We start from the raw sequence: 54552 nt of genomic DNA on the forward strand, positions 1-54552 counted from the left end.
TCACCCACAAAAAAGCCCCGAACCAGTCGGGGCTTTTTATTGGGTCGAGCTACAGGTCTTACTTACCCTGCCAGCGTTTCAGTACCAGGGTGGCGTTGGTGCCACCGAAGCCGAAGCTGTTGCTCATCACGGTGTCGATCTTGGCGTTCTCGACGGTCTTGGTCAGGATCGGCATATCGGCGACGACCGGGTCGATTTCGTCGATGTTGGCCGAACCGGCCATGAAGTTGCCTTCCATCATCAGCAGGCAGTAGATCGCTTCGTGAACGCCCGCGGCGCCCAGGGAGTGACCGGACAGGCTCTTGGTGGAGCTGATCGCTGGCGCCTTGTCGCCGAATACCGCACGCACGCCTTCCATTTCCTTGGCGTCACCGACCGGAGTCGATGTGCCGTGGGTGTTCAGGTAGTCGATTGGGGTATCCACGGTGGACATGGCCATCTGCATGCAACGGATGGCGCCTTCACCGCTTGGCGCAACCATGTCGTAGCCGTCGGAGGTCGCGCCGTAGCCGACGATTTCCGCGTAGATCTTGGCGCCACGGGCGAGGGCGTGTTCCAGCTCCTCGACCACCACCATGCCGCCACCGCCGGCGATGACGAAACCGTCACGCTTGGCGTCGTAGGCGCGGGAGGCCTTCTCCGGAGTTTCGTTGTACTGGGTGGACAGTGCGCCCATGGCGTCGAACAGGAACGACTGGCTCCAATGTTCTTCTTCACCGCCGCCGGCGAACACGATGTCCTGCTTGCCCAGCTGGATCTGCTCAACGGCAGTCCCGATGCAGTGGGCGCTGGTCGCGCAGGCGGAGGAGATCGAGTAGTTCACGCCCTTGATCTGGAATGGCGTGGCCAGGCAGGCGGAAACGGTGCTGCCCATGGTCCGCGTTACGCGGTAAGGGCCTACACGCTTGACGCCTTTTTCGCGCAGGATGTCCAGCGCTTCCATCTGGTTCAGGGTGGATGCGCCGCCCGAACCGGCGATCAGGCCGGTGCGTACGTTCGAAACCTGGTCTTCGCTCAAGCCGGAGTCGGCAATCGCGTCTTTCATGGCCAGGTAGGCATAGGCGGCAGCGTGGCCGACGAAGCGGTAGATCTTGCGATCGATCAGTTCTTCGAGGGGCAGGTCGATGGAGCCGGAAACCTGGCTACGCAGACCCATTTCGGCATATTCCGGGTTGAAGCGGATGCCAGGGCGACTTGCACGCAGGTTAGCGGTGACGGTCTCTTTGTCATTGCCCAGGCAAGAAACGATGCCCAGACCAGTGATAACGACGCGGCGCATGCGGATAACCCTTAAAAGTTGTCAGTGGAAGTGAATACGCCGACCCGAAGGCCTTCGGCAGTATAGATCTCGCGACCGTCGACGCTCACCGAACCATCGGCGATGGCGAGGTTCAGCTTGCCCTTGAGGACGCGCTTGATCTGAATGTTGTAGGTGACTTTCTTGGCGGTCGGCAGGACCTGGCCAAAGAACTTCACTTCGCCCGAACCCAAGGCACGGCCGCGGCCCGGCAGGCCTTGCCAGCCGAGGAAGAAACCGACCAGCTGCCACATGGCGTCGAGGCCCAGGCAGCCCGGCATCACAGGGTCGCCTTCGAAATGGCAGGCGAAGAACCACAGGTCCGGGGTGATATCCAGCTCGGCGACCAATTCACCTTTGCCGTACTTGCCACCCTCTTCGCTGATATGGGTGATGCGATCCACCATCAGCATGTTCGGGGCGGGCAGTTGCGCGTTACCTGGGCCGAACAGCTCACCGCGACTGCAGCGCAGCAGGTCTTCCCGAGTAAAGGCGTTTTGTTTGGTCATGCGAGCTCCTCAATAATCCCATGCGGCAGGGTAGGGCAAATCTTCCCGAACCGAATGAAGCGTTCATGCCTCATGTCGGCAGCCTACACATAGACTATTGCGTTGTAGTGAAAGTCACAGCGGCAAGGTACTGAATGTACACTTGTTCACTGAAATTTTAAACCGGGCCTGTTTATCGGCCCGTTTGGGTGCCTAAGACTGCCGCACTTTCGTCTTTCACGCCAGTCGGAAGTGGCTGATGGCGCGGCGCTATTGCACCCAACGCTGCAGTATTTGCTGCAAATCCGTGCGTTTGAACGGCTTGGCCAGGTAATCGTTCATTCCCGCTGCGAGACACGCCTCACGGTCGCCCTGCAGGGCGTTCGCGGTGAGGGCGATAATCGGCAGGTCGGCGCAGCCCGGCAACTGGCGAATCTGGCGGGTCGCTTCATAGCCGTCGATCAGCGGCAGCCGGCAATCCATCAGGATCGCAGTGAAAATCAGGCTCTCGGCGCTGCGGATCGCCTCGGCGCCGTCGGTGGCCAGGCTGACCTGGAAGCCCAGGCTGCGCAGCATGGCTTCGACCACCGTGCGGTTCACCGGATTGTCCTCCACCAGCAACACATGGCGACCCTCTCCGGCGCTGGTCTTGCCTTCGGCGTTGGCGGCAATCGCCGGCACGCTGTGCTGGTCGATAGCCAGCGGGATTTCCAGGGTAAACACCGAGCCACGGCCTTCTTCGCTCTGGGCGCGCAAGGTTCCACCCATGCGTTCGGCCAAGGTACGGGCGATGGGCAGGCCGAGGCCGGTGCCGCCGTAACGTCTTGAAATGGAACTGTCAGCCTGCTGGAACGCATCGAACATCAATTCCAGGCGTTCGGCGGAAATCCCGATGCCACTGTCGCGCACGGTGCAGGTGAACCACACCAGCTCATGGTCAAGGGTCTGCCAATGGGGCTCGACGCTGACGGTGCCGTGTTCGGTGAACTTCAGCGCATTGCCGATCAGGTTCACCAGGATCTGGCGGATACGCGTCGGATCGCCCTGCACCCGCAGGGTGTCCATGCCAGGCGGGATCGGCAGCTGCAGCGCCAACCCGCGCTGCTGAGCGCTGTGCTGGAAGGCCTGGGCGCAGCTGTTGATCAGGTCCGCCAGATTGAACGGAATGTGCTCCAGCTCCAGCGCGGCGCGCTCGATGCGTGAGAAGTCGAGGATGTCGTTGATGACCTTGAGCAGGTGCTCGGTGGACTCGGAGGCCAGCGCCGCGTATTCGGTCTGCTCCTCGGTCATCTCGGTAGTTTCCAGCAACTGCAGCATGCCCAGCACGCCGTTCATCGGTGTGCGCAGTTCATGGCTCATCATCGCCAGGAAGTCCGACTTGGCGTTGTTGGCGCGCTCGGCCTCCTCGCGGGTCTGGATCAACTGCGCCATGGCCTGTTGCTGTTCGCGGCTGGCCTGGTTGAGGCCTTCGGCGAGGTTGTTGATATGCCGCGACAGGTCGCCCAGTTCCGAGTCATCGACAATCGGCAGCGGCGTCTTGTAGTCGCCTTGCTGGATGGCTTTCACCGCGTGGCCCATGGCGCTGATCGGCTGCGACAGGCTGGCGGCCAGGCGCCGTGCGAGCAGGAAGGTAAACAGCAGGGCGAACAGCGCGAGGATCCCGGCCTTGAACAGGATTTCCTGCTGGCGCTGGCTGAACGCATCGTTGGACATGCCGACAATCACCCGGCCCAGGTAGTCCGCGCGGGGTGCCTTGGGCTCGTTGAGGTTGTCCTGGAAAAAGTCGTTGCCCAGCTGGATATGCTGCAGGCGGATCGGCGCCTGGAAGACTTTCACCGACAGCGAGCGGTCATGTTTTTCCGAGGGCTGCTCGACGTAGACGAGGATGTTCTCGCTGCTGTCCTGGATCTCCAGGAAGCGCACGTGCGGTGTGGCCAGCGTGGCGCGCAGCAAGCTGTCGAGCACGTCGTTGTTGCCGGAAATCACCCCGTATTCGGTGGCCGGCGCCAGTTGGTTGGCGATCAGTTGGCCGGTGTGGTCGAGTTCCTGGCGCAGGTCCTGGATACGCACGAAGGTGAAGAAGCTGATCAACAGCAACGTCAGCAACAGCGCCGGGCCCAGGGTGATGAGCTGGGTGCGGGTGTTGATGTCCCAACGACGACGCAAGGTCATGGGTGTTTTTCTCCTTCGGCCAATCGGGCGGCGACGCTGGCGTCGTCCACCTGTTCGATGCCCAGTGAGCGCGCAACTTGCGGGTTGCCGACGACTTTGAAGTGTCTCGGGTACAGTGCGCGCGGCCAGGTGGCGGGCGGTTGCTCAAGCAAATGGTCGAGCACGCTCAGCCAGTCGGCCTGGTCGCTGTAAGTGCTGGCCAGGCTGCCGGCCCTCACGAACCCGGCGTTCGGCCCCACCAACGGCAATTGTTGGGCGTAGCTGCTGAGCAACAGGTTCTTCGCGGTTTTCGGGTTGTAGAGTTGTGGATCGTCGAGGCCGAGCAGCACGTCGCTGTTTCTGAACAGCGATTGCAGCGGGCGGCTGTCGTTAATGTTGTCCCAGCGCTGTGGCACGATTTCCAGGCCCAGCAGCGTGGCCTGCTGGCGTAACTCGGGCAGCAGGAATTCGCTGTCGGCGCTGTAGAGCACGCCAATGCGCTGCGCTTGCGGCAGGATATTGTTGATCAGGCGCAGTTGGCGCTCCAGCGGCGGGTCGCTCCACAGCAGGGTAATGCGTGGATGCTGGGTGCTGCCCGGCCGTTCATGGGCTTGCAGGCGGCTGATGCGCAGCACCAGGGTCGGCGGGCCCTGGGCGTCCTGCAGGCGCCAGTCGAGGCCGGGCAGGTCGAGCAGGATCAGGCGGGTCGTGGCCGGCAGGTGGCTGGGGGCCGGCAGGTCCTTGAGGGGCGTGAAGGTGACGTGGTCGTGCGGTCGCTGCTCGGCCAGGGCCTTGGTAAAGGCCTGCACGCCGGCGCCATCCTCGGCGGCGGTCAACAGGATCTCGGCACTCCAGGCCGGTGTGGCCAGCAACAGACAGGCCAGCAGCACGCTGCGCCGGCAGAGTGTGTAGAGGTCAATAAAGAAGAAGGTCATCCGTGACGAGTCGCCCATATCAGAACTCTAACTCCGCGCTGAAGTAGAGTACGTGACGGTGGTCGTAATTGTTATCGGCCCATGTCGTGGGCTGGTTATCGAGGCGTTGTTGCAGCATGCCGGCCAGCTCCACGTTGGCTTTGCCCAGGGCAATACGCTTGGCCACGCGCAGGTCGACCCGTTCGAAGCGATATTGGTTGAGTGCGTCGTCGCCATAGTAGAACAGCGCGCTGGACCAGCCGTGGCCCCATTCGCGCAACCAGCCGGCCGAGCCACTGTTACGCGCGGTCTGCGCTTTGTCCAGCGGATTGCTGGAGCTGGCATCCACATAAGCATAGGTGAGCCGCAGGCGGTCGGCGTTGCTCATGCGCCAGTCGAATTGCGATTCGGCACCGCTGAACCGTGCGCTGTTGGCGTTGCTGGCAATGTACTGGTTGTTGCGCAGCGGCGAGCTGATCATGTCGGTGATTTCGTCGTAGAACAGCTTGACGTCCATGTTCAGCCCGATATCGGCAAAGAAACCGTTGTAGCCCAGTTCCCGCGAGCGCATCAGTTCTTTGTCGAGGTTGCCCGGGCCGCGCGTCTTCACGAAGTACTGGCCGCTAGTCTGGCCATAGGCCGGGGAGCTGAGGTTGGTGACGCGATAGCTCCAGTTGACATTGTTTTCGAACATGTCCGGCGAGCGGATTGCCTCGGAGTACACCGCACGCAGGCCGTGGCGCGGGTTGATCAGGTAGTTGACCGCCACCCGTGGCGTCAGCGAGTTGCCGCTCAGGTGCGTGTCTTCATACATCGCGCCGCCCTGCAGCAGCCAATGTTCGCTGGCGCGCCATTCCAGTTGGCCGAACAGGCGCCAGGTAGTGTCGTCCAGGGTGCCGTTGAAGTAGGTGTCGGAATCGGCCCGGTCGTAGCGATAATTCATACCGCTGACCAGGCGCAGGCTGTCGGACAGGCTGAGGGTGTCCTGGACCTCGATGTCGTAGCGGCTTTCGCGGGTGCTCTGGTCGATATCACCGCATACGCTTTGGTTGTTGCCGTCGCGCCACTGGTCCAGCACCCGGTTGGCCAGCGCTTGCTCGGCGGCGCTGCCGGGTGGCGCGCTGCCCTGGCTGTAGGTGTCCATATGGCGGGCGAGCAGCTCGGCGTAGTTGGGGTTCATCTGCCACAACTGGGTCAGTTCCGGACTGAACGAGACTTTGGCGTCGCAGGCCTTCCAGACTTGCTGGCGGTCCCACTGCTGCGCGGAGCCCTGGATGTACAGGCTGTGGTCGGGGTTGAAGTCGAAATTCCAGCGCAGGGAGCCGGCGTAGTCCTTGGACTTGACGTCGGAATTGTTACCGCCTTCGGTAATCCCGGCGAAGACCGGCGTGTAGGTATAAGGCCGTTGATTGGTGCCTTCCTTGGCATCCAGTTGCCAGTCGATACTCTGCTGCGCATTCAACGTCTGGCTCACCGCCAGGCTGAAGCGGTTGAGGCGGCGGCTGTCACGGCGATCGGCGCCGCTGGCGTCAGTGTCGAAACCGTCGTCCTGCTGGCCGGACAGCGACAAGCGCAGGTCGCCGGTTTCCCAGCCCACGCCCTGGCTGGCATAGAAGTCATTGATGCCCCGTTCGCCGCGCACCACCTTGACCCTTGAGCCATGGCTGTTGGCCGGCGAGCGCGTGAGGATATTGACCACCGCCATCAATGCATTGGCGCCGTAACTGACGGTGTTGGGCCCGCGAAAAACCTCGATGCGCTCGATGTCTTCCATGGCCACCGGAATATCGCTCCAGTCCACCGTGGCCAGGCCGGCGCGGTACACCGAGCGGCCGTCGATCAGCACCTGCATGCGCCGCGCATCGCTGGCGCTGGTGCCGTGGTAGTTCACTGCCGCCTGGTTGCCGGTGGTGTAGCCGACCATCATCCCCGGTACCAGGCGCAGCAGTTCGCTGATGTCGCGTGCGCCGCTGGCCTTGATCAGCTCGCTGTCGATCACGGTCATGCTGCCGGGCACCGCGGCGGCCGATTGCTTCAGGCGTGTGGCGGTCAACACTTGCGGCAGCGGCTGGCTGTCGAGGAACAGGTCGTCGGCCAATACCGGTGCACTGCACAACAGCATCAGCCACAGAGATGAACGGGGAGGAGGGCCCAAATACACGGCACGGCCTTGATAATTACGGATAGCCGCCCATGTTAACTGAGGTAGGGTCTTTTGCCAGTCGTCGGACTTGCAATTACTTCACCCGCGCGCGGCATTTTCCGACAAGCGTACGAATTGATACGGGGGCTGGCCGCAAGCGGGTCGCTCCGTATAATGCCGCCATCGCCACTGGTATGGATTAACGGATTGCATATGACTGAACAGCGCCCTATTGCGGTCCTGGGAGGCGGAAGTTTTGGTACCGCCGTGGCTAACCTGCTGGCCGAGAATGGCCATCCGGTACGGCAGTGGATGCGTGATCCCGAGCAGGCCGAGGCCATTCGGGTGCACCGCGAAAATCCGCGTTACCTCAAGGGCATCAAGATTCTTCCCGGGGTCGAGCCGGTCACAGACCTGCTGGCCACCCTGAGCGAGTGCGACCTGTGCTTCGTCGCCCTGCCTTCCAGCGCCTTGCGCTCGGTGCTGGCGCCGCACGCCGACCGGTTGGCGGGCAAGCTGCTGGTCAGCCTGACCAAGGGCATCGAGGCGCAGACCTTCAAGCTGATGAGCGAGATCCTCGAAGAGATCGCCCCGCAGGCGCGCATCGGCGTGCTCTCCGGGCCGAACCTGGCGCGGGAAGTGGCCGAGCACGCGCTGACCGCCACCGTGATCGCCAGCGAAGATGAAGCGTTGTGCGAGCGCGTGCAGGCGGTGCTGCACGGCCGCACTTTCCGCGTCTACGCCAGCAGTGACCGCTTTGGCGTCGAGCTGGGCGGGGCGTTGAAGAACGTCTACGCGATCATCGCCGGCATGGCCGTGGCGTTGGGCATGGGCGAAAATACCAAGAGCATGCTGATCACCCGCGCCCTGGCAGAAATGACCCGCTTTGCGGTGAACCAGGGCGCCAACCCGATGACTTTCCTCGGGCTGGCGGGCGTGGGCGACTTGATCGTCACCTGCTCGTCGCCGAAAAGCCGCAACTACCAGGTAGGGTTCGCCCTCGGCCAGGGCCTGAGCCTGGACGACGCGGTGACGCGGCTCGGCGAAGTGGCCGAAGGGGTCAACACCCTCAAGGTGCTCAAGGCCAAGGCCCAGGAAGTCGGCGTGTACATGCCGCTGGTCGCCGGGCTGCACGCGATCCTGTTCGAAGGGCGCACCTTGAATCAGGTCATCGAGCTGTTGATGCGGGCCGAACCTAAAACCGATGTCGATTTTATTTCCACCAGTGGTTTCAACTGAGGAACGCGTCATGAACGATCCCAAAGCAGCCCCCAAGTACGAGTCGATTGCCCTGCGCATCCTGTGGATGCTGGTGTTTGCCCTGGTGTGGCAAGTCGCGCAGTTCCTGCTCGGCGCGTTGGTGGTGGTGCAACTGATCTACCGCCTGGTCTACGGCGCCCCGAACCTGGGCCTGATGAACTTCGGCGACAGCCTCAGCCAGTTCCTCGCGCAGATCGGCCGTTTCGGCAGCTTCCATACCGAGCAGAAGCCCTGGCCTTTCGCCGATTGGCCAACCCCACGCGCACCAGAGGGCGAGGCCGCCCACAGCGTGCCGCCGGCACCGCATCCGGTGCGTGATGAAGAGCCGAAACTGTGAAGCTCTGGGTCTTGCGCCACGGCGAGGCCGAAGGGCATGCACGGTCGGACGCCGAGCGTAACCTCACCGAGCATGGCCGCGCCGAAGTGTTGCGCAGTGCTGCGCACCTGATCGGCCAGCCGCTCAGCGCCATCCTCGCCAGCCCCTATGTGCGGGCGCAACAGACCGCGCACCTGGTACGCGAGGCCTTGGGCTTCCAGCCGGAGATTCGCACGGTGCCGTGGCTGACCCCCGACGGCAACCCGCAGCAGGTGCTGGAAAAGCTCGACACCGATGACAACGTGCTGCTGGTCAGCCATCAGCCGCTGGTCGGCAGCCTGATCAGCTTTCTGCAGCATGGCCATCTGCGCCAGCCGCAACCGATGTACACCGCCAGTCTGGCGGAACTGGAAGGCGACTTCCCGCTGGCCGGGCTGATGAGCCTGGTCAGCGTGAACAATCCGTAGGCGTTATCGCGGCTTTGTGTGTGCTATATAGTCAACCGAGCAAGTGCTTGGTTGGCTATCGTCGGACCACAAAGGAGCGCGTCCCATGCCCGTCGCTTTTCGTTTGCCGTTGCAGGTCTTCTTCGAACGTGAAGCGCGTCATCCGCGCAAGACTTTGCTGGTGCAGCCCGTTGGCGGGGGAGTCGTACACTCCCTCACCTGGGGCGAAGTCGGCCACCAGGCCCGTTGCGCCGCGCACTGGCTGCGCGCGCGCGAGCTGCCCGCCGGTTCGCACATTGCCCTGATCTCGAAAAACTGTGCCCACTGGATCATTGCCGACCTGGCAATCTGGATGGCCGGGCACGTCTCGGTGCCGCTGTACCCCAACCTGACTGCCGACTCCGTCGCCCATGTGCTGACCCATTCCGAGGCGGCCCTGGTGTTTATCGGCAAACTCGACGACTGGCCCGCCATGGCCCCCGGGGTCCCCGCAGGCGTGCCGACGGTGAGCCTGCCGCTATGCCCGGCGGGCGCATTCGACTTCAGCTGGGACGACCTGCAAGCCTGCCCGCCGATCGAGGATGAGCCGCTGCCCGCCGCGTCGGACCTGGCCACCATCATCTACACCTCTGGAACCACCGGCCTGCCCAAAGGCGTGATGCACAGCTTTGGCGCCCTGGGTTTTGCGGCCACGCGCGGCACCGCGTTGTTCGGTTTGGGCGAGGACGACCGCCTGCTGTCCTACCTGCCGCTGTGCCATGTGGCCGAGCGGATGTTTGTGGAAATGGCGGCGATCTACACCGGGCAAACCGTGTTTTTCGCCGAAAGCCTCGACACCTTCCTGGCTGACCTGCGCAGGGCCAGGCCGACCGCGCTGTTCGGGGTGCCGCGGATCTGGACCAAATTCCAGCTGGGCGTCTACGCCAAGATCCCGCAAAAACGCCTCGACACCTTGCTGCGCCTACCGTTTATCGGCAAGCGCGTGGGCCACAAGGTGCTGGCAGGCTTGGGCCTGGATGCATTGCGCATTGCTCTGTCCGGTGCAGCGCCAGTGCCCGAGGCGTTGTTGCGCTGGTACCAGCGCCTGGGCCTGGATGTGCTTGAGGTGTATGGCATGACCGAAAGCTGTGGCTACTCCCATGTCTGCCGCCCCGGCCAGCAGACCCTCGGCTGGATCGGCCTGCCGTGCCCGGAGGTCGAGGTGCGTATCGACCCAACCGGCGAAGTGCAGGTGCGCAGCGGTGCGACCATGCTCGGCTATTTCAAGGACCCGGATAAGACCGCCGAAACCGTCACTGCCGACGGTTTCCTGCGCACCGGTGACAAGGGCGAGCAGGACGCCGACGGCCGCCTGCGCCTGACCGGGCGACTCAAGGAAATCTTCAAGACCAGCAAAGGCAAGTACGTGGCCCCGGCGCCGATTGAAAACCGCCTGGCCGAGCACGCGCGCATCGAGCAGGTGTGCGTGGTCGGCGATGGCCTGACGGCGCCGATGGGCTTGTGCGTGCTGTCGGCCCCGGGCCAGGACCGGCAGGCGTTGCAGGCCAGCCTGGAGCGCTGGCTCGAACAAGTCAACGCGGTGCTGGACAAGCATGAGCGCTTGCGCCAACTGGTGGTGGTCAAGGACAACTGGGCCGTGGAGAACGGCTTCCTGACCCCGACCTTGAAGATCAAGCGCAACGTGATCGAGTCGACTTACGGCGCACAGTTCCCCGACTGGAGCGCGCGCACCGAGGCGATTGTGTGGCAGGATTAGGGGCGTAATAAAACCAATAAGGACACTGTGTATGAGCTTGTGGCGCACCCAACCGAATATCGAGCAACTCAATGCGATTCAGAAAAACACCATCGGTGAACTGCTGGATATCCGCTTTGAAAGTTTTGACGATGAGTCCCTGACCGCCAGCATGGTGGTCGATCACCGCACCCATCAGCCCTATGGCCTGCTGCATGGCGGTGCGTCGGTGGTACTGGCCGAGAGCGTCGGCTCCATGGCTGCCTACCTGTGTATCGACCCGAGCAAGTTCTATTGCGTCGGCCTTGAGGTCAACGCCAACCACCTGCGCGGCGTACGCAGCGGGCGCGTGACGGCGGTGGCCAGGGCCATCCATATCGGCCGCACCACCCAGGTGTGGGACATTCGCCTGACCAGCGACGACGGCAAGGCCAGTTGCGTATCGCGACTGACCATGGCCGTAGTGCCGCTGGGCGAGAACCCGCCGGCGCGATAGGCGTGGCGTGAGTGTCATCATTCCTGGCGGTTACAGTCATTGCTGTGGGGCGCCGGCGTGGTGACAATCAATCTCTGTATTTGTCGATGGGTCCGCTATGTCGCAGCACGTGTTTTTCGCCCATGCCAATGGGTTTCCTTCGGCCACCTACGGCAAGCTGTTCGCCGCCCTGGCTCCGGAATACGCGGTGGCTCACCTGCCGCAGCACGGTCACGACCCCCGGTTTCCGGTGGACGATAACTGGCAGAACCTGGTGGATGAGTTGATCCACCATCTTGAGCAGCAAGCGGAACCGGTGTGGGGCGTGGGCCATTCCCTCGGTGGCGTGCTGCATTTGCACGCGGCTATGCGCTGCCCGCAGCTGTACCGTGGGGTGGTGATGCTGGATTCGCCGGTGCTGACCCGTGCCGACCGCTGGGTGATTCGCGCCGCCAAGCGTTTTGGCTTTATCGACCGCCTGACCCCGGCCGGGCGCACCTTGGGTCGGCGTGAAGAGTTTGCCGACCTGGACGCCGCGCGCAGCTACTTTGCGGGCAAGACGCTGTTTCGCGGCTTCGACCCCGAATGCTTTGACGCTTACCTGCAACATGGCCTGCAGCAGGTCGGCGATCGCCTGCGCCTGCGCTTCGACCCAGCCACCGAAATCAGTATCTACCGCGGCGTGCCCCACACCAGCCCGGGCCAGGTGCGTCAATTGAAAGTGCCGTTGGCGGTGGTGCGCGGCCGGCAGAGTAGGGTGGTGATGCGTCACCACGCCAGCGGCGTCGGGCGCCTGCCCATGGGCGAAATGCTCACCATGCCCGGCGGCCACATGTTCCCCCTCGAGCGCCCACAGGACACCGCGACCCTGATCAAGAACCTGTTTGCCCGCTGGCAAGCCCGCGAGCGCAGTTGCGCATGAGTACGCCCGTCGAAGAAGTGCGCCTGAGCCTGCCGCATATCGAGTTGGCCGCCCATCTGTTCGGCCCCGAGGACGGCGTGCCGGTGATCGCCCTGCATGGCTGGCTGGATAACGCCAACAGCTTCGCGCGCCTGGCGCCGAAGCTTGCCGGCTTGCGCATTGTCGCCCTCGACATGGCCGGGCATGGACACTCGGCGCATCGTCCTGCAGGCGCCGGGTATGCCTTGTGGGATTACGTGTTTGACGTGCTGCAGGTGGCCGAACAGTTGGGCTGGAAACGTTTTGCATTACTTGGCCACTCCCTCGGCGCCATCGTCTCGCTGGTGCTGGCCGGAGCCTTGCCCGAGCGCATTACGCACCTGGGATTGATCGACGGCGTGGTCCCGCCCACCGCCAGCGGCGAGAGTGCCGCCGAGCGGCTGGGCATGGCCTTGCAGGCGCAATTGAACCTGCAGGACAAGCGCAAACCGGTCTACGGCACCCTGGATCGGGCGGTTGAAGCGCGCATGAAAGGCGTGGTGGCCGTCAGCCGGGAAGCTGCCGAACTGCTGGCCCAGCGCGGTTTGATGCCGGTACCGGGGGGTTATACCTGGCGCACGGACAGCCGCCTGACGCTGGCTTCGCCGATGCGTCTGACGGATGAGCAGGCGATGGCTTTCGTGCGGCGTGTGGCGTGCCCGACACAGTTGGTGGTTGCCGCCGACGGCATGCTGGCGAAACATTCCGAATTGCTTTCTCAGCTGCCTTTCTCGGTCACCACGCTGCCGGGCGGCCATCATTTACACTTGAATGATGAGCCCGGCGCCGCTCTTGTTGCAGACTGTTTCAATCGGTTCTTCTCCACGCCTTGACTTGGCGCGGTCAACTGCCGAGGCTGGGCGGATTGAAAGGGAGTCAACCATGTACGATCTCAACACCGCTGCGACCTCCAATGGCCAGGGCTCACCGATCCGATGAGCCTGGGTAAAGGATGTATCCGCTTCCTCGGGCTGTGTGCTTTCAGCCCTCTGGTATTCGCCGCCGACGTACCGGGCAGTCAGGACCTGCCCAGCGTAGCTCGCCAGGTCGACGCACAAATCGTGGATTACCGCCCCGCTGAAGAAAAGGAACGCATCTACCCCATGGGCGCGATCCGCAAGATCAGCGGCCAGTTGCGTTACGAGGGCCAGGCCACCGCCCGTGGGCAAGCCACGGCGATCACCTATGAACTGCCCGCCGAGCACACCTCCAGCGCCGCGTTCACCGCGACGCGCGAAGCGTTGCAGGCCAAGGGGGCCCAACTGTTGTTCTGGTGCCAGGCCCGCGATTGCGGCGAGAGCAGCCTGTGGGCCAACGAAGTGTTCGGCAATGCCAAGCTGATGGGCGCCGATGGCCAGCAGGAATACCTGCTCTTGCGTCTCGCAGCCCCGCAGGATAATTCGCTGGTGGCGCTGTACGGCATCACCCGCGGCAATCGCCGCGCCTATCTGCATGTGGAACAACTGGACGCCAACGCGCCACTGGGCGACCTGCTGCCCACCTCGGCGACCCTGTTGCGCGAGTTGAAAAGCACTGGCGAGCTGGATTTCCCCGCGTTGGGCGGCGAGCCTGACGACACCTGGCTGACCCTGATCTCCCGCGGCTTGAACCTGGACGCCACGTTGCGCGTCAGCCTGACCGGCGCCAACGCCGAAGCCTGGCGCCAGGCCCTGGTCGACAAAGGTGTGCGCGCCGCGCGCATGGAAACCGGCACCGCTGAAGCCAAAGGCCTGCACCTGCATCTGATACGCTGACCAGTTACAAGGCGGACGGACCCGTGCCGTTCGCCTAAGCTCTCTTCCTACAGCCTTTTTCTAGAGATACCCCATGCTCAATAACGATCGCCTGCTGGTGCAAATCCTGCTGCTGGTGCTGTTCGGTGCCAGCTTCTGGGTCATGGCGCCGTTCTGGTCGGCGCTGTTCTGGGGCGCGGTACTGGCGTTTGCCAGTTGGCCGGTGATGCGCTTGCTCACGCGCGTGCTGGGCGGCCGTGAATCCCTGGCGGCCGGGATCCTGACCCTGGTCTGGATGCTGCTGGTGGCGGTACCGCTGGTGTGGCTGGGCTTCAACCTGGCGGACCATGTGCGTGATGCCGTGGCGTTGATCAAGGATATCCAGGTCGACGGCTTGCCCGAAGCGCCCGCGTGGCTGGGCTCTATCCCGGTGGTTGGCGAGCGGCTGGTGGCGATGTGGGACAGCATCGACCAGCAGGGCGCGGCGCTGATGGTCAGCATCAAGCCGTACCTGGGACAGGTCGGTAACTGGTTGCTGGCGCGCAGTGCGCAGATCGGCGGCGGCATCCTCGAACTGACCCTGAGCCTGGTGTTCGTGTTCTTCTTCTACCGTGACGGGCCGCGCCTGGCCGTATTCGTACACCGTCTGCTGGAGCGGTTGATCGGCGAGCGTGCCGGTTACTACATCGAACTGGTGGCCGGCACGGTACAACGGGTGGTCAACGGTGTGATCGGTACGGCGGCTGCCCAGGCCCTGCTGGCGCTGATCGGCTTCCTGATCGCCGGTGTCCCGGGCGCGCTGGTGCTGGGCATCGTCACCTTCCTGCTCAGCCTGATCCCGATGGGCCCGCCGCTGGTGTGGATCCCGGCCACGGCCTGGCTGGCGTGGAAGGGCGACTACACCTACGCGGTGTTCCTGGGGGTGTGGGGCACGTTCATCATCAGCGGCGTGGACAACGTGCTCAAGCCTTACCTGATCAGCCGTGGCGGCAATCTGCCGCTGGTGATCGTGCTGCTCGGGGTGTTTGGCGGGTTGATTGCCTTTGGTTTTATCGGCCTGTTCATCGGCCCGACCTTGCTGGCAGTGGCGTACAGCCTGCTGATGGATTGGAGTGCAACCCAGGCGCAAGGGCGGCGCGAAGACACCCGTTCATAACCCGTCGGAGCCGGCAAGCCGGCGCCTGCGTTCAGGCGCGGGGCAGCCACATCACGGCGGTCAAGCCGCCGCCCGGGGTCTCTTCCAGGGTCAGGCTGCCGCCCAGGCGCTCGGCGGCTTCCTTGGAAATCGTCATGCCCAGGCCGACGCCGCCGGAATTGCGATTGCGTGAACCTTCCAGCCGATAGAACGGTTCGAACACGGCCTCACGCTTGTCGGCGGCAATGCCCGGGCCATGGTCGATCACGCGGATGACCAGCGCATCGCGGCTGTCCGACAACTCGACGCGCGCCGTGCCGGCATAGCGCAGGGCATTGTCGATCAGGTTGTTGAGGCACGAACGCAAGGCCATCGGTTGCACCTGCAAGGGCGCGCAGGTGCCGGCAAATTGCACATCGGAGCCCTGATCCTGGGCGTTCTCGCTCAACGACTCCACCAGCGCCTGCACATCCAGCCAATGCCGGGTTTCGCTGGTGCGTTGTTCGTGCAGGTAGCTCAACGTGGCGTCGAGCATGCCGATCATGTCATTCAGGTCCTGGCGCATCTGGCCTTGCAGCTTGACGTCGTCGATCTGCTCCAGACGCAGCTTGAGGCGCGACAGCGGGGTGCGCAGGTCGTGGGAGACGGCACCGAGCATGCGTGCGCGTTGGCTGACCTGCTCGCGGATGCGCCGCTGCATCAGGTTGAAGGTCGATGCTGCCTGCTTGGCCTCTCGCGGGCCCAGTTCGTCGAGGGGCGGGCTGTCGAGGTCCAGGCTCAGGCGTTCGGCGGCTTCACTCAGGCGCTGGATCGGCCGGCTCAGCAACTTGGCGCCATACCAGGCGGCGATGATCAGCGAGATGAACTGGAACGTCAGTGGCACTGCCGGGCCGTTGAACCAGGAGCGCTTATGCTTGGGCAACAGCTTCATCGTGCCGTCCGGCTGCTCGACGAAAGTGCCCTGCGGCGGCGGCGGCGGTGGACCGTAATGGTGAAACCAGAAGAACCCCAGCAGGTGGGCCAGCACAATAGCCACCAGCAGCACGCCGAACAGCCGCCCGAACAGCGTGTTGAAGGGGGCCCGCATCAGCCGATATCCCGGGCGTCGAACAGGTAGCCTTCGCCGCGCACGGTCTTGATCAGTTGCGGGGCCTTCGGGTCATCCCCGAGTTTTTGCCGCAGGCGCGACACCAGCAGATCAATGCTGCGATCAAAGGCTTCGATCGAACGGCCACGGGCGGCATCCAGCAATTGCTCACGGCTCAATACCCGACGCGGGCGCTCGATAAACACCCACAGCAGGCGGAATTCGGCATTGGACAGCGGCACGACCAGGCCATCGTCGGCCACCAGTTGACGCAACACACTGTTGAGCCGCCAGTTATCGAAGCGAATATTCGCGCGCTGCTCGGTGCGGTCATCCCGTACTCGACGCAGGATGGTCTGGATACGCGCCACCAACTCGCGCGGCTCGAACGGCTTGGACATATAGTCGTCGGCCCCCAGTTCCAGGCCGATAATGCGGTCGGTGGGCTCGCAGCGGGCGGTGAGCATCAGGATCGGGATGTCCGATTCGCCGCGTAACCAGCGGCACAGCGACAGCCCATCCTCGCCCGGCAGCATCAGGTCGAGCACCACCACATCAAAGGTTTCGGCTTGCATGGCCTGGCGCATCGCTGCGCCGTCGGTCACGCCGGTCGCGAGAATATTGAAGCGCGCGAGGTAGTCGATCAGCAGTTCGCGGATCGGCACATCGTCGTCAACGATCAGCGCGCGGGTGTTCCAGCGCTTGTCATCGGCGATCGCCGCGCCTTTTTGCTCGTCATTTACAGGGACGGAAGGGGTATGCATAGTGCGATCATCTGCCTGGTTGTTGCGGTCAGCATAGGCGCCCAGCCCCATGGCTGGAAGTGCTGGTCGGTGGGTCGTGCGGGCGAGGCTAGCCCTGGGGCGTGTTGGGCGCATGTCGTGAATGTATCAATTTTGAAATAATTCCCGGAAATGCCCGACTGACGGCGGTTGGTCAGTATTTACCGATCATCGGATCCCGCAACGGCGCCGCTTGCGCTACAATCCGCGCCGATTTCGACTTGCCTGAGAGCCCATTCCAATGTCCGCCTGCCAGACTCCTATCATCGTCGCCCTGGATTACCCCACTCGTGACGCCGCACTGAAGCTGGCTGACCAGTTGGACCCCACGCTTTGCCGGGTCAAGGTCGGCAAGGAACTGTTCACCAGTTGCGCCGCGGAAATCGTCGGCACCCTGCGTGACAAAGGCTTCGAGGTGTTCCTCGACCTGAAATTCCACGACATCCCCAACACCACCGCCATGGCGGTCAAGGCCGCCGCCGAAATGGGCGTGTGGATGGTCAATGTGCACTGCTCCGGCGGCCTGCGCATGATGAGTGCCTGCCGGGAAGTGCTGGAACAGCGCAGCGGCCCGAAGCCCTTGCTGATCGGCGTGACCGTGCTCACGAGCATGGAGCGCGAAGACCTGGCCGGCATCGGCCTGGATATCGAGCCTCAGGAGCAGGTCCTGCGCCTGGCCGCCCTGGCGCAGAAAGCCGGCCTCGATGGCCTGGTGTGCTCGGCACTGGAAGCCCAGGCCCTGAAGGCTGCGCATCCGTCGCTGCAACTGGTGACCCCAGGCATTCGCCCGGCCGGCAGCGCCCAGGATGACCAGCGCCGCATCCTCACGCCACGCCAGGCACTGGATGCAGGTTCCGACTACTTGGTGATCGGTCGCCCGATCAGCCAGGCGGCGGACCCGGCCAAGGCGCTGGCGGCGGTGGTTGCCGAGATCATGTAAGCGCTCACCGCAGCGCCTCGGTGTCGCTCAAACACCGAGGCGCCTGCATCGCGGGCAAGCCCGGCTCCCATCTAACAGTGGCAACCGGACTGCCTGTGGTATGTCAGCTGACCTTGAGCACCAACTTCCCAAAGTTCTCGCCGTTGAACAGCTTCATCAACGTTTCCGGGAACGTCTCCAGACCTTCCACGATATCTTCCTTGCTCTTGAGCTTGCCCTGCGCCATCCAGCCGCCCATTTCCTGGCCGGCAGCGGCGAAGTTGGCGGCGTGGTCCATCACCACGAAACCTTCCATGCGCGCGCGATTGACCAGCAGTGACAGATAGTTGGCCGGACCCTTCACGGCTTCCTTGTTGTTGTACTGGCTGATGGCACCGCAGATCACCACGCGGGCCTTCAGTGCCAGGCGGCTGAGCACGGCGTCGAGAATGTCGCCGCCGACGTTATCGAAATACACATCGACCCCTTTGGGGCACTCGCGCTTGAGGGCAGCAGGCACGTCTTCGCTTTTGTAGTCGATGGCGGCGTCGAAGCCCAGTTCATCGACGAGGAACTTGCACTTGTCGGCGCCGCCGGCGATGCCGACCACGCGGCAGCCTTTGATCTTGGCGATCTGCCCGGCAATGCTGCCCACCGCGCCGGCGGCGCCGGAGATCACCACGGTCTCACCGGCCTTGGGCGCTCCGGTGTCGAGCAGGGCGAAGTAGGCGGTCATGCCCGTCATGCCCAAGGCGGACAGGTAGCGCGGCAGCGGGGCAAGCGTCGGGTCGACCTTGTAGAAACCGCGCGGCTCGCCGAGGAAGTAATCCTGCACTCCCAGCGCGCCATTCACGTAATCGCCTACGGCAAATTTCGGGTGGTTGGAGGCAATCACCTTGCCCACCCCCAGCGCGCGCATGACTTCACCAATGCCCACCGGCGGAATATAGGACTTGCCTTCATTCATCCAGCCACGCATGGCCGGGTCGAGGGACAGGTATTCATTGCGTACCAGCACTTGCCCGTCCTGGGGCGTGCCAACCGGCACTTCCTGGTAGGTGAAGGTATCCCGGGTGGCTGCGCCGACCGGGCGCTTGGCGAGCAGGAATTGACGGTTGGTCTGGGCGGTCATGGCAGCGACTCTTCTGGAAATGAACCTCAAGTGATAGACCTTGAACGCGCGCGGGGCAAGGTTGACCGAGGCTGCGAATGCCCGCCGATAGGCCTTGCTGATAGTCATGCAGTGGGCCTTATCACTGCGATTCATGCAGCCCCAACCGGCCTTCTGATAGTGCTGACGCGCCCAGCGCGGCGTTGGCTAGACTCGACCCACGGCTATTTTTCCCACAGGACATCCCCCATGAGCATGACGTTTTCCGGCCAGGTCGCCCTGGTCACTGGCGCCGCCGCCGGTATTGGCCGCGCCACCGCGCTGGCCTTCGCAGGCGAAGGCTTGAAAGTGGTGGTCGCCGACCTGGATGTGGCCGGCGGTGAAGGTACCGTCGCGTTGATCCAGCAGGCCGGAGGTGAGGCGCTGTTCGTGCGTTGCAACGTCACCCTTGAGGCGGACGTGCAACAACTGATGGCGCAGACCGTTGCTGCTTATGGCCGCCTGGATTACGCCTTCAATAATGCCGGGATCGAGATCGAGAAGGGCAAGTTGGCGGACGGCAGCCTGGATGAGTTCGACGCCATCATGGGTGTCAACGTCAAGGGGGTATGGCTGTGCATGAAACACCAGCTACCGCTGCTGCTGGCCCAGGGCGGCGGCGCGATCGTCAACACGGCGTCTGTGGCGGGGTTGGGGGCCGCGCCGAAAATGAGCATTTACGCCGCCTCCAAGCATGCCGTGATCGGCCTGACCAAATCGGCGGCCATCGAGTATGCGAAGAAGAAAATCCGCGTCAACGCCGTCTGCCCGGCGGTGATCGACACCGATATGTTCCGGCGAGCCTATGAAGCCGACCCGCGCAAAGCCGAATTTGCCGCGGCCATGCACCCGGTCGGACGCATCGGCAAGGTCGAGGAAATCGCCAGTGCGGTGCTCTACCTATGTAGCGATGGCGCTGCATTCACCACTGGCCAGGCACTGGCGGTGGACGGTGGCGCAACCGCAATCTAGGACCTCGCGCGGCGCCCCAATCGAAAAGGGATTGGGGGGCTGTGGGGTATTTCCAGAGCTGGCAAAGTGCCGCGCCCGAATGTGTATCACCAGGTAAATAACCTAATAAAATCAATAATTTAATAAATCTTAGCAGCCGGTCATGACGGCCTTCTGTGCTTAACTCTTTGGGGTTGAATAACAGACAGTTGAAGTGAGTGGCTCATGGATTTAGGGATCGATCGACAAGCCCTTGTACCGGTGGTGCAGCAAATCGTCAGCGCCGTGGCGGAGTGGATTCGCAGGGACGGGGTAAGCGCCGGCACGCGCCTGCCGTCCGTGCGGCAGTTGGCCCTCGATAACCTGCTCAGCCAGTCCAGCGTGATCGAGGCATTCGAACGGATGGTCGCCCAAGGCGTGTTGGCTGCCAGGCCGGGCTCAGGCTTTGTGGTGGCCCCGCCGACCGCGCTGACCGAGGGGCACTGGTATGAAGGCGCGGAGCGGGAGTGGGGCGCCTTTGCCGATAATCCGCTGGGAGAGCTGAAGCTCGGCTGTGGCTGGTTGCCGGATGCCTGGCGCGAAAGCGATGACATCAGTTACGCGATTCGCGAAGTCACCCGTACCGACACGGGCGGCCTGTTCAACTACAGCACGCCCCTGGGACTGGCATCGCTGCGCGAGCAACTGCTCAAGCGCCTGTCCCGCATGCATATTGTCACCAGCCTCGACCGTATCCTTACTACTGGCGGCGCCAGCCACGCCCAGGACCTGCTTATTCGCACGTTGCTCAGGCCCGGTGACAGTGTGGTGGTTGAAACCCCCGGTTACGGCAACCTGTATCGGCAACTGGCGTTTCACGGTGTGCGGTTGCTGGAAGTGCCGCGTACTCGCGCAGGCCCGGACATCCCGGCGCTGGAAGCCCTGTTGCAGCGCCATCGGCCCAGGTGCCTGTTCATCCACAGTCTGTATCACAACCCCACCGGCACCAGCCTGAACCGCGCAGTGGCCGAGCGTCTGCTGGAGTTGGCGGGCAGCAAAGACTTCCTGATCATCGAAGAAGATGTCTACGGCGACTTGCAGCACGCCAGTTGCACGCGACTTTCGGCGCTGCCCCATGATGATCGGGTGATCTATGTGGCGAGTTTTTCCAAGTGCTTGAGCAGTGCCTTGAGAGTCGGCTACCTCAGTGCCAGTACGACGCTCATCGAGCAACTGGCCAGTCTCAAGACCCTGACCGGTTTCGGCACCTCGCGATTTGCCGAGGCGGTGGTGGCCACGCTGCTGGCCAATGGCACGTACCGCAAATGGGTGCAGCGCTTGCGCAAGCGGTTGAGTATTGAGATGGCCGCGACCCTGCAAGTCCTGGAGGATGAGGAGTGGGAGGTGTTCGCGGTGCCGGCCGGCGGCATGTTCGTGTGGGCGCGGCCAGGCGGCGATCGTTCGCGGTTGCAGGCCTGCGCGCGGCGGCTCGGGGTGTTGCTGGCGCCTGGCGCGTTGTTCAATCCAGGCGGTGAACCCAGTGATTGGCTGCGCATCAACGTGGCCTACGCGGCTGACCAGCGTGCCCAGGCGTTTTTCCGGGCCTTGGGGCCTGCCAGATCGACCTCGACCATTCTGAAAACGACGAGCAAGTAGCTTTTTGCCATTATTCAGGCGCCAACGTCTTGTGCTCAGTGCCTTGGGGTTGCCAATCTCGCTTCTGGTCAACCGGGTTTGATGGCATCTGCCATTGCGAGAGGATGCAAGTGCAATGATTTCGGGCGTGCAACGACGTTTCGCCAACCTCGGTATGGCGAAAAAGCTGGGCTTGGGGTTCACCTTGGTACTGCTGCTGACGGCCGTGGTCGCGGCCATTGGCGTGTGGTCCCTGCAGACCGTTGGGCAACGCTTCGAAGGCCTCACGGCGATGTCATCGCTCAACAGCGGGTTGCTCAAGGTGCGCCTGATCGAACAGGACTACGCGCTGCACGCCGACCCCAAGGCGGTCGAGGCCCTGCACGCCAGTGTCGACGCCTTGGCCGCCCAGGCGGCGAGCCTCAAGGCGCAATCCGCCGCGAATGGGCCGGTGATGAGCGATGTCGAACAGGCCCTGGCCGCCTACCGCAAGGCCTTCGATGAATTCGTCGAACTGACCCAGACCAAGGACCTGGCGCTGGAAATGGCCAGCTGGTCGGTGTCCAGCGTGGCCAATAACCTCGACGTGTTGCAGGCCGGGCTGGCGGACGACGGCGCGTATGGCCTGAAGGAAAGCCAGGGCAAGGAGGGCGCCGAATTCATTGAGCAGGCCGGGCAGGTCAGCCAGGTCTCGCGCCTGATGCTGCAGGCGATGAACGAAGCCCATGTGCGCCTGGACCAGAGCCGCAAGGTGGATGCGGACGACGCCGAACAAGGCAAGATCGAGCAGGCCGACCAGGCCCTGGCCCAGGTCGAACAACTGAAAACCTCGGTCAAGGACCCCGGTTATCAAACGGTGCTCAACGAGGTGTCCGGGCACATTGCCGCGTTCAGCGAGAAACTCGCTGAATACACCGGCCTGCTGGCTCAGGAAAAAGGCGTCTACAAGCAGCTGCGCGATCGCGCCGAGCAAGTGGTCAGCCGCGTCAACCAGGCGTATGACGCCGAAGACCAGTCGATGCAGGCGCAACTGAACAAAAGCGCGCTGCTGATCATCGGCTCGTCGGCCCTGGCCCTGCTGGTGGGCTTGATTGCGGCCTGGGTGATTACCCGCCTGATCGTTGCGCCGCTGCGCAGTGTGATTGCCGTGGCCCAGCAGATTGCCGCCGGCGATCTGAGCGGGCGCATGGAGGTCACTCGCCGTGATGAAATCGGCCAGCTGATGCAGGCGATGCAGCAGATGGGCAATGGCCTGAGCCAGATGGTCAGTGGCCTGCAGGCGGGTATCGAGCAACTCGCCAGCTCGGCGCATTCGCTCTCCAGCGTCACCGAGCAGACCAATGTCGAGGTCAACAGCCAGAAGGAAGAAACCGAGCAGGTGGCCACGGCCATGAACCAGATGACCGCCACCGTGCATGACGTGGCGCGCAATGCCGAAGAGGCGGCGCAAGCCGCGCAGACCGCGGACGACAAGGTCGACTGCGGCCAGCAGGTGGTGCGCCAGAGTCTGCAGCGCATCGAGCTGCTCGCCACCTCCAGTACACACGCCAGTGCCAGCATCGAGAGCCTGAGTGCCGAGATCCAGAACATCGGCACGGTGTTGGGTGTGATCAAGAGCGTCGCCGAGCAGACCAACTTACTGGCCCTCAACGCGGCTATCGAAGCCGCCCGTGCAGGTGAGCAGGGGCGTGGGTTCGCCGTGGTGGCCGATGAGGTGCGGGCGTTGGCCAAGCGCACCCAGCAATCCACCGAAGAAATCGAACGGCTGGTCAGCACCTTGCGCAACGCGGCGCAGTCTTCGGTGCAGCAGATCCAGCAAAGCGGCGAGCTGGTGAAACTGGCCGTCAGCGACGCGCTGGAAACCGAAAGTGCGCTGGGTAGCATCGCGGTGGCGGTGTCATTGATCCAGCAGATGAACCAGCAGATTGCTGCCGCCGCCGAGGAGCAAAGCTCGGTGGCCGAAGAGATCAATCGCAGTGTCACCAGCATTCGTGCCAGTGCCGATCAATCGGCGTTGAGCATGCAGGGCAACGCTGCGTCGAGTATTCAGCTGGCGCAGCTGGGTGCGGAGCTGAAGGGGATGGTCGGGCATTTCCGGCTTTGATCGCCGTCTGGTTACGGCGATCAAAACGCCGGAGTCAGGTGTGGCTGGCCAGGAAAGTCAGCAACGCGCCATTCACGAACTCCGGATTTTCGCGGCTGGAAATATGCCCGGCACCTGGAATCAGCACCAGTGGGCAGCCAATCGACTCGGCCATTTCCCGGGCCTCGGCCGGAGGACGCGGCTGGTCTTCTTCTCCGCACATCACCAGCGTTGTAGCGGGGCTGAGCTTGTGCAACTGATCCCGGATATCGCTGCGACCAAAGGTGAGGCGACCCAGTGGCACGACGCTGTCACGCAGCTGCTCTGCGCAGAAGGCTGTCAGAGTGTGGCGGAAACCCTTGTACAAGCTCGACTCACGATCGATTCCCGGCCGAAAGAAAATCGGCGCGACGATATCCAGCAAATGCTCCGGGAATTGGCCTGCGTCCTCGATCATCTTCAATAGCGAGAAGTAGTAGTCGCGGGTTGCCTGAGGTTCTGCGCCCAGATACGTGTCCATCAGCACCAGGCTATTGATCCGGTCCGGCTCCTTCAACGCCAGGCGTGCGCCCCACATGCCGCCGACCGAAAGGCCGACCAGATTGACCTTGTCGATCTGCAGGTGATCCAGCAGACGCAGTGCCTGGTCGGCCAGGTCGTCCAGGGACTCAGTGGTCTCGGGCATCTGGCCCGATTGGCCATGGCCCCATAGCTCGGGGGCGATCACTCGATAATATTTCGACAGGGCGTTGATCTGCGGCGCCCACATGTCGCTGCTCCACAGGTAACTGGAACCCAGCAGGACGACCGGGCCGGTGCCTTGGTCGACGTAGTGCAGCGGTTTTCCATCGATAATGGCGACAGGCATAGCGGGCATCTGACTTTTTGGAGGTAGGGGTATGTTTTACTCTAGTCGGGGGCGGGGGGATAGATGCACATTTATGGCATTTTGTGGCAAGCCGCGTGTTTTTAATGACGGTTTGATGGGGAGAGTGGGGGGGGAGGGGTTATTGGGGGAGTGGGCTTGTTATGTGTGGGGGGGGTTGAGGTGAATGGAGGTGTTGTGGATAAGGGGCTGTTGGGGTGAGTGGGGTTGTTATGTTTGAGGGTTGTTGAGGTGAATGGGGGGGTTGTGGATGAGGGGCTGTTGAGGTGAATGGGGGTGTTGTGGATGAGGGGCTGTTGAGGTGAATGGAGGTGTTGTGGATGAGGGGCTGTTGTGGCGAGCGGCCCGCAGGACGGCCACTCAGTCGTAGATGACTTTCTTTTTCCACTCGGCGTCGGCGTCGACCACTTTGAGGCCTTCGGTCAGCTCGTTGACTTCATCCTCAGCCGGCTTGCTGTTGGTCAGCACTGTCGAGTTGGCCTTGGCCAGTTGCGCTTCCAGCTGTTGCAGCTGCGCGCTGTAGATCACCGGTTCCGGCTGTTTGCGCAAGTACTGCACGCCACGCTCGAACGCCAGGCGGGCCTGGCCCGGTTGGCCTTGTTGCAGGGCATGCTGGCCAAGGTTGTTGAAGAACTCGATGTGCAGCAGCACCAGGATATGGCGAATTTCCTTGATCCAGTGCTTGGCTTCGTTGGTCGGCAGGAAGCCGTCCTGGGCGGCGCGGGTGACTTGGCCGTGCAGGGCTTCGAGCAGGAAACGCACGTCCTTGGCCTTGGCTTCGGTCTGGATCGGGGCGGGCGGGTTGGCCACCGGGATCGACTCGCCCTGGGCCACCAGTGCATTCAACTCGGTGATCCGGGCCTTGATCGGTGCGCTGGTCTTGTTGAGATTCAACAGGCGCTGGTTGACGTTGAGTTCCAGGCGGGTCAGCAACAATTTGAGCGCCGGCGTCATCAACTGGCCGGGGAAGGTCTCGGTAATTTCACCGCAACGGCGCAGGCGATCATTGAGCTCGATCTCGGTGCGCTTCTTTTCCAGCTTGTTGTTTTCCACCACGTGGTTCATGTAGCCAATGGCGATCAGTATTACGATCCCGGCTATTACCAGCAGGGTGATCATGAGTGGTGTCACCGGTGTGACCTCTTTATAGGGTTTGCTGTGGAGTGTAGAGACTGAGGCATCCGCCGGATAGGACTGAGCGACCAGTTGCCCGGGTAGTTTCTTCTATATAGGTAAGGCGTTCCCTGCATGGATGCACATTGCCATCATTTGCTGGAGCGAACTATAGCGCCTTGTGGTGCGCCAGAATATAGGCGTCAAAGCCCTAACGGGCAGAATGCCCGCCGGGGCCCGCAAAGCAGGGCGAAGTCATTGATTTAAATAAATTTATCCTTGGGGGTTGACGACCTTTCAATCCATCCATAGAATGCGCGCCACTTACAGCGTAAAGCACACAGCGAAACGCGGTAGGGAGTGAATGTTGTACGTGTGTCCCCTTCGTCTAGTGGCCTAGGACACCGCCCTTTCACGGCGGTAACAGGGGTTCGAGTCCCCTAGGGGACGCCAATATGCGGGAATAGCTCAGTTGGTAGAGCACGACCTTGCCAAGGTCGGGGTCGCGAGTTCGAGTCTCGTTTCCCGCTCCAAATTTAAGCAGTGTTGCTCTCGGGCGGCACTGAGTGAAACCAGGGCATAATCTTCGGATTTAATCTCTGGACACTGAAATACACACCATGTGTTTCAGTTGTGTGTCCCCTTCGTCTAGTGGCCTAGGACACCGCCCTTTCACGGCGGTAACAGGGGTTCGAGTCCCCTAGGGGACGCCATTTGCGGGAATAGCTCAGTTGGTAGAGCACGACCTTGCCAAGGTCGGGGTCGCGAGTTCGAGTCTCGTTTCCCGCTCCATATTCAATGAAAACGCCGATCAGCAATGATCGGCGTTTTTGTTTGTGCGCGTTTTATCGCAAGTTCGCCGCTTGCGCCAAACGCACTGTAGCCTCGCGGATTTCTGCCTGATTGAGTGCTGCAAAGCCCAGGCGCAGTGCATTTTCCGGCAGGTCCAGCGGCGAAAACTGCCGGCCACTCCGTACGACCAACCCGTGGTCCAGCGCCGCGCCGACCATCTGCTCGACGTTGATTTCATCGTCGAAGCGTACCCACAGCGCCAGGCCACCTTCCGGCTCCCGTACCTTGATTCGATCCCCGAACGCCTCATGCAGGCAGCTCTGCAAGGTTTCGCGGCGGACGCGGTATTCCTTCGACACCCGGCGCAAATGCTTCTTCAGCTCCCCATCATTGATCAGGTCGGCGAGCATTTTCTGCGCGACCGCATCGGCATCCCCCATCATCAGCGCGGCATTGCTGTGCAGCGCTTGGATCACATCCGTGGGCGCCACCACATAACTGCAGCGAAACGTCGAGCCAAGGGCTTTGGATAACGAACCGACATAGATCACATGGCGCTGCGAGCGGTCACTGGCGAGGGGCAGGTAGGGCCGCCCGTTGAAGTGGTATTCGTGGTCGTAGTCTTCTTCGATGATGCAGAAATCATGCAGTGCCGCCAACGCCAACAGCTGCTGGCGTCGCGCCGCGTGCAGGCTCACGGTGGTGGGGAACTGGTGGTGTGGGGTGAGATAGATCATCCGCACCTTGTGTTCGCGGCAGAGGCGGTCGATCTGGTCCGTGCGACAGCCTTCTTCGTCCATCTCCACGGTGACCAGTTGCGCGCCCAGCTTGCGGAAAATTTCCCACGCGGGTGGGTAACTCAGGCGTTCCACCAGCACCACGTCTCCGGGTTTGAGCAGCAGGCTCGCGGTCAGGTACAGCGACACCTGGGTGCCTTGGGTGAGGCAGATGTTCTCGGCGCTGACCGTCAACCCGCGGTTGTTGCGCAGCATCTCGGCCAGGGCGCAGCGCAAATGGTAGCCCGTGCCCTCACTGCCGTAGCGCACGGTGTTGGAGCTAAAGCTGTTGCGCAATGCATTGCGGTAGTAGCGATGCAGGACGGCCTGGGGCAGCAAGCGGTGATCGCTGGTGCCGTTATCGAAAAACAGCGCGCCATGCCGATGCTGCAGTGCCGTCACCTGGGCGTTCTGGGCAAAATACGGGGCGACCGCCTGCGCCAGGATGGGCGGAGCGAAGGACTGTTGCGCGCGACTCGGCAACTGCTTGGGCGTCAGCTGCGCGTTGACGAAGGTCCCACGGCGTGGCTCGCTGACGAGCCAGCCTTTGGTCAACGCTTCTTCGTAGGCGAGGATCACGGTCTTGCGGTTGACGTCGAGCAACTGCGCCATTTCCCGCGTGCCCGGCAGCAATGTGCCGGGCGGCAATCGCCCTTCAACGATTGCGGTCACCAGGCCTTCGGCAATTTTGCGGTAGGACGCCTGGCCGTCACCCTCGTCCAGCTTGAGCAGCGGACGCCATTTACGCATCTGGACCATCTGAAGTATCCAAAACTGGAGGTTTTAATGGGCCTAGTCTAGCGCAACAATCAAGCCTCACTCACCCCGAGGTTGTTATGAATACACGTCATGTCATCGAACTGTCCCCCTCGGGGAAAACCTTTGAGGCCGGTGATGAGCTGTTGCTGGATGCGATGCTCGCCCACGGCCTGTCCGTGCCATTTTCCTGCCGTCGCGGTGCTTGTGGGTCGTGCAAGGTGGTGGTCGCAGAAGGTCAGTACCGGGCCAAACAGCTCGCGCCGGATGCACCGGTGCCGTGCTATCCGCTGGCAGCCAATGAAATGTTGTTGTGCCAGAGTCACGCCTGCGGCGACATGTGCCTGGAAATTCCCGGTTGGTCGCTGGACTCGCCCGCGTTGGTCGTCGAGGCAACCGTGCTGAGCAAACGCGCACTCAGCCCCGACATCATCGAGTTGGTGGTGATGCCGGATACGCCCTTGGCGGTGCGGGCGGGCCAGTACCTCAAGATCCAACTGGTCGACGGCGACTCGCGTTGTTTTTCGATCGCCAACCTGCCGGCCGAAGACGAGGGGCGACTGGTCTTCCAGATTCGCCAGGTCAGCGGCGGGCTGTTTTCCGAAACCCTGCTGGGGTGCCTGGAAGCCGGCGACCTGTTGCAACTGGAAGGGCCTTTTGGTGCCTGTACCTGGCAGGACCATGACGATGCGCCCGTAGTCTTGTTCGCCACGGGCACCGGCTACGCCGGCATCAAGCCGATCCTGCTGAGCGCCTTGAAACGCGATGTCGAGGTGACGTTGTACTGGGGCGGTGCGCAGCCGGCCGATTTTTATGACCGCGTGTTCCTGGACACATCGGTCAAAGAGCACGCGCGTTTTCACTGGCACCCGATGCTGGCCTCGCAGGGCCGGGTGCAGGAAGTGGCGCTGAGCCATGGGCATCACTGGGAAGCGGCCCACGTGTACGCGTGCGGTAGCGCAGCAATGATCAGCCAGGTGCGTACCGAGTGCCTGGAAGCGGGCCTGCCGGGCCATCGGTTTGTCGCGGAGGCCTTTGTGCCCAGCGGCCGGTCGAGTGCGGGCACTGCATCGAAGCCGCTGCATCCTGTGTGGGAAAAAGTCGGTCCGCGCTACTCCCTGGACGGCATGCTGGCGGCGCGCGACCAGTCCATACGCGCCCTGGCGGCAATTGCCAGCCGCCTGCAGGTGGGCATGACCACCGGCGAAGCCCTTGATATGGCCGCCGAACAACTGCAGGCCATGGGCGCGTCCCACACCTGGCATCCGACTTATATTCGTTTTGGCGACGATACCGTTCGCCCACCCCGCGAAGGTATCGATCGTCAACGCAGGCTACGCGCCACCGATATCGTCGTGGTCGACCTGGGCCCTGTGTGGGACGGCTACGAGGGCGACTATGGCGATACCTTTGTATTCGGTGACTCGCCGTTGCACCTGGCATGCAGGACGGCCCTGCACGAAGTGTTCGATGCGACCCGCGACGCCTGGTTACGTGGCCTCACCGGTCGCGAACTGTATGACTTTGCCGAGCAGAGTGCGGCGTCAAAAGGCTGGAGGCTGGCGCGCAATCTCGCGGGGCATCGCCTCGCGGATTTCCCCCACGCGTTGTTCGAGTGCAAGGACCTGGCGGACCTGGAAATCCCGCCGAGTGAAATGGCCTGGGTCCTGGAGATCCAGCTGTGCCATCCCACGGAGCCGGTCGGTGGTTTTTTCGAGGATATGTTGATGCTGCAAGCCTGAAGAGCCCGCCATTGCGGCGGGCTCCTTTGGATCAGAGCTTCGGCAGCTGGCCGATACGGCCCATCATTTCGGTGACGATCTGCAGGTCCAGCAGGAACTGGTCGACGGTCTTGAACTCGTTGTCGGTGTGCCCGGTGTACTTCACTTCCGGGCGCGCCAGGCCGAATTGCACGCCATTGGGCAGTTCGTGCACCGAGGTCGCGCCGGCCGAGGTGCCGAACTTGTGCTCCATGCCCAGGTTTTCGCTGGCGACGGCCAACAAAGCCTTGACCCATTCACCTTCCGGGTTGCGGTACATCGGTTCGGCGACCGAGTAGGTGAAGTCCACCTTGACCTTGGATTGCTTGTCCCAGGCATTCAGCTTGTCGGCAATCTCGGCCTTGAGTTTCTCCGGCGACTTGCCCTTCGGCACGCGCAGGTTCACCGCCAGCTTGAAGGCCTTGTCATCCAGGCCGACAAAGGTCAGCGAGGTGGTCAACGGGCCCATGAAATCATCGGAGAAGCCCACGCCCAATTTGCCGCCGAGGTAATCCAGGCCCCAGTTGTCGGACGCATAACGCGCCGCGTCGGTGATGTGGTTGTGCTTGAGGGCAATCTTGCCGTCGACGCTGTGGATCAGCTCCAGCATGCGCGCGACCGGGTTGACCCCGGACTCGGGTTCGGAGGAGTGAGCGGACACGCCGGTGACGGTCAGCTTGACGTTTTTGCCGTCGACCTTGGCGGCCACTGCAAAATCACCGCCGTTGCGCTTGGCGTATTCAGTCCCGGCCTTTTGCAGGCTGGCGGCCAGCTCGGCCGGTTTGTCGCTGACGAAGGTCGCGACCGAGGCGGAAGGGATCTGGTTGGTCGCCATGCCGCCGGTCATCGAGATGATTTCCGCGCCTTTGCCTTCACCCTTGCGACGCGGGAAGGTGGCCATGACCGTGCCGTAGCCTTTCTCGGCAATCACCACCGGGTAGCCGCCGTCCAGCGCCAGGTTGTACTGCGGCGTCGGGTTGTGCTCGAAGTAATAGGGGATCGCGTCGCCGGAGGTTTCTTCGGTGGTGTCCACCAGCAGCTTGAAATTGCGCGCCAGCGGCAGCTTTTCTTCCTTGATGACCTTCATGGCGTACAGGGCCACCACGATGCCGTTCTTGTCATCCTCGGTGCCACGGCCGTACATGCGATCGCCGATCAGCGTGACCTTGAACGGATCAAGCTTGGTGCCATCCTTGAGCACCCAGTTCTCTGGCGTCACCGGCACCACATCGGCGTGGGCGTGGATACCGACCACTTCATCACCGCTGCCTTCGAGGGAAATCTCGTAGACGCGATTGTCGATGTTGCGGAAGTTCAGGTTGAAGTCTTTCGCCAGAGCCTGGATCTTGCCGGCGATCTTGATGAATTCCGGGTTCTTGTACTGCGGCACACCGTCGACGTTGAAGGTCGGGATTTCCACCAGCTCACGCAGGGTTTCGGTGGCGGCCTTGCCGTACTTCACGCGTGTGTAGATACCGAGCAGGCGATTGATTTCGTTCTGCTGGTCGGCGCTCAGGGTTTTGTTATCCAGGAAGGCACTGATTGCCGGGCCGACGTCGCTGGTTTTACCCAGCTCGCCCTTGGCCAGTGCGCCGAGGAAACCACGGAAATCGGTGACGGACGTTTCGTTGAAACTCTTGAGAATCGCCGTGCTTTGGTCGGGTGTGATGTTGGCGAAGGCAGGTGTGGCGATGGCCGAAAGGCTGGCCGCGAACACGGTGGCAGCCGCCAGTTGCTTGAGTGGAAAGTGCATTGAGAGACGCATTCCTTTGCAGGTAGTGAGTAGGAAGTTTCTGATCGATATGTCAGAAACATTTCCACACACTACCACCTCTTTTTTCCACGGGCGAGGGTCTACGCAAAGGGTCCCGCAGGAGCCGGCTTGCCGACGATGACGCGCATTGCCAGGCGGATCACAGTGCCGGGACTATTTTCGTCGGCAAGCCAAGCGCCTGCAGGTGGCCTGAGTCACGGCTGGCCAGGGTGGGGCTCGGGGTACGTCTCGGTTACGTTCAACGCCTTGGCGTAGGGCCCATCCCACAATTGCTCATGGAGTTGCCCGACACGCTTGGCCATCGCTTCGCTGCGCATCACTACTTCCAGGTTGCGCGAATTATCCAGATACCCACCCAGCCAGTTGCTGGTGCCGATCCAGGCGACCTGGCCGTCGATCTCCATGGTCTTGCTGTGGATCACCCGCGCGTAAGGGATAAACCCTTGCCTGGCTTGCGGCAGGGTGACGATCTTGACCTGGACGTTGGGCAGGACCGCCAGGCTTTTCAGGTAGGGCAGTTCCAGTTTGTCGGTGTTCCAGTTGGACACCATCAGCTTGACTGACACCCCACGCGCCGCCGCTGCGCGCACGGCGTTGTCGATCACCGCGTAGTAAGGGCGGGTTTTATCCGGCCCGTAGGACAGCGGCGCATAGTCGAGCAGTTGCACGCGCACCTCTTTTTTGGCTTCACCGAGCAGGCGCGGCAACTCCAGTTGTGAATCGCCGACACCCGGCGGGTTGTAGCGCTGCGGGCTGGCGACCAGATAGTTGCCAGTGCGCGCAGGGGGTTCGCTGGCTGCGGGCAAGGGCACCGGGGTGTGCTCGGTCAGCGCTGCCTGGGCGCGCCAGTCCTGTTCGAAGATCGCCTGCACCTGGCTCACCACGGTGGCGTCGCTGATGCGCAGGCCGGTTTCGTGGATATGTTCCAGGGCGCGCCAGTCGAAATTCTGGCTGCCGACAAATGCCTGCTTGCCATCCACCACCATGTATTTGGCGTGGATGATCCCGCCGCTCAGTTGCCCATAGGGCAGCACACGGAAGGTCAGGTTGGGGATCGCACGCAAACGTTCCAGCGTGGAAGCTTCTGACAACTTGATGCCTTTTTCTTCCAGCAAGAAGCGAATCTTCACACCGCGTTTGCCGGCGGCCTCAAGGTGTTCGATCACCGTGTCCATCACCGAGCCAGGATGGTCGGCGGCATAGAACTGGCCGATATCGATGCGGCTTTTGGCGCCATCGAACAACGCGATCCACACCGGCCCCGGCTGGCGCAAATCGTCGGTGCCCAGCGTGGTATCCACCGGCACGGTGTGCACCAGTTCAAACCCCGGAATCGAAAAGTCCGCCTGAACCAGCGGACTCATGAGCAAGCCGGCCAGGCCTGCGATACGCAATTTCAAGGAGGCAGACATAGGGACCTCTATCAACGAAGAAAGCGGGCGCATTGCGCGCCCGCTGTAACCATCACGCCGTGCGGCTGTGCAACGGCGTCGGCACCAGGTGCGGCACTTCACTCTGTACCCGGGCGCCGGTGGCGGCGCGGATCAGCAGGATTTTCAACTGGTCGTTGATGCGCTCCAGGCTGTCCTGGAAGAAGTTGTGGAACACCACGCAGAACAGCGCGATGGCGATCCCCAGGCCAGTGGCGAACAGCGCCGTGCCGATGCCACCGGAAATCTGCCCTGGGTCGGACACCCCGGCACTCGCCAGCGCCTTGAAGGTGTCGATGATGCCGAGGATGGTACCCAGCAAGCCCAACAGCGGCGCGGCCGTGGTGATGGTCTCGATGATCCACAGGCTACGGGCCAGTGGCGCGCGAGTGGTCAGGTACTGGGTTTCGATCACGTCATCCAGGTCCTTGCGTGAACCGTGCGAGGCTTTCTGTGCCAGCACCGGCAACACCATGCTCAAGGGCAGGCTGTCACGCTGGGTCAAGCCCTGCGGCAAGTCGCGTTCGCTGTGTACGTTGGCGTCCAACACCGCCGTGAGCGCGCGAGCCTGGCGACGCACGTAGGCGAAGTAGATACCGCGCTCGATGGTGATGAAGATGGCGATGGCCATCGCGGCATACATCACATAGAAGGTGATGTCGTGGAGCAGGTTCATGTCCATGTTCGCTTACCTCGCAATTAGAAATTGGCTTCCAGGGAAACCGTCACAGTGCGTTCCAGGCCGACGATGTACGCCGGGTCGCCGTCGCGGAAACCGCCGTAGGTCGCGGCGTTGGTCTTGGTGGTGTACACGCCGTCCAGGTATTTCTTGTCGAACAGGTTGTCGACGTTCAGGCGCAGAGTGGCGTCCTTGACCACTTTCTTGTCCACCGGCAGGTAGATACCCGCGCCGGCGTTGAACACGGTGCGCCCGGAAATGGCTTCATCGTTGGTCAGGTCGCCGTAGAGCTTGCTCGTGTACTTGCCGCCGAAGGTGCCGTAGAAGCGACCGTCGTCATATCCGATGTTGGCCGCCAGCATGTTCTTCGGCACGTTGGCAAATTGCTTGCCGCTGGTGGGCAGCACGATGGCTTTGCCGGCGTTGTACACGGTCAGGTCGTCTTGCTGCTCGGCCTTGGTGTAGGTGTAGGAGGTGTAGTAGTTGAAGTGGTTGGGCAGCAGGCCGCTCCACTCCAGCTCCAGGCCGCTGTTGTTGACCGCGCCCGCGTTGATGTCGGCGAAGTCGCCGTTGATGTCTTTGGACGAGACCTGGCGATCCTTGAACTGCATGTAGAACAAGGTCGCCGCCACGGTCATGTCGTCACCGGTGAAGCGCCAGCCCAACTCGTGGTTCCAGCTGGTTTCCGGCTTGGAGTTGATCGAGTCCAGGCCCTTGTCGTACAGCACATAGTTCTGCGGGATCCGCATGTTGCGCGACAGGCTGTAGAACAACTGGTCGCGCTCATCCAACTGGTACTTGAGGCCGACGTTGGGCAGCAGTTTGTTGTAGGTCTGGTTACGTTTTTCTGCCTGTTCGGTGAGGCTGCCGTGGTTGGTGCCGTCACGCTTGACGTTCATGTAGGCGAGGCCTGCCACCAGCGTCCAGTCCGGGTCGATGTACCAGGTGTCCTGGGCCCAGACTTTCTGGGCGGGGGTGATGGTGAAGCGGTCGCGACCCTGGATGGTGTTGCCATTGGCATCGACCACGGCGTCGTTGGAGTCGGGCCAGGTGTCGACCGGTTTGCCGCTGGACTTGAGCGGAATGAACGGTTGGGTCTGGCTCTGGCGCGCGCGTTCGTACCAGTAGCCAAATTGCACGCTGTGATCACCCAGGTCCCAGTTCAGTTTGGTGGTGATCCCCGGACGCCAGGTTTGCGTGCGTGAAGGGCGGTAGTACACGCCGCTGTTCGGCGTGCCATCGGCGTTGTACTGCGCGCCGGTAGGCAAGTTGCCCAGGTCGAACACGCCGCCCTGGTTCGAGCCGCGGTTGAGCGCGTAGCTGGACGAGCCGACGCCACTGCCGTTGCCCCAGTAGTAGTACGGAATCACCGACAGCGCGAGGTTGTCAGCCAGTTTGAGCTGGGTGTTGAGCACGGCGGTGAAAGTCTGGAACGGGTTCTGCGCCAGCGCGTAATAGCTGTTGTACTTGCCATTGGCTCCCACGGTCGGCGTTGCCGGGTAGGGGTCGTACTTGCGGCCGTTCTGTTGGAACTGCGCCTTGGTCAGTTGGCTGTAACTGTTGTTGTCCTGCTCGTGGTACTTGAGGATCAGGTTGGCGGTGTTGCCGTCGCCCGCATCGAAGAAGCTGTTCCACTCGACCTTGTCCGCCCGCACTGCACCCGAGCCGCGCCACATCTGGCCTTCGGTGTGGGACGCCGACAGCCAGTTGCTGAGGCCGTTGACTTCACCGGTGTTCAGCCGCGCGAAGGTCTTGCGGGTGGCGTTGCTGCCCATCACCTGTTTGACGAACGCGCCGGTTTCCTTGGTCGGGCGAATCGTCACGATGCCGATGTTGCCGCCGCTGGAGCCGATGTGCGGGCCGTCGGCTTCCGAGGACCCCTGGGTGACGAAGATCTGGTCGATGTTTTCCGGGTCGCCCAGCAGGTTGGAATACAGCGCGTAGTTGCCCGAGTCGTTGATCGGCATGCCGTCCACCGACATCCCCACCTGGTCGGAGTTGAGCCCGCGCATGGTGAAGCGAAAGCCCGACAGGCCGGTGTTGTCCTCGCTGGAAATGTTCAGGCCCGGGGTGTACTTGAGCTTGTCGATGGCGTTGCCGGTGGCGGTCTGTTTATCCAGCGCCTCCTTGGTCACCGTGGAGCGGCCCTTGATGCTTTCTTCCTGCACCATGTAGCCGCCACCCGCAGTGGCCTTGCCCTGGACGCCGATGGTACCGACGTCGCTGTTGCCGGTGTCGGCCATGGCCATGCCCATGCTCTGGCCCATGCTTGCGGCAACAAGTGCCAGATGAATACGTGTGAACCTCATCACTGTCGTCCTGGTGTCGGGTGCTTATTGCACGCTGTAGTTGAAGGTGGCGGTGAAGCGCTGCTCATTGCGCCCCCCGAAGGCTTGCTCGGGGAACGGCTTGACTTGCTTGATGCGACGCAAGCTGTTGGTGGCGGCCCGGTTGAGCAACATGCTCGAGGCCTGGGTTTGCAGGCCGGAGTCCAGGACGCGACCCTGGCGGTCTACCAGCAGCCAGACCACGACTTCGCCGGTAGGGCGTTCGAGGGAGGCCTGGCGTCCGGTGGGGTACTGTTTGTAGGTGTCCAACTCGTTGCGCAAACCCTTGAGATAGCCGCCTTCGAGTGCCTGGCCGTCGACCTTCGGCGGGGCCGGTGGTGCCGGCGTTGGCGCGGCCTGGGCCGCCACGGCGGGGGCCGGTTTGGCGGCCACCGGCGGCGGTGTCGGCACGGGCGATGGCTTGGCCACCACGGGCTTGGGCTGAGGCTTCGGCTTGGGCTTGGGCTCAGGTTTTGGCAACGGCTTGGGCGGCGGTGGCGGCGGGGCCGGCTCGGCCTCTTCATCCTCGATCACCGGCGGCGGCTCTTGTTCCACCACCGGCTCCGGGGTCACTGGCGGCTCGGGTTCGACCAACGCCAGCTCGACCGCTGACTCGTCGTACACCGGTTCAACCTTCAACGTCTGGGACTGGATTCCCAGTGCAATCAGCACCAGGGCGATCAGGGCCGGGACACTGCCCAGCAGCTGTCGCGCACGAAACAGGACGTACATGATCACGACTTGCGCGTGGCGATGGACACGGAGGTAAAGCCACCCAGACGCAGGGTGTCCATCACCTCCACCAGGCGCGAAACTTCCACGCCCTTGTCGCTGTTGACGATGATCGTCGACTTGGTGTCAGGCTTTTCGGCCGCCTTCAAGGCCGGCACCAGCGCATCGACGGTGAGGTCCTTGCCATCCAGTTGCAGCTGGCCTTCCAGGCCCAGGGTCAGGATGAATTTGTTCTGCGGCTTGAGCTGCTGCGAACTGCTGGCGCTGGGCAGTTGGGTCTTCATGCCGAGGGCCGGAATCACGTTCAGGCTCACGAGTACGAAAAACACCAACAGGAACATCATCACGTCGATCATCGGGATCAGCTCGATGTGCGCCTTGCGTTTTTTCGGTTCGTCCCAGGTTCTCATTCCGCTACCCCGTCATTGAATTAGGGGCGACACGCTAACAACCAAAAATGACCGAATGGTTAACTTTAATTGACGTTTTGAGGGCTCTAGGACGCGTCTTACAGGGCATTCACAAGTCATTTTTGTGACGTAACAGAATTGAAACGAAGCGCGGCCATTCTCAAAAACTTTACATCGAGGCCCCCCGGAAATGAGCAGCGACTTGCCCCATCTGTCCACCCCGCGACTGCTGTTGCGCGCCCTGGAAAAACCCCAGGCCGAGACGTTGTGCGCCCTCGCCAACGGTCCGAAGATCGCCGATAACACCGCCAGTATTCCATCGCCCTACACCCTGGAAATCGCGCTGGATTTCATTGACGGCATGCAGGCGAAATATCGCTCGACGGGGTTGCTGAGCCTGGGGATGCACCGGCGTGACAATGGCGAGCTGATCGGTATCGTCAGCCTGCGCATCAATGCTGCTCATCGCTACGGGCATCTGGGCGGTTGGGTCGCGGCGGATGCGCGCAACCAGGGGTACGCGGCCGAGGCGGCGACAGCATTGATGGACTACGGCTTTGTCGAACTTGGCCTGCATCGCGTGGGTAGCCAGTGCTTCAGTCGCAACAAGGAATCGGCGCGGGTCATGGAGAAAATCGGCCTGCAATATGAAGGCTGCATGCGCGGCGCGTTCCTCAAGAACGGCGTGCATGAAGACCTGCTGGTGTTCGCCACGGTGCGTGAGGTGTGGGAGTACCGGTTGTGAGCGGCGGCGTCGACCACGGCCGGCGCCGGGTACTCGCCGGGCTGGCGGTGGCCACCACGTTTTCGATCCTCAGTCCGTTCGCGCGCAGTGCCGGGGTCGACTATCCGTTTACCCTGGGCGTGGCGTCGGGCGACCCGTTGCCGGATGGCTTTGTGATCTGGACGCGCCTGGCGCCGCTGTTCAATGCAGTGGATGGCCGGGGTGGGTTGAACCATGCGGTGGCGGTGCGTTGGCGGGTCGCCAGCGATGCGGCGATGACCCGCATCGTGCGACAGGGCGAGGTCATGGCCAGCGAGCGGTTGGCCCATTCGGTGCACGTGGAAGTCGCCGGGCTGGAGGCGGGCCGGCCGTATTGGTATCAGTTCGAAGGCCTCGGCGCGCAGAGCCCGGTGGGGCAGTCACGTACGGCGCCCGCCGTGCAGGCGATGGCGTCGGCGCGGTTGGGATTTGTCTCGTGCTCGCATTGGGAGCGCGGCTATTTCAGCGCCTACCGTCACCTCGCGGCAGAGCAGCCTGACCTGGTGTTTTTTCTCGGTGACTATATCTACGACAGCTCCTACGCGGCGGACTCGGGCAAAATCATTCGCGCCCACGGCAGCGGCAATGCGCTGAGCCTGGGCGATTACCGCAACCGTTATGCCTTGTACAAGACCGATCCGGACCTGCAGGCCTTGCATGCCGCTGCACCCAGCGTGGCGACCTGGGACGACCACGAAGTGCAGAACGACTACGCCAATCGCTGGTCCCAGGATCCCAAGATCCCGGTGGCGCAATTTCTCCAGCAGCGCGCGGCGGCTTACCAGGCGTTCTATGAACATATGCCGCTGCGTGCGAGCAGCGTGCCCAAAGGCCCGGATATGCGCATCTATCGGCGCCTGGACTACGGCCGACTGGCGCGTTTCCACGTGCTTGACGGCCGTCAGTATCGCTCCGAACAACCGTGCATTCCGGCCAATGGCAGCCACCAGGGGCATATCGCCGCCAACACATGCGCCGACCTGCGCAACCCCGCGCGGACTATGCTTGGCTGGCAGCAGGAGGCCTGGCTGGACCAGGGCTTTGCGCAGTCGCGGGCGCAGTGGAATGTGATCGCCCAGGACTTGCTGGTGGCGCCGCTGACCCAGCGCGACCCGACCAGCCAGGCACTTGGGCGCTGGACCGATGGCTGGGATGGCTACATGGCCAACCGTTCGCGGATGCTCGCATCGATCCAGCGCCACCGCGTCAACAACCCGGTGTTCTGGGGCGGTGATATCCATTCGTTCTGGGCCACGGACTTGCACGTCGATGGCAATGATCTGGACTCACCGATCGTGGCCACCGAATTCGTCGGCTCATCGGTGACGTCCGATGGCCCGCCCTATGATGCGTTTTCCCAACTGTTGCCACTTAACCCGCATGTGAAGTTTTTCGACAGTCGCCAGCGCGGGTACGTGTCGGTGCAGTTGGAGGCGCGGCAGATGCTGACGAGGTTTCGCGCGATCAGCGACCCGCGCGATCCACAGGCTGGCGTGTCGACTCTCAAGTCGTTTGTGACTGAGCCGGGCAGGGCGGGAGTGATGACGGCTTGAGGCATCGCCTGGTGACGGGCGATAGGGTTGTTGTGGCCAGCACGATGCTGTGGCAATCAGGTTTGTCATGTTGAGCAGGCTGTTGTGGTGAGCAGGCTTGCCCTGCGTTGGGCTGCGCAGCAGCCCCCAAACCTGACTGGAGTTTTTCCAGACAAACCGCGGCGGCTTTATTGGGGCTGCTGCGCAGCCCAACGCAGGGCAAGCCTGCTCACCACAGGGGGAACCTGTCAGAGTGGGGGCACCTGTCACTGGGGGGGATCTGCCAGATGGAGCGCAAGTGCCACTGTGGGTGGATCTGCCAGATGGAGCACACCTGCCACTGCGGGGGAATCTGCCACGGTGAACACACCTGCCACTGCGGGGGAATCTGCCACGGTGAGTACACCTGCCACTGTGGGTGCATCTGCCAGAGAGAGCGCCCCTGCCAGGGTAGGCGAATCTCACCCAGCAAGCCGGGCGTAGCGCTTCAGTCGAGGGTGTAACGCACCGACAGTGCGCCCTTTTTCTCCGACAGGGCCAGGATGGTCACTTGGCCCAGTTCGCTCAGCGCCTGTACATGCGTGCCGCCGCAGGCGTAGGCACGCAGTTCGCCGAAGCCGACTTCGCGGGTGCCGTCTTGCAGGGTCATATGGCGCGGATAGTCGGCGGCAATCCACTGGTTGACTTGCTGTTGAATCGTCTCGGCCTCGAGGGCCTGGGCGGCGTCGCCACGGATAAACGTGATCTTGCCTTCGCCCGGCCAGTGATGCGCCTTGATCGGCATCCAGCCCAGGGTCTCGCCAACGTTGCCGATCAAGTGCCCGGCGGAATGCAGGCGTGTGTGCAGGGCGCGGCGTTGCTCGTCGACCCGTGCAGTGATCAAGCCACGCGCCACGGGGCGGTCGGTGTAGTGCACCACGCGATCGGCTTCCTGGGTGACGCGCAGGACATTGGCCTCGCCGAGCCAGCCGGTGTCGAAAGGTTGCCCGCCGCCTTGGGGGTGGAAGAGGGTTGACTGCAGGGTGACGGCAAAGAGCTCTTCGTGCGGCGTGCAGTCCAGCACTTCAAGCTCGGCAGTCAGGTGATCGTGGGTGAAAAACAGGCGCTCGGTCATTATCTACATCCGCATCAAGGTTCTGCGAGCAGTATAAATAGTGCGTGGATGGGTGATAATCCGCTAAACTCTCAATGGACCTGTGCGCTATGAGCATCAATCTTCCCTTGCCGCTGCTGGGTGAAATGGCGATTTTCGTCAAGGTAGTGGAAGCCGGCAGCTTTTCCGAGGCGGCCCGGCAGATGGGGGCTTCGCCGTCTTCGGTGAGTCGCAGTATCTCGCGCCTGGAAAAGGCCCTGGCCACCCGTTTGCTGCAACGCACTACGCGCAAACTGCGCCTGAGCGAGGGCGGGGAAGAGGTGTTCAAGCGTTGCCAGGAGATGGTCAACGCGGCGCGTTCGGTCATGGAGATCAGCGGCCAGTTCACCCATGAGGCCGAAGGTCAGGTGCGGGTCAGTGTGCCCAAGGCGGTGGGGCGGTTTGTGGTGCACCCGCATATGCCGGAGTTTCTGCGGCGCTATCCCAAGGTCGATGTGCAACTGATCCTCGAGGACCGGCACGTGGACCTGATCGATGACAACGTGGACCTGAGCATCCGCATCACCGACAGCCCGCCGCCGGGGCTGGTCGGGCGGCAGCTGTTGCCCATCGAGCATTTGTTGTGCGCGACCCCACAGTACCTGGCCGAGCACGGCACGCCGGGTCATCCCCAGGATTTACTCGCACACAGCTGCATCTACCTGGGTGAAACCCCGGCGGACTCACGCTGGAAATTTCGCCAGGCGGGCAAGACGGTGACGGTAGGTGTGCACGGGCGTTATGCGGCGAACCACACCGGGGTACGCCTGGATGCGGTGTTGCAGCATGTGGGGATTGGCAGCCTGCCGTATTTCACCGCGCGGCATGCGTTGGAGGAGGGGCGCTTGGTGCAGGTGTTGCCGGCGTGGGACTTTATTGCGTCCTACCATGGCGAGGCGTGGTTGCTGCATTCGCCGACGCGGTACCTGTCGCCGAAGTTGCGGGTGTTTATCGACTATCTGGTGGAATGCATGGCGAAGGAGCCGACATTGCGCCGCCAACACCTGGTAGGAGCCGGGTCGCCGGCGATGGGCCCTTGAAGCCACCGCTGGACTCAAGGCCGCCATCGCCGGCAAGCCGGCTCCTGCAAGGGAAATCGTGGGGGTTGATCAGTGCTTGCTCTGGTCCTGCGGCATGGCCAGCAGCTGCTTTTCCTGGTTCCAGTCGAACGGTTCGTCGTTCTGTTCGGCTTCGAAGCGACGCTCTTCCAGGGCCTGGTACAGGTCCAGTTCTTCGTCAGGCATGAAGTGCAGGCAGTCACCCCCGAAGAACCACAGCAGGTCACGCGGTACCAGGTGGGCAATCTGTGGGTAGCGCAGGATGACCTGGCTCATCAGGTCCTGGCCCAGGTACTGGCTTTCGATCGGGTCGATCGGCAGCAGGGCGCGCAATTCGTCGAAGCGCTCCAGGAACAGGGTGTGGCTTTCCTCGGGTACCTGTTCGGCTTCGCCGACGGCAACCAGGATGCTGCGCAAGTGGTCGAGCAAGACGAGATGATCGGCAACGACGTTGGACACGAGATAAGTCCTCTAAAGCAAAAACGGGCGCGAGAGTATATAGCCCTCGCGCCCGTATTTATATGACCGCTGGACTCAGCGGACTTTACCCTCGGTGTGTTCCAGCTCTTCCTTGCTGAAATCATCCACGTCGATCACCTTGCGTCGCGCCGCCTCGGCGTCACGCAGGGTCTGTGCTTCAGCCGGTTGCAGCACGCCGGCGTGCAATGCAGCGTCGATCGCATGTTCGCCGGCAGTCGGCTTGACCTGGCCGCTTTTGAGTGCGCTGTGGAGTTTTTTCTGCAGTGGGTGGCTGGCACCCAGCAGGTCGTAGGCATGTTGCAGGGCGCCCACCGGATCTTCCGCCGATTGTGGGCGGTAGCAGCCGGCCAGCAGTTCTTCCAGGGTCGGGTCGCCTTTGGCACGGCCAATCACCGCGGCCACTTCGGCATCCAGCGCGTCGGACGGCCCGGTATGGCGACGCCCGAACGGGAACACAATGACCCGCAGCAGGCAGCCCAATACCTTGTTCGGGAAGTTGCTGAGCAGTTCATCCAGTGCGCGCTCCGACTCGCCGAGGCTTTCTTCCATGGCCCAGGCGAACAGCGGTTCCAGGTGATCCGGCGAATCCAGGTCGTGATAACGCTTGAGTGCCGCCGAGGCCAGGTACATGTGGCTCAGCACATCGCCCAGGCGCGCGGACAGGCGTTCGCGGCGCTTCAACTCGCCGCCGAGCAGCATCATGCTCAGGTCGGCGAGCAGGGCGAAGGCGGCAGCCTGGCGATTCAGGGCGCGGAAGTAACCTTGGCTGAGGCGGTTGCCCGGGGCTTTTTCGAAGTGGCCTACGCCCAGGTTCAGTACCAGGGTGCTGGCGGCGTTGCTCACGGCGAAACCGATATGCTGCATCAGCAGGCCGTCGAACTCCTTGAGTGCCTGGTCATGGTCTTCGCGACCGGCCAGGGCCATTTCCTTGAGCACGAACGGATGGCAGCGGATGGCGCCCTGGCCGAAGATCATCAGGTTGCGCGAGAGGATGTTCGCGCCTTCTACCGTGATGAAGATCGGCGCACCCTGCCAGCTGCGGCCCAGGTAGTTGTTGGGGCCCATGATGATGCCCTTGCCACCGTGCACATCCATGGCGTGGCTGATGCATTCACGACCGCGCTCGGTCAGGTGGTACTTGAGGATCGCCGACAGCACTGAGGGTTTTTCGCCCAGGTCGACGGCGTTGGCGGTGAGCATGCGCGCGCTGTCCATCAGCCAGGCGTTGCCGCCGATGCGCGCCAGGGCTTCCTGGATACCTTCGAAGGCCGACAGCGGCACGTTGAACTGCTCACGCACCTGGGCGTACTGGCCGGTGACCAGGCTGGTGAACTTGGCGGCGCCGGTGCCGACAGCGGGCAGGGAGATCGAACGGCCGACCGACAGGCAGTTCATCAACATCATCCAGCCCTTGCCGAGCATTTCCTGGCCACCAATGAGGAATTCCAGGGGGATGAACACGTCCTTGCCGGAGTTGGGGCCGTTCATGAAGGCAGCGCCCAGGGGCAGGTGGCGACGGCCGATTTCCACGCCGGGGGTGTCGGTGGGGATCAGCGCCAGGCTGATGCCCAGGTCTTCTTCCTCGCCCAGCAGGTGGTCCGGGTCATGCGCCTTGAAGGCCAGGCCGAGCAAGGTCGCGACCGGCCCCAGGGTGATGTAGCGTTTTTCCCAGTTGAGGCGCAGGCCGAGGGTTTCCTTGCCTTCCCATTCGCCTTTGCAGATCACGCCGGTGTCGGGCATGGCGCCGGCGTCGGAGCCGGCCAGCGGGCCGGTCAGGGCGAAGCAGGGGATGTCATCGCCGCGCGCCAGGCGCGGCAGGTAGTGGTTGCGTTGCTCATCGGTGCCGTAGTGCAGCAGCAATTCGGCCGGGCCGAGTGAGTTGGGCACCATCACGGTGGACGCCAGGTCACCGCTGCGGGTGGCGAGTTTCATCGCGACCTGGGAGTGCGCATACGCGGAGAAGCCCTTGCCGCCGTATTCCTTGGGAATGATCAGGGCGAAGAAACCGTGGGTCTTGATGTGCTCCCAGGCAGCGGGCGGCAGGTCCATGGCCTGGCCGATTTCCCAGTCGCTGACCATGGCGCAGAGTTCTTCGGTCGGGCCGTCGATGAACGCTTGCTCTTCTTCGGTCAGTTGCGCCTTGGGATAGGCCAGCAACTTGTCCCAGTCCGGGCGACCGCTGAACAGTTCGCCGTCCCACCACACGGTGCCGGCGTCGATGGCATCGCGCTCGGTCTCGGACATCGGCGGCAGGACTTTCTGGAACCAGCTGAACAGCGGCTTGGTGAAGTATTGGCGGCGCAGGTCCGGTAGCAACAGCGGCGCCGCGACGGCGGCCAGCAGCACCCAGAAGATCAGCAGCAACCAGCCGGGAGCGTGACTCCAGGCGCCCATCGCCAACAGGTAGACGGCGACCACACCCAGGGCGGGCAGGGGCGCGGTGCGCCGGTGTGCCAGGTAGGCAATGCCGACCACCAGAACCAGTATCCACAACAACAGCATATTCAATCCTCCGTGAAACCAGGGGCGAAACCACCAACGAGCTTAGTCGGCATCCGAGCAAGCGGGGTGATCAGGGTGTAACGAGTTGTGCTGGAAGCACCCATCTTCAGGCGCCGACATTTGGCCGAATCGTCGTTATCTCTGTGGCGGACCTGTCGTTAAACTCAAGGCTTCCTTCGGAGATCAAGCTCATGGATACGTACCTGAGTCCCAGCCGCTTCATCGATAGTGACCACCCTGCGGTGGTGGAGTTCGCCGAAAAACATCGCGGTCCCAGCGCGGATTTAAGTGACCAGGCGGTCAGTCTTTATTACGCCGTACGTGAGGCGATTCGCTACAACCCCTACACCTTCAGTCGCGACCCAGGCACCCTGAGCGCCAGCTATGCCCTGGCTGCCGGCGAAAGCTACTGCGTGCCCAAGGCCACCTTGCTCGCTGCCTGTGCCCGCCACTGCGGGATCCCGGCACGCATCGGCCTGGCCGACGTGCGCAATCACCTGTCGACGCCACGCCTTATCGCGTTGCTCAAAAGCGACGTGTTCGCCATGCACGGCTATACCGAACTGTACCTGCGCGGTCGCTGGGTCAAGGCGACGCCGGCGTTCAACAGCCAGTTGTGCGAGTTGTTCGATGTGCCGCCGCTGGAGTTCGATGGCCTCCACGACAGTGTTTTCCATGCGTTCAATCGCCAGGGCCAGCGCTCGATGGAGTACGTGGTGGACCACGGGCAATTTCCCGACGTGCCCGAGGCATTTTTCTTCGCCCATATCCAGCAGTGTTACCCGCACTTGTTCGCCGAGGACATGCCGACGTTGCTGGGCGATATGCAGAGTGATTTGAGCCGCGCGTGAACCGGCGTATGCTGCTGCGTTCATCTAGCCATGTTCATCAACAATAAGGCGCGGTCATGCTGAAAATCTGGGGTCGTAAAAATTCATCAAACGTCAGGAAGGCACTCTGGTGCGCCGAAGAACTCGGCCTGGACTATGAGGCAATTGATGCGGGCGGGGCTTTTGGTGTGGTCGACACGCCGCAATATCGGGCGTTGAACCCCAACGGCCGGGTGCCGATGATCGAAGACGGTGACTTCGTGTTGTGGGAATCCAACACCATCGTGCGTTATCTGTGTGCCAAGCAGGCATCCAGCTGGTATCCCACCGACCTGAAGGCGCGGGCCAATGCCGAAAAGTGGATGGACTGGACCACGTCGACCTTCGCCGACCCGTTCAGGACCGTGTTCTGGGGCGTGCTGCGCACCCCCGCGGACAAGCAGAACTGGGACACCATCCACGCCGGGCGCAAGGCCTGTATCGATGTGCTCAAGACCGTCGACCAGGCGCTCGCAGTGCAGCCGTATCTGTCGGGCAATGACATCGGCATGGGCGATATTCCCCTGGGCAGCTTCATCTACGCCTGGTTTGAAATGCCCATCGAACGGCCTTCGATGCCCCACCTGGAGGCCTGGTACCAGCGCCTGCAACAGCGTCCGGCCTACCGCAAGGCGGTCATGACTGCGTTGACTTAATACCCACTATTAATACGGGTGACTGTACTTGTGCGGCGCGGGCAAGCACCATGCTTGTCATGCGCCGCCGTTGAACTACGTGGGCTGCGCCCTCATCTATTGTTTCTATTCCCTTCTTTGGTGCGTAATCCGATATGAGTTCCGCTCTGTCCATCCGGCAGCTAACCAAAACCTACGGCAACGGTTTCCAGGCCCTGAGTGGTATCGATCTGGACGTTGCCGAGGGTGATTTCTTCGCCTTGCTCGGCCCCAACGGTGCCGGCAAATCCACCACCATCGGTATCCTCTCGACCCTGGTCAACAAGACCAGCGGCACGGTGAATATCTTCGGGCATGACCTGGACAAATCCCCGGCGGCGCTCAAGCGTTCGATCGGCGTGGTGCCCCAGGAATTCAACTTCAACCAGTTTGAAAAGACTTTCGACATTGTCGTGACCCAGGCGGGTTACTACGGCATTCCGGCGAAAGTCGCCAAGGAACGCGCCGAGCAGTACCTGACCCAGTTGGGCCTGTGGGACAAGCGCGACGTGCCTTCGCGCTCGCTGTCCGGCGGCATGAAGCGGCGCCTGATGATCGCCCGTGCGCTGGTCCATGAACCGCGCCTGCTGATCCTCGACGAGCCCACCGCTGGCGTGGACATCGAGCTGCGCCGTTCGATGTGGACCTTCCTCACCGAGCTGAACCAGAAGGGCATCACCATCATCCTCACCACCCACTACCTGGAAGAGGCTGAGCAGCTGTGCCGCAACATCGGCATCATCGACCACGGCACCATCGTCGAGAACACCAGCATGCGTAACCTGCTGGGCCAGTTGCATGTGGAGACTTTCCTGCTCGACCTGAAGAACAACCTGTCGGTCTCGCCGCAACTGCTCGGCTACCCGAGCCGCCTGGTGGACAGCCATACCCTGGAAGTCCAGGTGGACAAGGCCATGGGCATCACCGCGCTGTTCACCCAATTGGCGGCCCAGAACATTGAAGTGCTGAGCCTGCGCAATAAAACCAATCGCCTCGAGGAGTTGTTCGTGTCCCTGGTGGAGAAAAATCTGGCGAAGGTGGCGGTATGAGTTCCGAACTGCAACCCAATATTGTCGCGCTGCAAACCATCGTCTACCGCGAAGTGAAGCGCTTTACCCGGATCTGGCCGCAGACCCTGCTGCCGCCGGCGATCACCATGGTCCTGTACTTCGTGATCTTCGGTAACCTGATCGGCCGGCAGATTGGCGACATGGGTGGCTTCACCTACATGGAGTACATCGTGCCGGGCCTGATCATGATGTCGGTGATCACCAACTCCTACGGCAACGTGGTCTCCAGCTTCTTCGGCAGCAAGTTCCAGCGCTCCATCGAGGAACTGATGGTCTCGCCGGTCTCGCCGCACACTATCCTGATCGGCTACACCCTGGGCGGCGTGCTGCGTGGCCTGATGGTCGGGGTGATTGTGACGCTGCTGTCGCTGTTCTTCACCCACCTGCAGGTGCATCACCTCGGGGTCACCTTGCTGGTGGTGGTGCTGACTGCAACGATCTTTTCGCTGCTTGGCTTCATCAACGCGGTGTTTGCGCGCAACTTCGATGACATCTCGATCATCCCGACTTTCGTGCTGACACCGCTGACGTACCTGGGCGGGGTGTTCTACTCCATCACCTTGCTGCCGCCGTTCTGGCAGACCGTGTCGCTGGCCAACCCGGTGCTGCATATGGTCAACGCCTTCCGCTACGGCATCCTGGGCGTGTCGGACATCAAGATCAGCGTGGCGATCACCTTCATGCTCGTGGCGACCGTGGTGCTGTACATCGGTTGTGCGCGGTTGCTGGTGAGCGGGCGTGGGATGCGTACGTAACCTCGACGCGGTCAAAAATGTGGGAGCGGGCTTGCTCGCGAATGCAGTCTGTCAGTCGATACACCTTGACTGATCCACCGCATTCGCAAGCAAGCCCGCTCCCATATTGGTTTTTGCAGTGTGCCTTCAGGGTTTGAGTGCCAACTCGATCAGGCCGTGCAGTTCTTGCACCGACAGCGGCGCGGATGAGAAGAGAATCCGAAACACCGTCGGCGCCGCCAGCAGATTGATCAAGTGGTCCACGCTCGGTGGCGATTGATCCGGATAGCGGTCGACAATCGCCTGCAACTGCCCACTCAAGATACTCACGCAGTAACCCGGCGTGATCATGCATTGCAGGTCGCGCATCATGTTGCGACCGGGCTCTGAACTCATTTCATCCAGGTATTGCTCGGCCCAGGCTTGCAGGTCGCCGCGCAGGCTGCCGGTGTCGGCGGGCGCGCTGTCGGGGCGCATGCGGGCCAGGGCCACGTCCGCGAGCAGCACCGACAAATCGCCCCAGCGACGGTAGATGGTCGAGGGCGTGACGCCCGCGCGCGCAGCAATCATCGGTACGGTGACGCTGGAGCGCTCATGGGCTTCCAGCAATTCACGCACTGCCGAATGGACCGATTCTTGTACCCGGGCACTGCGGCCCCCCGGGCGAAGGCCTTCTTTTATCGCCATGCTTGTGACCTTAACACAAAGAATTTGCTTTAAGCGCTGGCGAGTAGCACACTCCGCAAAAGCAAAATATTAGCTTTAGCGGAGCGTGCCCATGTCCAGCCCTATTTCCCATCGTTCCAGCCTGGTGTTCCTCGCGATCACCTTGCTGACGTTTCTCGCGGCCTCCAGTGCGCCGACGCCGTTGTACCACCTGTATCAGGAGGGCCTGCATTTTTCGGCGGGCATGCTCACGCTGATCTTCGGGGTCTATGCCTTGAGCCTTCTGGCGGCGCTGTTGACCGTCGGCTCGCTGTCAGATTACCTGGGGCGCAAGCCGGTGATTTTTGCCGCGCTGATCCTGGATATGCTGGCGATGGTGCTGTTTATCAATGAAGACAGCGTCGCCTGGCTGATCGCCGCGCGCACCTTGCAGGGTTTCGCCACGGGCATGGCCACCGCAGTGTTGGGCGCCGCCTTGTTGGACACCGATCGCCAGCAAGGCCCGCTGGTCAACAGTGTGGCGCCTTTGCTGGGCATGGCCTGCGGCGCGATGGGCAGCAGTCTGCTGGTGGAGTTCGCGCCATTGCCGACCCAGCTGATTTACTGGACGTTGCTGGCATTGATGCTGTTGCAGGCCGTGTATGTGTGGCGCTTGCCCGAAAGCGTCAGCCGCATCCCCGGCGCGCTGGCGTCGCTGCGCCCCACCTTGCATGTACCGCCCCAGGCGCGTCGCGCTTTGTGGCTATCGTTGCCGGTGGATGTGGCAGTGTGGGCGATGGGCGGTTTCTATCTTTCCCTGGCGCCTTCGCTGGTGCGCGCCGCCACCGGCTCGACTTCCAACCTGATCGGTGGCGGCCTGGTCGCCGTGCTGACCCTGAGCGGCGCGCTGATGATCTTCACCCTGCGCAATCGCCCGGCCGACAAGGTGCTGCGCCTCGGGGCCGGCTTGCTCGCCATAGGTGTAACGCTGATCCTCACCGCCGTGCACAGCGCCAGCCTGCCGCTGTTCTTCATCGCCACGCTGATCGCCGGCAGCGGCTTTGGCGCGGGCTTTCTCGGCGCCTTGCGCAGCGTGGTGCCGCTGGCCTTGCCCCATGAGCGTGCGGGCCTGATGTCGGCGTTCTATGTGCTGAGTTACCTGGCGTTCTGCTTGCCCTCGCTGCTGGCGGGCAACTTGATCCGCAGTTTCGGCCTGATCGCCACCACCGATGGCTACGGCGCGATCCTCATTCTGTTGGCGCTGGGCGCGTTGTCAGGGCTGCTGCTGCAGGACTCGGCGCGAAACAGGGCCACGGCGGGCGAGTGAGTCCTGCTTTTATATTGGTGAAATAGATAACAGTTAGAGATATTACCCGTTATATAGATATTCGATCAGGTTCTATCATGGTCTCAACCTCATGCGAGGAAGAGGATTGCCATCATGACCTGCTCGACAACCATCAGTTACAAACCCTTCAGTCACCTGACCCGTCCCCGGGAAGTGATTCGCCAGTTCACCCCCAACTGGTTTGCCGCGACCATGGGCACCGGCGTGCTCGCGCTGGCCCTGGCACAGCTGCCGGTCAACCTGCCTGGCCTGCACGCCATAGCCGAAGGGCTGTGGCTGCTGACCATCGGCCTGTTTGTGCTGTTCAGCCTGTTGTACGCGGCGCGCTGGGTAATGTTTTTCCATGAGGCGCGGCGTATTTTCGGGCACTCCACCGTCTCGATGTTCTTCGGCACCATTCCCATGGGCCTGGCCACGATTCTCAACGGGCTGCTGCTGTTCGGCCTGCCACGCTGGGGCAACGGGGTGATCGCGCTGGCTGAAGCGGTGTGGTGGCTGGATGTGGCGATGGCCCTGGCCTGCGGTGTGCTGATCCCGTTCATGATGTTCACCCGCCAGGAACACAGCATCGATCAGATGACAGCCGTGTGGTTGTTGCCGGTGGTAGCCGCCGAAGTCGCCGCCGCCAGCGGTGGCCTGCTCGCGCCGCACCTGGCCGACGCCCATTCGCAACTGGTGATGCTGGTGACCAGCTATGTGTTGTGGGCGTTCTCCCTGCCGGTCGCATTCAGCATCCTGACCATCCTGATGTTGCGCATGGCCTTGCACAAATTGCCCCACGCCAATATGGCCGCCTCGAGCTGGCTGGCCCTGGGCCCTATCGGTACCGGCGCCCTTGGCATGTTGCTGCTGGGGGGCGATGCGCCGGCGATCTTCGCGGCCAACGGCTTGCCGGGTGTGGGCGAGATGGCCAACGGCCTGGGCCTGGTGGCCGGCATTACCCTGTGGGGCTTCGGCCTGTGGTGGATGCTGATTGCGGTACTGATCACCCTGCGTTACCTGCGCGCCGGCATTCCGTTCAACCTGGGTTGGTGGGGGTTTACCTTTCCGCTGGGGGTATATGCCTTAGCCACGCTGAAGTTGGCGAGCCTGTTGAACCTGGGGTTCTTCAGTGTGTTTGGTTGCGTGCTGGTGGTGGCATTGGCGCTGATGTGGCTGATCGTTGCTACGCGCACCGTGCAGGGCGCCTATAAAGGCGAGCTTTTTGTATCGCCGTGCATTGCAGGACTAGCGAATAAGTAAGCGGAGTTAGGTAAAGTCGTGGCCTGAATCTATAACAGGCCACGCAGGAACACGGACGATGAGCCACCCCTCGCAATTCACCTTGCTGCGCACACGGCGCTTCCTGCCGTTCTTCATCACCCAGTTGCTGGGCGCGTTCAACGACAACATCTTCAAGCAATCGCTGATCCTGGCCATTCTGTACAAGCTCACCATCGACGGCGATCGGGCCATCTGGGTCAACCTGTGTGCGCTGTTGTTCATCCTGCCGTTCTTTCTGTTCTCGGCGCTGGCCGGGCAGTTTGGCGAAAAATTCAACAAGGATGCGTTGATCCGCGCGATCAAGATCGGCGAGATCGTGATCATGGCCGTCGGCGCCACAGGCTTCCTGTTCAATCACCTGGAACTGATGCTGCTGGCGCTGTTTGCCATGGGCACGCACTCGGCGCTGTTCGGGCCGGTGAAGTACTCGATCATGCCCCAGGCGCTGCATGACGATGAGCTGGTGGGCGGCAACGGCCTGGTGGAAATGGGCACGTTCCTGGCGATCCTGGCCGGTACCATTGGTGCCGGGATCATGATGTCGTCCACCCATTACGCGCCGGTGGTGTCGGTGGCGATTGTCGGTGTGGCGGTACTCGGTTACCTCGCCAGCCGCAGCATCCCGCGCGCGGCGGCTTCGACCCCGCAGTTGCGGTTGAACTGGAATATCTTCAGCGAATCCTGGGCAACTTTGCGCCTCGGCCTGGGCCAGACCCCGGCGGTGTCGCGCTCGATTGTGGGCAACTCGTGGTTCTGGTTCGTCGGTGCGATTTACCTGACGCAGATTCCGGCCTATGCCAAGGAGTGGTTGTACGGCGACGAAACCGTGGTCACGCTGATCCTGACCGTGTTCTCGGTGGGCATCGCCCTCGGTTCGATGCTCTGTGAAAAACTCTCGGGCCGTAAGGTGGAAATTGGCCTGGTACCGTTCGGCTCGTTTGGCCTGACGGTGTTCGGCCTGTTGCTGTGGTGGCACTCCGGCGGCTTCCCACAGAATGTGCAGACCAATGACTGGCTGGCGGTGTTGAGCTATGGGCAGGCCTGGTGGGTGTTGTTCGATATCCTCGGCCTGGGTGTGTTCGGCGGCTTTTACATCGTGCCGCTGTACGCGCTGATCCAGTCGCGTACCGCCGAGAATGAGCGGGCGCGGGTGATCGCCGCCAACAACATTCTCAACGCGCTGTTCATGGTGGTCTCGGCGATCGTGTCGATCCTGCTGTTGAGCGTGGCTAAGCTGTCGATCCCCGAACTGTTCCTGGTGGTGTCGCTGCTCAACATCGCGGTCAACACCTACATCTTCAGGATCGTTCCCGAGTTCACCATGCGGTTCATGATCTGGCTGCTCAGCCATTCCATGTACCGCGTGGAGCATCGCAACCTTGATCTGATTCCGGACGAGGGCGCGGCGTTGCTGGTGTGCAACCACGTCTCGTTTGTCGATGCACTGTTGATCGGCGGCGCGGTACGTCGGCCGATTCGCTTTGTCATGTACTACAAGATCTACCGCTTGCCGGTGCTGAACTTTATCTTTCGCACGGCCGGGGCGATTCCGATTGCCGGGCGCAACGAAGATATCCAGATCTACGAAAAGGCCTTCACGCGGATTGCGCAGTACCTGCAGGACGGGGAGTTGGTGTGCATTTTCCCGGAAGGCAAATTGACCAGCAACGGTGAGATGAATGAGTTCCGTGGTGGCGTGACGCGCATTCTGGAAGAGACGCCAGTGCCGGTGATTCCGATGGCGCTGCAGGGGTTGTGGGGGAGTTTCTTCAGCCGCGATCCGAACAAGGGCTGGTTCCATCGCATCTGGTCGCGGGTGGTGTTGGTGGCAGGTGAGCCGGTATCGGTCGAGTCGGCGACGCCGGCGCAGTTGCAGGAGAAGGTCACGCAACTGCGCGGCACGGCCCTGTAGGAGCACGGCTTGCCGGCGATGGCGCCCGTTCAGGCGCTATCGCCGCAAGCGGTCATGTGCTGATCTTGAGACCAATCAGTCCACAGATGATCAACGCCACGCTGGCCAGTCGGAACAGCGCCATGGACTCCCCGAACAAGATAATCCCGGCGATCACCGTGCCCACCGCACCCACGCCGGTCCAGATGGCGTAGGCGGTGCCCAATGGCAGTTCCTTCATGGCCAGGCCCAGCAGGCCGAGGCTGATGGCCATGGCGGCAATGGTCAGGGCGGTCGGCAGTGGCTTGCTGAAACCGTCGGTGTACTTCAAGCCGACGGCCCAGCCGACTTCAAACAAACCGGCAAAAAACAGAATGATCCAGGACATGATGACCTCGCTTTTATAGGCGGGGTCGTCCCCGGAGTATGCGCCTCGATAGCGTCGCGGGGTCGTCCCCGCGAAGCTCGCTAGAGTGCCGAAAATTGATCAGGCGATCAAGTTTGCGGCGTGTTCTCCAGCGCGCGGCGGTCTTCCTTCTCGCTCATGCGGCGGAAATACGTCGAGAGCAACGCCCCGGAAATATTGTGCCAGACGCTGAACAGCGCGCTCGGTACCGCCGCCAACGGCGAAAAGTGTGCGCTGGCCAATGCGGCACCCAGCCCGGAATTCTGCATGCCGACTTCCAGCGCCAACGACTTGCGTTGCGCCAATGGCAGTTTGAACAGGCGACCGGTGAAGTAGCCCAGCAGGTAACCGAAGCTGTTGTGCAGCATCACCACTGCCATGATCAGCAGGCCCGACTCGGCGATCTTCGCCTGGCTGGCCGCCACCACTGCCGCGACGATGATCACGATGCTCACCACCGACACCAGCGGCAGCACCTCCACGGCGTGGCGCACACGCTCGCCGAGCAGGCGTTGCGCGACCACACCGAGCACGATCGGCAGCAGCACTACTTGCAGGATCGACCAGAACAACTCCATGAACGACACCGGCAGCCAGGCCGACGCCAACAGCCAGATCAGCGCCGGGGTGAGCAGTGGGGCGAGGAGGGTGGTGACGGCGGCGATGGCCACCGACAGCGCCAGGTCGCCACGAGCCAGCCAGGTCATCACGTTGGACGAAGTGCCGCTCGGGCAGCAGCCGACCAGGATCACGCCGACGGCAATTTCCGGTGGCAGGTGGAAAGCCTGGCACAGCAGCCAGGCCACGCCCGGCATGATTACAAAGTGCGCGACCACGCCCAGTGCCACGCGCCATGGGTGGCGTGCGACCTCGGCGAAGTCTTCGAGTTTGAGGGTCAGCCCCATGCCGAACATCACCAGGCCCAGCAGCGGGACGATGGCGCTTTTCAGGCCAATGAACCAGCTGGGTTCGAGGAAGGCCACGACGGCGAAAATCAACACCCAGTAGGCGAAGGTGTTGCCGACGAAGCGGCTCAAGGCAGCGAGTGCACGCATGGGGATGTCCTTGTTATTAGAGGTCGGAAGTACAAATGCGATCAGATGCGGGAGCGGGGGGGGGGGGGGGGGGGGG

47 protein-coding genes, 4 tRNA genes and 1 pseudogene are annotated in these 54552 nt (G+C 62.4%); 29 read left to right on the top strand and 23 right to left on the bottom strand.

The genetic code is table 11. The annotated features are described in order from the left end of the window. Positions 1-58: 58 nt before the first annotated feature. The 5 genes from fabB to NTD80_RS18490 form a co-directional block, all read right to left on the bottom strand. Positions 59-1279, bottom strand: coding sequence for a beta-ketoacyl-ACP synthase I (gene fabB, locus NTD80_RS18470; protein WP_017134470.1), 1221 nt, complete (start codon positions 1277-1279; stop codon positions 59-61). Between the two features lie 11 nt (positions 1280-1290). Continuing rightward, positions 1291-1806, bottom strand: a complete 516-nt coding sequence (fabA, locus tag NTD80_RS18475; RefSeq protein ID WP_010211704.1) for a 3-hydroxyacyl-[acyl-carrier-protein] dehydratase FabA — start codon at positions 1804-1806, stop codon at positions 1291-1293. Positions 1807-2055: 249 nt separating this feature from the next. Further along, on the bottom strand, positions 2056-3957 hold the full coding sequence (locus tag NTD80_RS18480; protein WP_120448002.1) for an ATP-binding protein: 1902 nt from the start codon (positions 3955-3957) through the stop codon (positions 2056-2058). Then, the gene (locus NTD80_RS18485; protein ID WP_262134509.1) at positions 3954-4889 is read right to left on the bottom strand and encodes an ABC transporter substrate-binding protein; all 936 of its coding nucleotides are present in this window, start codon (positions 4887-4889) and stop codon (positions 3954-3956) included. Before NTD80_RS18485 ends, NTD80_RS18480 begins: the two co-directional genes overlap by 4 nt. Position 4890: 1 nt before the next feature. After that, entirely contained in the window at positions 4891-7011 is a 2121-nt protein-coding gene (locus NTD80_RS18490) for a TonB-dependent receptor plug domain-containing protein (RefSeq protein ID WP_315974939.1), read from the bottom strand. 195 nt (positions 7012-7206) lie between these two features. Here NTD80_RS18490 and NTD80_RS18495 point away from each other — a divergent pair, with 195 nt between their 5' ends. From NTD80_RS18495 to NTD80_RS18535, 9 genes are all read left to right on the top strand, one after another. Next, on the top strand, positions 7207-8232 hold the full coding sequence (locus NTD80_RS18495; protein ID WP_262134510.1) for an NAD(P)H-dependent glycerol-3-phosphate dehydrogenase: 1026 nt from the start codon (positions 7207-7209) through the stop codon (positions 8230-8232). 10 nt (positions 8233-8242) lie between these two features. After that, positions 8243-8590 carry a DUF4389 domain-containing protein gene (locus NTD80_RS18500; RefSeq protein ID WP_017846785.1) on the top strand — a complete coding sequence of 116 codons (348 nt, stop codon included), beginning with the start codon at positions 8243-8245 and terminating at the stop codon, positions 8588-8590. After that, on the top strand, positions 8587-9036 hold the full coding sequence (gene sixA, locus NTD80_RS18505; protein ID WP_065901506.1) for a phosphohistidine phosphatase SixA: 450 nt from the start codon (positions 8587-8589) through the stop codon (positions 9034-9036). The genes NTD80_RS18500 and sixA overlap by 4 nt, the downstream gene beginning before the upstream one ends. A gap of 85 nt (positions 9037-9121) precedes the next feature. Beyond that, positions 9122-10771, top strand: a complete 1650-nt coding sequence (locus NTD80_RS18510) for an AMP-binding protein (RefSeq protein WP_262134511.1) — start codon at positions 9122-9124, stop codon at positions 10769-10771. Between the two features lie 31 nt (positions 10772-10802). Further along, entirely contained in the window at positions 10803-11246 is a 444-nt protein-coding gene (locus NTD80_RS18515) for a hotdog fold thioesterase (RefSeq protein ID WP_120448004.1), read from the top strand. Positions 11247-11343: 97 nt separating this feature from the next. Then, positions 11344-12147 (top strand): alpha/beta fold hydrolase, encoded by an 804-nt coding sequence (locus NTD80_RS18520; protein WP_262134512.1) that lies wholly within the window; start codon positions 11344-11346, stop codon positions 12145-12147. Next, positions 12144-12998 carry an alpha/beta hydrolase gene (locus NTD80_RS18525; protein ID WP_120448006.1) on the top strand — a complete coding sequence of 285 codons (855 nt, stop codon included), beginning with the start codon at positions 12144-12146 and terminating at the stop codon, positions 12996-12998. The genes NTD80_RS18520 and NTD80_RS18525 overlap by 4 nt, the downstream gene beginning before the upstream one ends. A 102-nt stretch (positions 12999-13100) precedes the next feature. Continuing rightward, a complete protein-coding gene (locus NTD80_RS18530) occupies positions 13101-13919 on the top strand; it encodes a DUF4892 domain-containing protein (protein ID WP_262134513.1) in 819 nt (272 codons plus the stop codon). Positions 13920-13992: 73 nt separating this feature from the next. Continuing rightward, positions 13993-15054 carry an AI-2E family transporter gene (locus tag NTD80_RS18535; RefSeq protein WP_262134514.1) on the top strand — a complete coding sequence of 354 codons (1062 nt, stop codon included), beginning with the start codon at positions 13993-13995 and terminating at the stop codon, positions 15052-15054. A gap of 31 nt (positions 15055-15085) precedes the next feature. On the opposite strand, the gene NTD80_RS18540 is transcribed toward NTD80_RS18535, so the two are convergent. After that, entirely contained in the window at positions 15086-16120 is a 1035-nt protein-coding gene (locus NTD80_RS18540; protein ID WP_065901483.1) for a sensor histidine kinase, read from the bottom strand. After that, positions 16120-16884 (bottom strand): response regulator, encoded by a 765-nt coding sequence (locus NTD80_RS18545; protein WP_120450674.1) that lies wholly within the window; start codon positions 16882-16884, stop codon positions 16120-16122. Before NTD80_RS18545 ends, NTD80_RS18540 begins: the two co-directional genes overlap by 1 nt. A gap of 259 nt (positions 16885-17143) precedes the next feature. Between NTD80_RS18545 and pyrF the strand changes: the two genes are divergently transcribed. Then, entirely contained in the window at positions 17144-17842 is a 699-nt protein-coding gene (gene pyrF / locus NTD80_RS18550; RefSeq protein WP_065901481.1) for an orotidine-5'-phosphate decarboxylase, read from the top strand. 103 nt (positions 17843-17945) lie between these two features. Here the strand turns inward: pyrF and NTD80_RS18555 are convergent, their stop codons facing one another. Next, on the bottom strand, positions 17946-18953 hold the full coding sequence (locus NTD80_RS18555) for an NADP-dependent oxidoreductase (RefSeq protein WP_262134534.1): 1008 nt from the start codon (positions 18951-18953) through the stop codon (positions 17946-17948). A 228-nt stretch (positions 18954-19181) separates the two neighbouring features. On the opposite strand from NTD80_RS18555, the gene NTD80_RS18560 reads away from it, so the two are divergent. The 4 genes and pseudogenes from NTD80_RS18560 (at position 19182) to NTD80_RS31380 (ending at position 23640) form a co-directional block, all read left to right on the top strand. Continuing rightward, a complete protein-coding gene (locus NTD80_RS18560; RefSeq protein WP_065901475.1) occupies positions 19182-19943 on the top strand; it encodes an SDR family oxidoreductase in 762 nt (253 codons plus the stop codon). A 204-nt stretch (positions 19944-20147) separates the two neighbouring features. Next, positions 20148-21557, top strand: coding sequence for a PLP-dependent aminotransferase family protein (locus NTD80_RS18565; RefSeq protein ID WP_262134516.1), 1410 nt, complete (start codon positions 20148-20150; stop codon positions 21555-21557). Positions 21558-22554: 997 nt separating this feature from the next. Beyond that, positions 22555-22734: pseudogene (locus NTD80_RS31375) on the top strand (HAMP domain-containing protein); the annotation flags it as partial. 201 nt (positions 22735-22935) lie between these two features. After that, positions 22936-23640, top strand: coding sequence for a methyl-accepting chemotaxis protein (locus NTD80_RS31380; RefSeq protein WP_410017422.1), 705 nt, complete (start codon positions 22936-22938; stop codon positions 23638-23640). 34 nt (positions 23641-23674) lie between these two features. On the opposite strand, the gene NTD80_RS18575 is transcribed toward NTD80_RS31380, so the two are convergent. After that, entirely contained in the window at positions 23675-24487 is an 813-nt protein-coding gene (locus tag NTD80_RS18575) for an alpha/beta fold hydrolase (RefSeq protein WP_262134518.1), read from the bottom strand. Positions 24488-24865: 378 nt separating this feature from the next. Continuing rightward, on the bottom strand, positions 24866-25636 hold the full coding sequence (locus NTD80_RS18580) for a hypothetical protein (RefSeq protein ID WP_065901461.1): 771 nt from the start codon (positions 25634-25636) through the stop codon (positions 24866-24868). Between the two features lie 359 nt (positions 25637-25995). On the opposite strand from NTD80_RS18580, the gene NTD80_RS18585 reads away from it, so the two are divergent. The 4 genes from NTD80_RS18585 (at position 25996) to NTD80_RS18600 (ending at position 26410) form a co-directional block, all read left to right on the top strand. Beyond that, positions 25996-26071 (top strand) — tRNA-Glu (locus tag NTD80_RS18585). A 4-nt stretch (positions 26072-26075) separates the two neighbouring features. Beyond that, positions 26076-26151, top strand: a tRNA-Gly gene (locus NTD80_RS18590). A gap of 104 nt (positions 26152-26255) precedes the next feature. After that, positions 26256-26331: transfer RNA gene (locus NTD80_RS18595), tRNA-Glu, on the top strand. A gap of 3 nt (positions 26332-26334) precedes the next feature. After that, positions 26335-26410, top strand: a tRNA-Gly gene (locus tag NTD80_RS18600). A gap of 53 nt (positions 26411-26463) precedes the next feature. Here the strand turns inward: NTD80_RS18600 and NTD80_RS18605 are convergent. Beyond that, the gene (locus NTD80_RS18605; protein WP_262134519.1) at positions 26464-27945 is read right to left on the bottom strand and encodes a PLP-dependent aminotransferase family protein; all 1482 of its coding nucleotides are present in this window, start codon (positions 27943-27945) and stop codon (positions 26464-26466) included. 77 nt (positions 27946-28022) lie between these two features. On the opposite strand from NTD80_RS18605, the gene NTD80_RS18610 reads away from it, so the two are divergent. Next, positions 28023-29684 carry a M24 family metallopeptidase gene (locus NTD80_RS18610; protein WP_262134520.1) on the top strand — a complete coding sequence of 554 codons (1662 nt, stop codon included), beginning with the start codon at positions 28023-28025 and terminating at the stop codon, positions 29682-29684. Between the two features lie 31 nt (positions 29685-29715). On the opposite strand, the gene NTD80_RS18615 is transcribed toward NTD80_RS18610, so the two are convergent. From NTD80_RS18615 to NTD80_RS18640, 6 genes are all read right to left on the bottom strand, one after another. Continuing rightward, entirely contained in the window at positions 29716-31455 is a 1740-nt protein-coding gene (locus tag NTD80_RS18615) for a dipeptidase (protein ID WP_262134521.1), read from the bottom strand. 215 nt (positions 31456-31670) lie between these two features. Beyond that, the gene (locus NTD80_RS18620; protein ID WP_262134522.1) at positions 31671-32888 is read right to left on the bottom strand and encodes a phospholipase D-like domain-containing protein; all 1218 of its coding nucleotides are present in this window, start codon (positions 32886-32888) and stop codon (positions 31671-31673) included. Between the two features lie 52 nt (positions 32889-32940). Beyond that, positions 32941-33588: a MotA/TolQ/ExbB proton channel family protein gene (locus tag NTD80_RS18625; RefSeq protein WP_065901446.1), complete on the bottom strand. Its 648-nt coding sequence runs from the start codon at positions 33586-33588 to the stop codon at positions 32941-32943. Between the two features lie 17 nt (positions 33589-33605). Beyond that, a complete protein-coding gene (locus tag NTD80_RS18630) occupies positions 33606-35894 on the bottom strand; it encodes a TonB-dependent receptor (protein WP_262134523.1) in 2289 nt (762 codons plus the stop codon). A gap of 24 nt (positions 35895-35918) precedes the next feature. Continuing rightward, complete coding sequence (locus NTD80_RS18635) at positions 35919-36644, bottom strand: energy transducer TonB (protein WP_262134524.1); 726 nt, start codon at positions 36642-36644, stop codon at positions 35919-35921. 2 nt (positions 36645-36646) lie between these two features. Beyond that, positions 36647-37054 (bottom strand): ExbD/TolR family protein, encoded by a 408-nt coding sequence (locus NTD80_RS18640; RefSeq protein WP_005786670.1) that lies wholly within the window; start codon positions 37052-37054, stop codon positions 36647-36649. Positions 37055-37244: 190 nt separating this feature from the next. Here NTD80_RS18640 and NTD80_RS18645 point away from each other — a divergent pair, with 190 nt between their 5' ends. Beyond that, positions 37245-37799 carry a GNAT family N-acetyltransferase gene (locus NTD80_RS18645; RefSeq protein WP_262134525.1) on the top strand — a complete coding sequence of 185 codons (555 nt, stop codon included), beginning with the start codon at positions 37245-37247 and terminating at the stop codon, positions 37797-37799. Further along, positions 37796-39370 carry an alkaline phosphatase D family protein gene (locus NTD80_RS18650; protein ID WP_262134536.1) on the top strand — a complete coding sequence of 525 codons (1575 nt, stop codon included), beginning with the start codon at positions 37796-37798 and terminating at the stop codon, positions 39368-39370. Before NTD80_RS18645 ends, NTD80_RS18650 begins: the two co-directional genes overlap by 4 nt. Positions 39371-39836: 466 nt before the next feature. Here NTD80_RS18650 and NTD80_RS18655 read toward each other — a convergent pair whose 3' ends face one another. Further along, entirely contained in the window at positions 39837-40463 is a 627-nt protein-coding gene (locus NTD80_RS18655; RefSeq protein WP_262134526.1) for an alanyl-tRNA editing protein, read from the bottom strand. An 89-nt stretch (positions 40464-40552) separates the two neighbouring features. On the opposite strand from NTD80_RS18655, the gene NTD80_RS18660 reads away from it, so the two are divergent. Next, on the top strand, positions 40553-41521 hold the full coding sequence (locus NTD80_RS18660) for a LysR family transcriptional regulator (RefSeq protein WP_120448014.1): 969 nt from the start codon (positions 40553-40555) through the stop codon (positions 41519-41521). Positions 41522-41590: 69 nt separating this feature from the next. Here the strand turns inward: NTD80_RS18660 and NTD80_RS18665 are convergent, their stop codons facing one another. Continuing rightward, entirely contained in the window at positions 41591-41998 is a 408-nt protein-coding gene (locus tag NTD80_RS18665) for a PA2817 family protein (protein WP_010567536.1), read from the bottom strand. A gap of 75 nt (positions 41999-42073) precedes the next feature. Further along, positions 42074-44521, bottom strand: a complete 2448-nt coding sequence (locus NTD80_RS18670) for an acyl-CoA dehydrogenase (RefSeq protein WP_065901428.1) — start codon at positions 44519-44521, stop codon at positions 42074-42076. A 191-nt stretch (positions 44522-44712) separates the two neighbouring features. Here NTD80_RS18670 and NTD80_RS18675 point away from each other — a divergent pair, with 191 nt between their 5' ends. The 4 genes from NTD80_RS18675 (at position 44713) to NTD80_RS18690 (ending at position 47889) form a co-directional block, all read left to right on the top strand. Then, positions 44713-45372, top strand: a complete 660-nt coding sequence (locus NTD80_RS18675; protein WP_262134528.1) for a transglutaminase-like domain-containing protein — start codon at positions 44713-44715, stop codon at positions 45370-45372. A gap of 56 nt (positions 45373-45428) precedes the next feature. Continuing rightward, complete coding sequence (locus NTD80_RS18680; protein WP_262134529.1) at positions 45429-46046, top strand: glutathione S-transferase family protein; 618 nt, start codon at positions 45429-45431, stop codon at positions 46044-46046. A 134-nt stretch (positions 46047-46180) separates the two neighbouring features. Further along, positions 46181-47113, top strand: a complete 933-nt coding sequence (locus tag NTD80_RS18685; protein ID WP_065901421.1) for an ABC transporter ATP-binding protein — start codon at positions 46181-46183, stop codon at positions 47111-47113. Next, complete coding sequence (locus NTD80_RS18690) at positions 47110-47889, top strand: ABC transporter permease (protein WP_065901419.1); 780 nt, start codon at positions 47110-47112, stop codon at positions 47887-47889. The genes NTD80_RS18685 and NTD80_RS18690 overlap by 4 nt, the downstream gene beginning before the upstream one ends. 126 nt (positions 47890-48015) lie before the next feature. Here the strand turns inward: NTD80_RS18690 and NTD80_RS18695 are convergent, their stop codons facing one another. Beyond that, the gene (locus NTD80_RS18695; protein ID WP_120448018.1) at positions 48016-48555 is read right to left on the bottom strand and encodes a TetR/AcrR family transcriptional regulator; all 540 of its coding nucleotides are present in this window, start codon (positions 48553-48555) and stop codon (positions 48016-48018) included. A 91-nt stretch (positions 48556-48646) separates the two neighbouring features. Between NTD80_RS18695 and NTD80_RS18700 the strand changes: the two genes are divergently transcribed. The 3 genes from NTD80_RS18700 to NTD80_RS18710 all read left to right on the top strand — a co-directional run bounded on the left by NTD80_RS18700 (position 48647) and on the right by NTD80_RS18710 (position 53036). Further along, positions 48647-49840 (top strand): MFS transporter, encoded by a 1194-nt coding sequence (locus NTD80_RS18700; RefSeq protein ID WP_262134530.1) that lies wholly within the window; start codon positions 48647-48649, stop codon positions 49838-49840. A 114-nt stretch (positions 49841-49954) separates the two neighbouring features. Beyond that, entirely contained in the window at positions 49955-51103 is a 1149-nt protein-coding gene (locus tag NTD80_RS18705; RefSeq protein WP_262134532.1) for a TDT family transporter, read from the top strand. A gap of 58 nt (positions 51104-51161) precedes the next feature. Continuing rightward, the gene (locus tag NTD80_RS18710; RefSeq protein ID WP_262134533.1) at positions 51162-53036 is read left to right on the top strand and encodes an MFS transporter; all 1875 of its coding nucleotides are present in this window, start codon (positions 51162-51164) and stop codon (positions 53034-53036) included. A gap of 52 nt (positions 53037-53088) precedes the next feature. Here NTD80_RS18710 and sugE read toward each other — a convergent pair whose 3' ends face one another. Both sugE and NTD80_RS18720 read right to left on the bottom strand, forming a co-directional pair. Continuing rightward, positions 53089-53403: a quaternary ammonium compound efflux SMR transporter SugE gene (gene sugE, locus NTD80_RS18715; RefSeq protein ID WP_003237114.1), complete on the bottom strand. Its 315-nt coding sequence runs from the start codon at positions 53401-53403 to the stop codon at positions 53089-53091. A gap of 107 nt (positions 53404-53510) precedes the next feature. Continuing rightward, entirely contained in the window at positions 53511-54476 is a 966-nt protein-coding gene (locus tag NTD80_RS18720) for a bile acid:sodium symporter family protein (RefSeq protein ID WP_065901396.1), read from the bottom strand. Positions 54477-54552: the final 76 nt, after the last annotated feature.

The organism is Pseudomonas sp. 13B_2.1_Bac1 (genome assembly GCF_025466155.1).
GTDB lineage: Bacteria > Pseudomonadota > Gammaproteobacteria > Pseudomonadales > Pseudomonadaceae > Aquipseudomonas > Aquipseudomonas aylmerensis.

Excerpts from the sequence above, each read along its gene's own strand:
- NTD80_RS18695 (WP_120448018.1), bottom strand. The coding sequence starts at position 48,555 with ATGGCGATAAAAGAAGGCCTTCGCCCGGGGGGCCGCAGTGCCCGGGTA.
- NTD80_RS18515 (WP_120448004.1), top strand. The coding sequence starts at position 10,803 with ATGAGCTTGTGGCGCACCCAACCGAATATCGAGCAACTCAATGCGATT.
- NTD80_RS18710 (WP_262134533.1), top strand. The coding sequence starts at position 51,162 with ATGAGCCACCCCTCGCAATTCACCTTGCTGCGCACACGGCGCTTCCTG.
- NTD80_RS18680 (WP_262134529.1), top strand. The coding sequence starts at position 45,429 with ATGCTGAAAATCTGGGGTCGTAAAAATTCATCAAACGTCAGGAAGGCA.
- NTD80_RS18685 (WP_065901421.1), top strand. The coding sequence starts at position 46,181 with ATGAGTTCCGCTCTGTCCATCCGGCAGCTAACCAAAACCTACGGCAAC.
- NTD80_RS18690 (WP_065901419.1), top strand. The coding sequence starts at position 47,110 with ATGAGTTCCGAACTGCAACCCAATATTGTCGCGCTGCAAACCATCGTC.
- NTD80_RS31380 (WP_410017422.1), top strand. The coding sequence starts at position 22,936 with ATGACCGCCACCGTGCATGACGTGGCGCGCAATGCCGAAGAGGCGGCG.
- NTD80_RS18720 (WP_065901396.1), bottom strand. The coding sequence starts at position 54,476 with ATGCGTGCACTCGCTGCCTTGAGCCGCTTCGTCGGCAACACCTTCGCC.
- NTD80_RS18485 (WP_262134509.1), bottom strand. The coding sequence starts at position 4,889 with ATGGGCGACTCGTCACGGATGACCTTCTTCTTTATTGACCTCTACACA.
- NTD80_RS18510 (WP_262134511.1), top strand. The coding sequence starts at position 9,122 with ATGCCCGTCGCTTTTCGTTTGCCGTTGCAGGTCTTCTTCGAACGTGAA.
- NTD80_RS18495 (WP_262134510.1), top strand. The coding sequence starts at position 7,207 with ATGACTGAACAGCGCCCTATTGCGGTCCTGGGAGGCGGAAGTTTTGGT.
- NTD80_RS18670 (WP_065901428.1), bottom strand. The coding sequence starts at position 44,521 with ATGCTGTTGTTGTGGATACTGGTTCTGGTGGTCGGCATTGCCTACCTG.
- NTD80_RS18500 (WP_017846785.1), top strand. The coding sequence starts at position 8,243 with ATGAACGATCCCAAAGCAGCCCCCAAGTACGAGTCGATTGCCCTGCGC.
- NTD80_RS18575 (WP_262134518.1), bottom strand. The coding sequence starts at position 24,487 with ATGCCTGTCGCCATTATCGATGGAAAACCGCTGCACTACGTCGACCAA.
- NTD80_RS18610 (WP_262134520.1), top strand. The coding sequence starts at position 28,023 with ATGAATACACGTCATGTCATCGAACTGTCCCCCTCGGGGAAAACCTTT.
- NTD80_RS18635 (WP_262134524.1), bottom strand. The coding sequence starts at position 36,644 with ATGTACGTCCTGTTTCGTGCGCGACAGCTGCTGGGCAGTGTCCCGGCC.
- NTD80_RS18540 (WP_065901483.1), bottom strand. The coding sequence starts at position 16,120 with ATGCGGGCCCCCTTCAACACGCTGTTCGGGCGGCTGTTCGGCGTGCTG.
- NTD80_RS18675 (WP_262134528.1), top strand. The coding sequence starts at position 44,713 with ATGGATACGTACCTGAGTCCCAGCCGCTTCATCGATAGTGACCACCCT.
- NTD80_RS18525 (WP_120448006.1), top strand. The coding sequence starts at position 12,144 with ATGAGTACGCCCGTCGAAGAAGTGCGCCTGAGCCTGCCGCATATCGAG.
- NTD80_RS18530 (WP_262134513.1), top strand. The coding sequence starts at position 13,101 with ATGAGCCTGGGTAAAGGATGTATCCGCTTCCTCGGGCTGTGTGCTTTC.
- NTD80_RS18625 (WP_065901446.1), bottom strand. The coding sequence starts at position 33,588 with ATGGACATGAACCTGCTCCACGACATCACCTTCTATGTGATGTATGCC.
- NTD80_RS18555 (WP_262134534.1), bottom strand. The coding sequence starts at position 18,953 with ATGACCGCCCAGACCAACCGTCAATTCCTGCTCGCCAAGCGCCCGGTC.
- NTD80_RS18535 (WP_262134514.1), top strand. The coding sequence starts at position 13,993 with ATGCTCAATAACGATCGCCTGCTGGTGCAAATCCTGCTGCTGGTGCTG.
- NTD80_RS18480 (WP_120448002.1), bottom strand. The coding sequence starts at position 3,957 with ATGACCTTGCGTCGTCGTTGGGACATCAACACCCGCACCCAGCTCATC.
- NTD80_RS18705 (WP_262134532.1), top strand. The coding sequence starts at position 49,955 with ATGACCTGCTCGACAACCATCAGTTACAAACCCTTCAGTCACCTGACC.
- NTD80_RS18605 (WP_262134519.1), bottom strand. The coding sequence starts at position 27,945 with ATGGTCCAGATGCGTAAATGGCGTCCGCTGCTCAAGCTGGACGAGGGT.
- pyrF (WP_065901481.1), top strand. The coding sequence starts at position 17,144 with ATGTCCGCCTGCCAGACTCCTATCATCGTCGCCCTGGATTACCCCACT.
- NTD80_RS18615 (WP_262134521.1), bottom strand. The coding sequence starts at position 31,455 with ATGCACTTTCCACTCAAGCAACTGGCGGCTGCCACCGTGTTCGCGGCC.
- NTD80_RS18630 (WP_262134523.1), bottom strand. The coding sequence starts at position 35,894 with ATGAGGTTCACACGTATTCATCTGGCACTTGTTGCCGCAAGCATGGGC.
- NTD80_RS18640 (WP_005786670.1), bottom strand. The coding sequence starts at position 37,054 with ATGAGAACCTGGGACGAACCGAAAAAACGCAAGGCGCACATCGAGCTG.
- sugE (WP_003237114.1), bottom strand. The coding sequence starts at position 53,403 with ATGTCCTGGATCATTCTGTTTTTTGCCGGTTTGTTTGAAGTCGGCTGG.
- NTD80_RS18620 (WP_262134522.1), bottom strand. The coding sequence starts at position 32,888 with ATGTCTGCCTCCTTGAAATTGCGTATCGCAGGCCTGGCCGGCTTGCTC.
- NTD80_RS18545 (WP_120450674.1), bottom strand. The coding sequence starts at position 16,884 with ATGCATACCCCTTCCGTCCCTGTAAATGACGAGCAAAAAGGCGCGGCG.
- NTD80_RS18655 (WP_262134526.1), bottom strand. The coding sequence starts at position 40,463 with ATGACCGAGCGCCTGTTTTTCACCCACGATCACCTGACTGCCGAGCTT.
- NTD80_RS18560 (WP_065901475.1), top strand. The coding sequence starts at position 19,182 with ATGAGCATGACGTTTTCCGGCCAGGTCGCCCTGGTCACTGGCGCCGCC.
- NTD80_RS18645 (WP_262134525.1), top strand. The coding sequence starts at position 37,245 with ATGAGCAGCGACTTGCCCCATCTGTCCACCCCGCGACTGCTGTTGCGC.
- NTD80_RS18565 (WP_262134516.1), top strand. The coding sequence starts at position 20,148 with ATGGATTTAGGGATCGATCGACAAGCCCTTGTACCGGTGGTGCAGCAA.
- NTD80_RS18520 (WP_262134512.1), top strand. The coding sequence starts at position 11,344 with ATGTCGCAGCACGTGTTTTTCGCCCATGCCAATGGGTTTCCTTCGGCC.
- NTD80_RS18660 (WP_120448014.1), top strand. The coding sequence starts at position 40,553 with ATGAGCATCAATCTTCCCTTGCCGCTGCTGGGTGAAATGGCGATTTTC.
- fabA (WP_010211704.1), bottom strand. The coding sequence starts at position 1,806 with ATGACCAAACAAAACGCCTTTACTCGGGAAGACCTGCTGCGCTGCAGT.
- NTD80_RS18700 (WP_262134530.1), top strand. The coding sequence starts at position 48,647 with ATGTCCAGCCCTATTTCCCATCGTTCCAGCCTGGTGTTCCTCGCGATC.
- fabB (WP_017134470.1), bottom strand. The coding sequence starts at position 1,279 with ATGCGCCGCGTCGTTATCACTGGTCTGGGCATCGTTTCTTGCCTGGGC.